53 protein-coding genes, 1 tRNA gene and 1 pseudogene (2 of these 55 only partly in view) are annotated in these 56942 nt (G+C 61.9%); 24 read left to right on the forward strand and 31 right to left on the reverse strand.

The annotated features are described in order from the left end of the window. Positions 1-547, reverse strand: partial view of a sodium-translocating pyrophosphatase gene (locus AC1DLV_RS05840; RefSeq protein ID WP_476836128.1) — the 5' portion only. Its footprint begins 1601 nt before the window's first position; only the first 547 of its 2148 coding nucleotides appear in the window; it begins with the start codon at positions 545-547; the stop codon falls past the left edge of the window. Positions 548-739: 192 nt separating this feature from the next. Next, positions 740-1234, reverse strand: a pseudogene (locus tag AC1DLV_RS05845) (DUF2165 family protein). Between AC1DLV_RS05845 and AC1DLV_RS05850 the strand changes: the two are divergent. Next, positions 1233-1544 (forward strand): hypothetical protein, encoded by a 312-nt coding sequence (locus AC1DLV_RS05850; RefSeq protein WP_476798624.1) that lies wholly within the window; start codon positions 1233-1235, stop codon positions 1542-1544. The pseudogene AC1DLV_RS05845 and the gene AC1DLV_RS05850 overlap by 2 nt on opposite strands. A 6-nt stretch (positions 1545-1550) precedes the next feature. Here the strand turns inward: AC1DLV_RS05850 and AC1DLV_RS05855 are convergent, their stop codons facing one another. The 15 genes from AC1DLV_RS05855 to AC1DLV_RS05925 form a co-directional block, all read right to left on the reverse strand. Beyond that, complete coding sequence (locus tag AC1DLV_RS05855; RefSeq protein WP_476798625.1) at positions 1551-2306, reverse strand: ABC transporter permease; 756 nt, start codon at positions 2304-2306, stop codon at positions 1551-1553. Next, entirely contained in the window at positions 2303-3241 is a 939-nt protein-coding gene (locus tag AC1DLV_RS05860) for an ABC transporter ATP-binding protein (protein ID WP_476798626.1), read from the reverse strand. The genes AC1DLV_RS05855 and AC1DLV_RS05860 overlap by 4 nt, the downstream gene beginning before the upstream one ends. Further along, positions 3238-4404: an ABC transporter permease gene (locus AC1DLV_RS05865; protein ID WP_476798627.1), complete on the reverse strand. Its 1167-nt coding sequence runs from the start codon at positions 4402-4404 to the stop codon at positions 3238-3240. The genes AC1DLV_RS05860 and AC1DLV_RS05865 overlap by 4 nt, the downstream gene beginning before the upstream one ends. Before the next feature lie 58 nt (positions 4405-4462). Further along, the gene (gene osmF / locus AC1DLV_RS05870) at positions 4463-5374 is read right to left on the reverse strand and encodes a glycine betaine ABC transporter substrate-binding protein OsmF (RefSeq protein WP_476798628.1); all 912 of its coding nucleotides are present in this window, start codon (positions 5372-5374) and stop codon (positions 4463-4465) included. A 154-nt stretch (positions 5375-5528) separates the two neighbouring features. Beyond that, entirely contained in the window at positions 5529-6731 is a 1203-nt protein-coding gene (locus AC1DLV_RS05875) for an MFS transporter (protein WP_476798629.1), read from the reverse strand. Beyond that, the gene (gene nusB / locus AC1DLV_RS05880) at positions 6728-7228 is read right to left on the reverse strand and encodes a transcription antitermination factor NusB (RefSeq protein WP_476786215.1); all 501 of its coding nucleotides are present in this window, start codon (positions 7226-7228) and stop codon (positions 6728-6730) included. Before nusB ends, AC1DLV_RS05875 begins: the two co-directional genes overlap by 4 nt. Continuing rightward, positions 7225-7689 carry a 6,7-dimethyl-8-ribityllumazine synthase gene (locus tag AC1DLV_RS05885; RefSeq protein WP_476798630.1) on the reverse strand — a complete coding sequence of 155 codons (465 nt, stop codon included), beginning with the start codon at positions 7687-7689 and terminating at the stop codon, positions 7225-7227. Before AC1DLV_RS05885 ends, nusB begins: the two co-directional genes overlap by 4 nt. A gap of 116 nt (positions 7690-7805) precedes the next feature. Further along, positions 7806-8423 (reverse strand): riboflavin synthase, encoded by a 618-nt coding sequence (locus AC1DLV_RS05890; RefSeq protein WP_476798631.1) that lies wholly within the window; start codon positions 8421-8423, stop codon positions 7806-7808. Next, complete coding sequence (gene ribD, locus AC1DLV_RS05895) at positions 8423-9544, reverse strand: bifunctional diaminohydroxyphosphoribosylaminopyrimidine deaminase/5-amino-6-(5-phosphoribosylamino)uracil reductase RibD (protein ID WP_476798632.1); 1122 nt, start codon at positions 9542-9544, stop codon at positions 8423-8425. The genes AC1DLV_RS05890 and ribD overlap by 1 nt, the downstream gene beginning before the upstream one ends. Positions 9545-9547: 3 nt before the next feature. Then, positions 9548-10012, reverse strand: coding sequence for a transcriptional regulator NrdR (nrdR, locus tag AC1DLV_RS05900; RefSeq protein WP_109576858.1), 465 nt, complete (start codon positions 10010-10012; stop codon positions 9548-9550). 198 nt (positions 10013-10210) lie between these two features. Next, positions 10211-11512, reverse strand: a complete 1302-nt coding sequence (gene glyA / locus AC1DLV_RS05905; RefSeq protein ID WP_476798633.1) for a serine hydroxymethyltransferase — start codon at positions 11510-11512, stop codon at positions 10211-10213. A gap of 176 nt (positions 11513-11688) precedes the next feature. Continuing rightward, complete coding sequence (locus tag AC1DLV_RS05910) at positions 11689-12942, reverse strand: L,D-transpeptidase family protein (RefSeq protein WP_476798634.1); 1254 nt, start codon at positions 12940-12942, stop codon at positions 11689-11691. Positions 12943-13357: 415 nt separating this feature from the next. Then, complete coding sequence (ldtR, locus tag AC1DLV_RS05915; protein WP_109576855.1) at positions 13358-13873, reverse strand: transcriptional regulator LdtR; 516 nt, start codon at positions 13871-13873, stop codon at positions 13358-13360. A gap of 215 nt (positions 13874-14088) precedes the next feature. Continuing rightward, positions 14089-14481: a DUF6163 family protein gene (locus tag AC1DLV_RS05920; RefSeq protein WP_476786513.1), complete on the reverse strand. Its 393-nt coding sequence runs from the start codon at positions 14479-14481 to the stop codon at positions 14089-14091. 26 nt (positions 14482-14507) lie between these two features. Next, positions 14508-15545, reverse strand: a complete 1038-nt coding sequence (locus tag AC1DLV_RS05925) for an enoyl-CoA hydratase/isomerase family protein (protein WP_476798895.1) — start codon at positions 15543-15545, stop codon at positions 14508-14510. 144 nt (positions 15546-15689) lie between these two features. Here AC1DLV_RS05925 and hemB point away from each other — a divergent pair, with 144 nt between their 5' ends. From hemB to AC1DLV_RS05955, 6 genes are all read left to right on the forward strand, one after another. Continuing rightward, on the forward strand, positions 15690-16721 hold the full coding sequence (gene hemB, locus AC1DLV_RS05930) for a porphobilinogen synthase (protein WP_476798635.1): 1032 nt from the start codon (positions 15690-15692) through the stop codon (positions 16719-16721). A 46-nt stretch (positions 16722-16767) separates the two neighbouring features. After that, on the forward strand, positions 16768-17064 hold the full coding sequence (locus tag AC1DLV_RS05935) for a nucleotidyltransferase family protein (protein ID WP_476798896.1): 297 nt from the start codon (positions 16768-16770) through the stop codon (positions 17062-17064). Further along, positions 17064-17420, forward strand: coding sequence for a HepT-like ribonuclease domain-containing protein (locus AC1DLV_RS05940; RefSeq protein WP_476798636.1), 357 nt, complete (start codon positions 17064-17066; stop codon positions 17418-17420). Before AC1DLV_RS05935 ends, AC1DLV_RS05940 begins: the two co-directional genes overlap by 1 nt. A 65-nt stretch (positions 17421-17485) precedes the next feature. Further along, the gene (locus tag AC1DLV_RS05945; RefSeq protein ID WP_476798637.1) at positions 17486-17956 is read left to right on the forward strand and encodes an RDD family protein; all 471 of its coding nucleotides are present in this window, start codon (positions 17486-17488) and stop codon (positions 17954-17956) included. A 141-nt stretch (positions 17957-18097) separates the two neighbouring features. Next, positions 18098-18853 carry an arginyltransferase gene (locus AC1DLV_RS05950; protein ID WP_476784675.1) on the forward strand — a complete coding sequence of 252 codons (756 nt, stop codon included), beginning with the start codon at positions 18098-18100 and terminating at the stop codon, positions 18851-18853. A 51-nt stretch (positions 18854-18904) separates the two neighbouring features. Continuing rightward, positions 18905-19804: a DMT family transporter gene (locus tag AC1DLV_RS05955; protein WP_476798638.1), complete on the forward strand. Its 900-nt coding sequence runs from the start codon at positions 18905-18907 to the stop codon at positions 19802-19804. A 3-nt stretch (positions 19805-19807) separates the two neighbouring features. Here AC1DLV_RS05955 and AC1DLV_RS05960 read toward each other — a convergent pair whose 3' ends face one another. After that, positions 19808-20971, reverse strand: a complete 1164-nt coding sequence (locus AC1DLV_RS05960) for an AI-2E family transporter (RefSeq protein ID WP_476798639.1) — start codon at positions 20969-20971, stop codon at positions 19808-19810. A gap of 208 nt (positions 20972-21179) precedes the next feature. Further along, a complete protein-coding gene (gene parC, locus AC1DLV_RS05965; RefSeq protein WP_476798640.1) occupies positions 21180-23486 on the reverse strand; it encodes a DNA topoisomerase IV subunit A in 2307 nt (768 codons plus the stop codon). 266 nt (positions 23487-23752) lie between these two features. On the opposite strand from parC, the gene AC1DLV_RS05970 reads away from it, so the two are divergent. Further along, on the forward strand, positions 23753-24946 hold the full coding sequence (locus AC1DLV_RS05970; protein ID WP_476798897.1) for a hypothetical protein: 1194 nt from the start codon (positions 23753-23755) through the stop codon (positions 24944-24946). 188 nt (positions 24947-25134) lie between these two features. On the opposite strand, the gene aspS is transcribed toward AC1DLV_RS05970, so the two are convergent. After that, positions 25135-26925 (reverse strand): aspartate--tRNA ligase, encoded by a 1791-nt coding sequence (gene aspS, locus AC1DLV_RS05975; RefSeq protein WP_476798641.1) that lies wholly within the window; start codon positions 26923-26925, stop codon positions 25135-25137. A 142-nt stretch (positions 26926-27067) separates the two neighbouring features. Then, on the reverse strand, positions 27068-27487 hold the full coding sequence (locus tag AC1DLV_RS05980; RefSeq protein WP_476798642.1) for a GNAT family N-acetyltransferase: 420 nt from the start codon (positions 27485-27487) through the stop codon (positions 27068-27070). Positions 27488-27651: 164 nt separating this feature from the next. Between AC1DLV_RS05980 and AC1DLV_RS05985 the strand changes: the two genes are divergently transcribed. Next, a complete protein-coding gene (locus tag AC1DLV_RS05985) occupies positions 27652-28908 on the forward strand; it encodes an MFS transporter (protein ID WP_476798898.1) in 1257 nt (418 codons plus the stop codon). A gap of 85 nt (positions 28909-28993) precedes the next feature. Next, positions 28994-30154 carry a ribonuclease D gene (gene rnd / locus AC1DLV_RS05990; protein WP_476836129.1) on the forward strand — a complete coding sequence of 387 codons (1161 nt, stop codon included), beginning with the start codon at positions 28994-28996 and terminating at the stop codon, positions 30152-30154. Positions 30155-30164: 10 nt separating this feature from the next. Here rnd and AC1DLV_RS05995 read toward each other — a convergent pair whose 3' ends face one another. The 3 genes from AC1DLV_RS05995 to guaB are packed head-to-tail and all read right to left on the reverse strand — an operon-like array spanning position 30165 to position 32699. After that, positions 30165-30584 (reverse strand): MAPEG family protein, encoded by a 420-nt coding sequence (locus AC1DLV_RS05995; protein ID WP_476798644.1) that lies wholly within the window; start codon positions 30582-30584, stop codon positions 30165-30167. Between the two features lie 52 nt (positions 30585-30636). Then, positions 30637-31191, reverse strand: coding sequence for a hypothetical protein (locus AC1DLV_RS06000; RefSeq protein ID WP_476798645.1), 555 nt, complete (start codon positions 31189-31191; stop codon positions 30637-30639). Between the two features lie 5 nt (positions 31192-31196). Then, positions 31197-32699, reverse strand: coding sequence for an IMP dehydrogenase (guaB, locus tag AC1DLV_RS06005; RefSeq protein ID WP_476798646.1), 1503 nt, complete (start codon positions 32697-32699; stop codon positions 31197-31199). A 318-nt stretch (positions 32700-33017) separates the two neighbouring features. On the opposite strand from guaB, the gene AC1DLV_RS06010 reads away from it, so the two are divergent. Then, entirely contained in the window at positions 33018-34427 is a 1410-nt protein-coding gene (locus AC1DLV_RS06010; protein WP_476798647.1) for an MFS transporter, read from the forward strand. On the opposite strand, the gene AC1DLV_RS06015 is transcribed toward AC1DLV_RS06010, so the two are convergent. Both AC1DLV_RS06015 and AC1DLV_RS06020 read right to left on the reverse strand, forming a co-directional pair. Then, entirely contained in the window at positions 34422-35144 is a 723-nt protein-coding gene (locus AC1DLV_RS06015) for an RlmE family RNA methyltransferase (RefSeq protein WP_476798648.1), read from the reverse strand. The two genes, AC1DLV_RS06010 and AC1DLV_RS06015, sit on opposite strands and share 6 nt — an antisense overlap. Further along, a complete protein-coding gene (locus AC1DLV_RS06020) occupies positions 35141-36493 on the reverse strand; it encodes a Ppx/GppA phosphatase family protein (RefSeq protein WP_476798649.1) in 1353 nt (450 codons plus the stop codon). Before AC1DLV_RS06020 ends, AC1DLV_RS06015 begins: the two co-directional genes overlap by 4 nt. A gap of 290 nt (positions 36494-36783) precedes the next feature. Between AC1DLV_RS06020 and AC1DLV_RS06025 the strand changes: the two genes are divergently transcribed. Together AC1DLV_RS06025 and AC1DLV_RS06030 are read left to right on the forward strand one after the other, a co-directional pair. Next, a complete protein-coding gene (locus tag AC1DLV_RS06025) occupies positions 36784-37728 on the forward strand; it encodes a lysylphosphatidylglycerol synthase transmembrane domain-containing protein (protein ID WP_476798650.1) in 945 nt (314 codons plus the stop codon). Positions 37729-37840: 112 nt separating this feature from the next. Next, positions 37841-37914 (forward strand) — tRNA-Gln (locus AC1DLV_RS06030). Positions 37915-39041: 1127 nt separating this feature from the next. On the opposite strand, the gene AC1DLV_RS06035 is transcribed toward AC1DLV_RS06030, so the two are convergent. From AC1DLV_RS06035 to AC1DLV_RS06050, 4 genes are all read right to left on the reverse strand, one after another. Next, positions 39042-39269 (reverse strand): hypothetical protein, encoded by a 228-nt coding sequence (locus AC1DLV_RS06035; protein WP_476798651.1) that lies wholly within the window; start codon positions 39267-39269, stop codon positions 39042-39044. A 314-nt stretch (positions 39270-39583) separates the two neighbouring features. Next, the gene (locus AC1DLV_RS06040; RefSeq protein WP_476798652.1) at positions 39584-40924 is read right to left on the reverse strand and encodes a uracil-xanthine permease family protein; all 1341 of its coding nucleotides are present in this window, start codon (positions 40922-40924) and stop codon (positions 39584-39586) included. A gap of 67 nt (positions 40925-40991) precedes the next feature. Further along, positions 40992-42344 carry an 8-oxoguanine deaminase gene (locus AC1DLV_RS06045; RefSeq protein ID WP_476798653.1) on the reverse strand — a complete coding sequence of 451 codons (1353 nt, stop codon included), beginning with the start codon at positions 42342-42344 and terminating at the stop codon, positions 40992-40994. Between the two features lie 297 nt (positions 42345-42641). Continuing rightward, positions 42642-43859, reverse strand: a complete 1218-nt coding sequence (locus AC1DLV_RS06050) for an ROK family protein (protein ID WP_476798654.1) — start codon at positions 43857-43859, stop codon at positions 42642-42644. 256 nt (positions 43860-44115) lie between these two features. On the opposite strand from AC1DLV_RS06050, the gene AC1DLV_RS06055 reads away from it, so the two are divergent. The 7 genes from AC1DLV_RS06055 to AC1DLV_RS06085 all read left to right on the forward strand — a co-directional run bounded on the left by AC1DLV_RS06055 (position 44116) and on the right by AC1DLV_RS06085 (position 51793). Beyond that, positions 44116-45354: an extracellular solute-binding protein gene (locus tag AC1DLV_RS06055; protein WP_476788616.1), complete on the forward strand. Its 1239-nt coding sequence runs from the start codon at positions 44116-44118 to the stop codon at positions 45352-45354. A gap of 74 nt (positions 45355-45428) precedes the next feature. Beyond that, positions 45429-46313, forward strand: coding sequence for a carbohydrate ABC transporter permease (locus AC1DLV_RS06060; protein ID WP_476798655.1), 885 nt, complete (start codon positions 45429-45431; stop codon positions 46311-46313). Then, a complete protein-coding gene (locus tag AC1DLV_RS06065; RefSeq protein WP_476798656.1) occupies positions 46313-47158 on the forward strand; it encodes a carbohydrate ABC transporter permease in 846 nt (281 codons plus the stop codon). The genes AC1DLV_RS06060 and AC1DLV_RS06065 overlap by 1 nt, the downstream gene beginning before the upstream one ends. Before the next feature lie 2 nt (positions 47159-47160). Next, positions 47161-48177, forward strand: coding sequence for an SIS domain-containing protein (locus AC1DLV_RS06070; RefSeq protein WP_476798657.1), 1017 nt, complete (start codon positions 47161-47163; stop codon positions 48175-48177). Next, positions 48178-49107, forward strand: coding sequence for a PfkB family carbohydrate kinase (locus AC1DLV_RS06075; protein ID WP_476798658.1), 930 nt, complete (start codon positions 48178-48180; stop codon positions 49105-49107). Continuing rightward, a complete protein-coding gene (locus tag AC1DLV_RS06080; protein ID WP_476798659.1) occupies positions 49104-50192 on the forward strand; it encodes an ABC transporter ATP-binding protein in 1089 nt (362 codons plus the stop codon). Before AC1DLV_RS06075 ends, AC1DLV_RS06080 begins: the two co-directional genes overlap by 4 nt. 311 nt (positions 50193-50503) lie before the next feature. Continuing rightward, on the forward strand, positions 50504-51793 hold the full coding sequence (locus tag AC1DLV_RS06085; protein ID WP_476798660.1) for an NCS2 family permease: 1290 nt from the start codon (positions 50504-50506) through the stop codon (positions 51791-51793). A 95-nt stretch (positions 51794-51888) separates the two neighbouring features. On the opposite strand, the gene AC1DLV_RS06090 is transcribed toward AC1DLV_RS06085, so the two are convergent. Continuing rightward, positions 51889-52410: a c-type cytochrome gene (locus AC1DLV_RS06090; protein ID WP_476798661.1), complete on the reverse strand. Its 522-nt coding sequence runs from the start codon at positions 52408-52410 to the stop codon at positions 51889-51891. 526 nt (positions 52411-52936) lie between these two features. Between AC1DLV_RS06090 and AC1DLV_RS06095 the strand changes: the two genes are divergently transcribed. From AC1DLV_RS06095 to glpK, 4 genes are all read left to right on the forward strand, one after another. Further along, the gene (locus tag AC1DLV_RS06095; protein ID WP_476798662.1) at positions 52937-54670 is read left to right on the forward strand and encodes an ABC transporter permease; all 1734 of its coding nucleotides are present in this window, start codon (positions 52937-52939) and stop codon (positions 54668-54670) included. Between the two features lie 14 nt (positions 54671-54684). Beyond that, positions 54685-56028, forward strand: coding sequence for an ABC transporter ATP-binding protein (locus tag AC1DLV_RS06100; protein WP_476798663.1), 1344 nt, complete (start codon positions 54685-54687; stop codon positions 56026-56028). Between the two features lie 236 nt (positions 56029-56264). Beyond that, positions 56265-56561, forward strand: coding sequence for an FAD-dependent oxidoreductase (locus AC1DLV_RS06105; protein ID WP_476798664.1), 297 nt, complete (start codon positions 56265-56267; stop codon positions 56559-56561). A gap of 141 nt (positions 56562-56702) precedes the next feature. Further along, a protein-coding gene (glpK, locus tag AC1DLV_RS06110; RefSeq protein WP_476798665.1) for a glycerol kinase GlpK crosses the window boundary here: on the forward strand, positions 56703-56942 show its start. Its footprint extends 1254 nt past the window's final position; 240 of the gene's 1494 nt are visible here — the first part of the coding sequence; the start codon lies at positions 56703-56705; its stop codon lies off the right edge, out of view.

The following is a 56942-nucleotide window of genomic DNA, read 5'->3' on the forward strand; positions in this document are numbered from 1 at the left end:
TGCCGCCGCCGAGACGGGCGAAGATCGAAATCAGCGAAGCGCCGAAGCCGAGAGCCACCAGCGAGTCGATGACAATGCGGTCAGCAGGCGCATGCCCCATAGGCCCGGTCAAGATGAGGTAGTAGACGGAGACGCCAAGCAAAGCGAGGCCAGCCACCAGCATGCCGGTGATGGCGCCCGACTTGAAGGCGATGTCGAGGCCGGCAGCAAGACTGTTGGACGCGGCCTGTGCGGTGCGCACATTGGCGCGGACCGAAACATGCATGCCGATGAAGCCGGCTGCGCCTGAAAGCACTGCACCAATCAAAAAGCCGATCGCCGCGGTTGCGGAAAGCAGCCACCAAGCGAGCAGGAACACAACGACGCCGACGATGGCGATGGTGGTGTATTGGCGGGCCAGATATGCCTGCGCACCTTCTCGGATGGCGGCGGAGATTTCCTGCATGCGCGCATTGCCCTGGTCGGATGCAAGCACCGACTGCGTCGCCCATATGGCGTAAAGGACAGATAGCAGGCCGCAGGCGATGACGACGTAAAGCATTGTCATTGCCAATTCTCTTCCCTGATTGTGCCCGGAATTCCCCTCCCCGGGCGAGTGAATGAGGCAGGCAAGCCTTGGTGCGGCTTCCCGCTCCCGCCAACCATCCGAAACAGGGCAGCGAACGTCAAGATATCGCTAAGCTTTTGTCCCGGCTTTCGCCGCACTGCTTCAAACGGTCAAACGCAATTCAAAACAACTTCAGGCCAGCTCGCGATCCGGCTGATTGACGTAGATCAGCACCGCCAGCATCGTCATGTAAAACTTGAATGCCGCCTCCTGGCCATTCCAGGTGCTCGACTGCCACATGCCGAACCATTCGCCGCCAATGACCATGAAGCCGAAAAACCAGACGAGAAATCCCATCGTCACGGCAATCGGAACGAAGCTCTTGGCATCATTGAATTGTTGGGCGGAGCCGTATTTTGCCTGCTAGAGCTTCCAAGCGGCGATGACGAAAAGCAGGCAGGTCAGCGCTTCGCCAAATATGATCAGCCAGTAACCGATGCTCCAAAGCGTCGGGTTGGTGATCGCCCGGTACATGATGGCGTTGCCCGGGAAAGTGGTGTCCATGCTCAAGACATGCTGGACGAAGGCGAAATTGGAGCCGTAGTCGGTGATATTGCCGAACGCCACAAGAAAGGCGAAAGCTGCAAGACAAAGACACATCACGATCTTAGAGAGACGCCATACCATGGCAAGAACTCCTTCAAATGACGGACCGGGGCATCAGCCAGATCAATCACCGAGTCTCAGCGGCAGCGCAACAGGCCAGAAGGTCGATGTCGTGCTGACAGGTTCGGCCAGGATTTATGCCGCCAAGGCGGGCCTGGACGGTACGCTCGGCGCACTCAAACTTTCGGCGGAATGCCAAACGGGCGACGTGATTTCGCTGTCGGTGAGCGGCGACAACCACGATTTTGCGGTGCTGCGCCGCCGCTGGATCATCGAAGGCAACAAAAGCCGGCTCGAAATCACGCTCGATTACCCGGTGCGCGGGCGCTAGCCTCGGCTAGTCGTTCTGGGCCACCAGCCCCATACGCCTGGCCGCCATCCGCTCCAGCGCCGACAGCGCGTCGTAGATAAGCACGGCAAGGGCCGCGACGATCAGGCCTCCCTGCAGGACAAAGGCCAGATTGTTGGATTGCAACCCGGCGATGATGACCTCGCCGAGCGTCTTGGCCGCGACCGTCGAGCCGATGGTGGCTGTGGCGAGGCTGATTACCACCGAAAGCCGGATGCCGGCGAGCATGACCGGCACACTGAGCGGCAGTTCAACCTTGAGCAGGCGTTGCCAGCTGGTCATGCCAGCACCGCGCGCGGCTTCAACCACACTCGGCGGCGTGGTGGTCAAACCCGTCAACGAATTCTCGAAGATCGGCAGCAGGCCATAGAGGAACAGCGCGATCAGCGTCGGCTTTTCGCCAAAGCCGACGGCGGGAACGGCAAGCGCCAGAACCGCGACCGGAGGAAAAGTCTGGCCGATATTGACCAGGCTGCGCGACAGCGGCAGGAACTCGACGCCCGTCGGGCGGGTGACAAGGATGGCGAGCGATACCGCAACGACAATCGCTGCTGCGGTTGCGATGGCGACCGTGCGCAGATGTTGCAGCGCCAGCGATAGCAGACTGCCCTGGTTGTAGATGGCAGGAGCGCCATTCTGTGTCAGCGGCTTGAGCAGCGGCTCGAACCACAGGGGATTCGTCAAAAAAGCGATGAGCAGGACCAGTACGGCGAGCCGCAGCAGGAGCGGAATCCAGGCCTTCATTGCGGCCTCGCGGCACGTTTAACGAGGCCTTCCATAGTGACCTTGCCAAGTGGTGTGCCATCGTCCGATGTCACGGGCATCGCAGAACGGCCCGACCACAACAGTTCAGCGAGCGCATCGCGCTGGGTTGCCTCGGCGCGTATCCCCTCGCCGGCCGCCTTGCCAGGCTCGACCGCGTCACCGACGGCGCCGAGCGACAACAGCTTGAACGGACGGTCGGAGGCACCGATCAGAGTTTCAACGAGATCGTTGGCGGGTTTGGCCAGGATCTCGGCCGGCGTCGCATACTGGATCAGGCGGCCGGCATCCATGACGGCGATGCGGTCGCCGAGATGGACCGCCTCCTCCATATCATGGGTGACGAGGATGATGGTGGTGCCGAAGCGCTTCTGGATCGCCAGAAGGTCTTCCTGCGCCTTGGTGCGGATGATCGGGTCGAGCGCGCCAAACGGCTCGTCCATCAACAGCACGTTGGGCTCGGCGGCAAGCGCACGGGCGACGCCGACGCGCTGCTGCTGGCCACCCGACAATTCGTGAGGATAGCGAGGGCCAAAAGCCACGGGGTCCAGCTGAAGCAGCGACATGAGCTCGTCGACGCGAGCCTTGATACGCGCGGCATCCCAGCCGAGCAGCGAAGGAACGGTGCCGATGTTCTGCGCCACCGTACGGTGCGGAAACAGGCCGTTGCCCTGAATGGCATAGCCGATGCTGCGGCGCAGTTCGTGGCCGGGCACCGAGCGATTGTCCGTGCCGTCGAGCTTGATCGTACCCGAAGTCGGCTCGACCAGGCGGTTGATCATGCGCAACAGCGTGGTCTTGCCCGAGCCGGAAGTGCCGACGATCACCGTCAGCGTACGCGGCTCAATGACCATCGAGACGTCGTCGACGACAGCGGTTTCGCCATAACGCTTGGTGATGTTTTCGATCTCGATCATGCCGCCACCGCCGAGGTTCTGCGGGTCGCGACAAATTCGACCACCGCGTCTAAGATGATGGCAGCGGCAAAGGCCAGCGCCACCGTTGGAACCGCGCCAAGCAGGACAAGGTCCATTGCCGTCTGGCCGACACCCTGGAACACGAACACACCAAAGCCACCACCGCCAATCAGCGCGGCGATGGTGGCAAGGCCGATATTCTGGACCAGAACGATGCGGATGCCTGTGAGAATGACCGGAAAGGCAAGCGGGAACTCGACATTCGACAGGCGCTGCCAGCCGGTCATGCCCATGCCGCGTGCCGCATCGTTCGCTGCGCGCGGCACACCCGCGAGCCCGACCACCGTGTTGGCGACCACAGGCAACAGCGAATAGAGAAACAGCGCAACGAAGGCCGGTGCGGCGCCAATGCCGCGAATGCCCAGAGCCGAAGCACCGGGAACGTTTGCCGCGACCCAGCCGAGCGGCGCGATCAAGATGCCGAACAGCGCGATCGAGGGGATCGTCTGGATGATGTTCAGCACGTTGAGAACGCCTGCTCGAAGCGACTCGACGCGATGGCATAAAATGCCGAGCGGCAGGCCGACAAGAACGGCGGCAGCCAGCGAGCCGAGCGCGAGTTCGACATGGCGTCTCGCCTCGTTCCAGAAACTGTCGGCGCGATTGGCATATTCCTTGAGGATCGACAGGCTGTCCCACTGGCCTGACGCGAGCAGAAGCCAGATCGCTGAAGCCGCTGCGCCCAGCACGACAACACGCCCGACCGGCGACAATTGCAGCCTTGTCAGCACATCGGCGAGCAAAAGAGTGAAGGCAAAGATCAGAATCCAAAAGCCAGAGGCCGGTGAGATACGGGCGAAAGTATTGCCCTCCGGCGTCAAATGACTGCCGGCGACGCCGATCAGCAGCGCAAGCGACACAAGCGCCACGACACTGGCACCCAGGCGCACAGCCAGCGGTGTCTTGAAGAGCGCGACAAGCCCTGCTGCCAACAGGATCGCCAGCAGAGCCGCCCCCATGGGTGACGGCAAGGCTTCCATGATCGAGCGCGGTTCACCTGCTACAATGCGGTTGGCGCGAAAAGTGGCGAATGGCGCCACGAAGGCGCCATAGGCGGTGATTGCGGCAATCACCACGCCAAGCTTGTCGAACCTGATGCCCACGACTGCGATGCGTCCCCGGTTCCGTCGGCGCGTCCCATGAGAGGCGCGCCGGGGAAGCTTACTTCAGAAAGCCGTTCTTCTTCAGGAAATCTTCGGCAACGGCCTTGGCCGGCTCGCCGCCAACCTGAACACGGCCGTTGAGTTCCTGCAGCGTGACCAGGTCGAGCTTTTCGAACACCGGCTTGAGTAAGGTCTCGATCTCCGGATGCTGCTTGAGCACAGCTTCGCGGATGATCGGAGCCGGCTGGTAGACCGGCTGCACGCCCTTGTCGTCGCTGAGAACAACCAGACCCGAAGGCGCGATGCCCCCGTCCGTGCCATAGACCATGGCGGCATTGGCGCCATTGGTCTGGTTGGCGGCGGCTCCGATGGTGGCTGCCGTGTCGCCACCGGAAAGCGTGATCAACTGTTCCGGCTTAAGGGTGAAGCCGTAAGTGGTCTGGAAGGCCGGGAGGGCCGCAGCGGAATTGACGAATTCAGATGAGGCCGCGAGCACGACAGCACCGCCGCCAGCGACGTATTTGCCGAAATCGCTGAGGGTGGCGAGCTTGTTGGTCTCGGCCACATCCTTGCGCAGCGCGATCGCCCAGGTGTTGTTGGCCGGCGACGGCGACAGCCAGACGATCTTGTTGGCGTCATAGTCGAGCTTCTTGGCGGTCTCGAAGCCCTTGGCGGCATCCTTCCAGACCGGGTCATCGGCCTTTTCGAAGAAGAAGCCGGCATTGCCGGTATATTCGGGATAAATGTCGATTTCGCCCGCGGTGATCGCCTTGCGCACGACGGGCGTCGCACCAAGCTGGATGCGATCGGTGGTAGCGATCTTGTTGGCGTCGAGTACGGCCTTGATGATGTTGCCGAGCACGCCGCCTTCGGTGTCGATCTTGGAAGACACCACCACCTGCGCGCTTGCGGCACTGGTGGCGAGGCCGAGCGCGATGATCGCTGCGGCGATTGCTGTGGTCTGACGCATAATGAAGCCCCTTCTCGTTCCCGGAATTCGGTGGCGCATATGAGCATGGCGGCCAGCTTCCGTCGGGGCATACGGTTTCACAATGCGCAAGGCCTGCGCAATATTTTTTTGTAGTTCGAAGAAATCGGCAGGCCTGATTGCCGACATCCTCCTGTCAGACGGTTTGACGCTGGCGCATCAGAGACAGAGCCGCGAGCGCCGCCAGGCAGACGGCGCAGACAGGGAAGACGATCCAGGCCAGCATATCCCAGCCAAAAGCATTGTAGACAGCACCGGACATCAGCGAGGCCAGAGCGACGATGCTGAACAGGACGAAGTCGTGGAAGCCCTGGACCTTGCCCTTTTCCGACGGGCGGTAAGCCGTCGAGACGATCGCGGTTGCGCCGATGAAGCCGAAGTTCCAGCCAAGGCCGAGCAGGATCAGCGATGTCCAGAACTGCCACAACGCGATGCCTGACAAGGCCACGATGGCACAAACGATCAGCAGGAACAGGCCCAGCGCCACGATGCGCTCGGCGCCGAAACGCTGGATCAGGCGGCCGGTAAAGAAGCTTGGGCCAAACATCGCCATGACATGCCAGGAGATGCCGAGCGTCGCCTCGTCGGGCGAGAACCCGCAGCCGACCATGGCGAGCGGCGCACCAGTCATGACGAAGGTCATCACGGCATAGCTGCCGACCGCGCAAACGAGTGCTGCAGCAAAGCGCGGCTGGGAGACGATCTCCAGCAACGGGCGCGCGTCGGCCTGAGACACGGCCGCGTGCGCCTCCGCCCCACCCTTCACTCTCAGGAACGACAAGATGACGGCGCCGACCGCAGCCAAGCCAATGATCGCCGCAAAGGAGCCGGCGAACATGACGGGCGCAAACAGTTCACGCGTGAAGATGACGATCTGGGGGCCGAGGATTGCCGTAATAATGCCACCGGCGAGCACAAACGAGATCGCGTTCGCCTTGAATTCCGGCGGCGCGTTGTCGGCCGCGGCAAAGCGGAACTGCTGCACGAAGGCACTGCCGACACCGAGCATCAGCAGGCCGAAGACAAAAAGCCAGAATTCCGAACGGAAGAGGCCCAACGTTGCGATGGCGCCACCGGCTGCGGTGACCGCGGTGCCGAACATGAAGCCGTGACGCTGGCCGAGGCTGCGAATGATCGCAGCCGCCGGAAGTGCGCCAAGTGCCAGACCAACGCTGAAACCGGTGATCGGGGCGGTTGCCAGCGACTTGTCGGGTCCAAGCAGATAGTAGCCCGCCAGGCCACCAAGCGAAAAGGCAATCGGGGCGGCGGAGCCTATGATGGCTTGCGATGCGGCGAGAATGTAAGCAGTTCGCCGCGCATCGCGTTCGCCACCGGTCATAATGCGTCCTTACCCTTACCCTCGCCGCGCAGCTTGCGGGAAACGCGATCAAGCACTGCATTGACGAGCTTGGGCTCGTCGTCCGCATAGAAGGCCTTGGCGATGTCGACATATTCCGACACGATCACGGCCACAGGAACGTCCTGGCGCTTCATCAGCTCGAAGACACCGGCACGCAGAATGGCGCGCAGCGTCGAATCGAGCCGCGACAGGGGCCAGTCCTCGGTCAAAGCCTGGCGGATGACCGGGTCAACGATCTTCTGGTTTTCGACCACACCGGCGAGGATAGCCCGGAACCACTGGGCGTCGGCCTCGCGGTAGAGCGCGCCGTCGACTTCCTTGCCAAGGCGGAACGCCTCATACTCAGCGGTGATTTCGAGCAGGCCGCTGCCGGCGACGTCCATCTGGTAGAGCGCCTGCACGGCAGCCAGACGGGCGGCACCGCGCTTGTTGGCCTGGCGGACGGGCGGTTGGCCGTTATCTTCAGGAGACGTCACGAGCGTGCTGCTCCAAGTTTTTCGCGCAAGGCAATCATGGTGAGGGCTGCCCGCGCGGCAAAGCCACCCTTGTCGCCCTCGGTGCGGCGGGCGCGTGCCCAAGCCTGATCATCGTTTTCGACAGTCAGGATACCGTTGCCGATGCAGATCGATTCCGCAACCGACAGGTCCATCAAAGCACGGCAGGATTCGTTGGCGACGATGTCGAAGTGATAGGTTTCGCCACGGATGACGGTGCCGAGCGCGACATAACCATCATACTGGGTGCCTTCGTCATCGGCTGCGTCGAGCGCAAACGAGATCACGGCCGGAATTTCGAGCGCGCCAGGAACGGTCACCACATCGTAGGATGCGCCGGCGGCGTCCAGTGCAGCCTTGGCGCCGTCCAGCAGCGCATCTGCAAGGTCGTCGTAAAAGCGCGCCTCAATGATGAGGAGCTTCAGTTTCTTGTCGTTGGCCATGTCAAATCTCCGGCAGGAGCGGCTGACTTAGGCCGAACCCGATGAGTTCGCAAGCGAAGTGTTAAGCACTGTGGCAGGAAACCGCTGGCCGGTCGACCGGCGGCTGGCGCCTCGTATCAAAGCCCTTCGCTGGCCGCCTCGGCAAGGCGCGCGGCATAACGCGCCATGGTGTCGATCTCGAGATTGACGCGGTCGCCGACCTTGCGCTCGCCCCAGGTCGTCACCTGCAAGGAATGATGGATCAGCAACACATCGAAGCGCGTGCCCTCGACCTTGTTGACCGTCAGCGACGTGCCGTCGAGCGCGACGGACCCTTTGGGCGCAATGAATTTGGCCAGCTCGCGCGGCGCCTCTAGGCGGAAACGCACCGCTTCGCCCTCATCCTCGCGCGCCACGATCTCGGCCATGCCGTCGACGTGTCCCGAAACGATGTGGCCGCCAAGCTCGTCGCCGATCTTGAGGGCGCGTTCGAGATTTATCTTGCGACCGGACGCCCAGTCGCTCGCCGTGGTCAGGCGGAGTGCTTCTTCCCAGGCTTCGACCTCGAACCAGCGGGCATTCGACGTATCTTCGGGCAATGAAACGACAGTCAGGCAGACGCCTGAGCAGGAAATCGACGCACCGATGTCGATCGTCTTGGGATCATAGGCCGTGTCGATGCGCAGGCGCACGCCCTGGTCGAGCTGAGCTGCAGACGCGACTGTACCCACGTCGGTAACGATCCCGGTAAACATCAGATTTCCCTTATCCATTCAGCGAAGTGGTCTTCGCCGAAGCGCGCCTCGCGCACTAGCTCGAACCCAGCCGGTATATGGTCGCGGCCGATGGGCGCTGCAATGCCGTCGCGGCCAATCGCTTCGGGTCCGTAAAACAGTGCGATGCGGTCGACGAGGCCCTCATCGAGAAAGGCGCGCGCTGTGTCGGCGCCGCCTTCGACGACGATGCGCGACATGCCGTGATTGCCCAGGTCCTCAAGCAGTTCGGGCAGTGCCACGCGCCCGTCATACGTCTCGGTCGCGAGGAATTTCACGCCGGCGCGCTCCAGTTCCGCCTTGTTGGTCGTATGGATTTCCGAACAGGCGGCGACAAGCACCGGCACATCATCGGCCGAACGGGCGAGTTTCGACGTCGCCGGCAACCGGGCCAGCCTGTCGAGCACAATGCGCGCCGGCGAACGCGCCCTGAGCCCCGGCAAACGCACAGTCAGCTCGGGATCGTCAGCAAGGGCAGTGCCGATGCCGATCAGGATTGCGTCGGTTTCGGCGCGCATGATGTGGACCAGGCGGCGAGCGATCTCACCGGTGATCTCGATCTGGCCCTGGCCTCGCCTGCCGATCATGCCATCGGCGGAAAGCGCAAGCTTCAGAATCACTTCCGGGCGCTTCCTCACGGAACGATTCATGTAACCGGCGAGCTGATTGGAGGCCTCGCGGCCAAGCACGCCTTCCCTGACCTCGATGCCGGCGCCCCGGAGGATGGCATAGCCTTTGCCGGAGACGCGTGGATCTGGGTCGCTTGCGGCGCCGACGACGCGTGTGACGCCAGCGGTGACCAGCGCATTGGCGCAAGGCGGGGTACGGCCGTGGTGAGCGCAGGGCTCAAGCGTGACATAAGCGGTGGCGCCACGCGCCAGATCGCCTGCTTCGGCCAAGGCCTCAGCTTCGGCATGCGGCCTCCCGCCTATGGCGGTGACACCGCGTCCGACGATAACAGGTCCAGAACCATCGTCGCGGACGATGAGCGTGCCGACCGCCGGATTGGTCGAAGTCAGTCCGAGGTGCTTTCGCGACAGCCTAAGTGCGGCTGCCATGAAACGGCGGTCTATCGTGTCCTGCGTGGATGCGTCGTAGACCATTGCTCAGCTGGCTTCCTCGTCGCCCTTGAGCTCGCCCAACACTTCGTGGAAATCCTTGGCCTCGCGGAAGTTGCGGTAAACCGATGCGAAGCGCACATAGGCAACGTCGTCGAGCGACTTCAGCGCCTCCATGACCAAACGGCCGATCTCGCCGGAAGGGATTTCGCTTTCGCCGGAGCTTTCGAGCTGACGGACGATGCCGGTCACGGCGCGCTCGATGCGCTCAGGATCGACGTTGCGCTTGCGCACCGCGATCTCGACCGAACGGGCAAGCTTGTCGCGGTCGAACGGCACCTTGCGGCCGGATTTCTTGAGCACGACGAGGTCGCGGAGCTGAACACGCTCGAATGTGGTGAAGCGGCCGCCGCAGACCGGGCAGATGCGCCGGCGGCGGATCGCAGCGCCATCTTCGGCCGGACGAGAGTCCTTCACCTGCGTGTCTTCAGACTGGCAATATGGGCAACGCATCGTTCAGCCTTGTCATTCGAATCCTCGACCGTGAAAGGCTTAACCCATCGGCCCGGAAATCGGAACCATGATCCCAAGATGTGGAAGCCGCATTTGCCCATCGATCACGGCCGAAAAACAAAAGCCCCACCCCTGATATCTAGGGATGGGGCTCCAAAGCTTTCGGGGATGGTTTCGCGCCCTCCCCGGCTCGGCGTCTTAGCCGAGGTAAGGATAAAGCGGGAAGCGCTCGGTCAGGCTGACGACCTTCTGCTTGACCGCCGCCTCGACGGCAGCGTTGCCCTCGTCCGAGTTGGCAGCCTTGAGGCCGTCCAGCACTTCGGTGATCAGCGTGCCGATCTCGCGGAACTCGGCCTCGCCGAAGCCGCGGGTCGTGCCGGCGGGGGTGCCGAGACGGACGCCCGAGGTGACGAAGGGCTTTTCCGGATCGAAAGGAATGCCGTTCTTGTTGCAGGTGATGTTGGCGCGGCCAAGAGCTGCCTCGGCGCGCTTGCCGGTGGCGTTCTTGGGACGCAGGTCGACCAGCATCAGATGGTTGTCGGTGCCGCCCGAAACGATGTCGAGGCCGGTGTCCTTGAGGCTTGCGGCCAGCGCCTTGGCGTTGGCGACGACATTTGCCGCATAGGTCTTGAACTCGGGCTTCAGCGCTTCGCCGAAAGCCACCGCCTTGGCGGCGATGACATGCATCAGCGGGCCGCCCTGCAGGCCTGGGAACACCGCCGAATTCATCTTCTTGGCGATGTCTTCGTCGTTGGTGAGGATCATGCCGCCGCGCGGGCCGCGCAGCGACTTGTGGGTGGTGGTGGTGACAACATGGGCGTGCGGCAGCGGCGACGGATGCACCCCGCCGGCGACCAGGCCAGCAATGTGGGCCATGTCGACCATCAGATACGCGCCGACTTCATCGGCGATCTCGCGGAAGCGCTTCCAGTCCCAGATGCGGGAATAGGCGGTGCCGCCGGCAAGGATCAGCTTCGGCTTGTTTTCGCGGGCAAGGCGCGCGACCTCGTCCATGTCGAGCAGATTGTCGTCCTTGCGAACGCCGTAGGAGACGACCTTGAACCACTTGCCAGACATGTTGACCGGCGAACCATGGGTCAGGTGACCACCCGAATTCAGGTCGAGGCCCATGAAAGTGTCGCCCGGCTGCAGCAGCGCCAGGAAAACGGCTTGGTTCATCTGGCTGCCTGAGTTCGGCTGGACGTTGGCGAACTTGCAGTCGAACAGCTTCTTGGCGCGTTCGATGGCGAGTTCCTCGGCAACGTCGACGAACTGGCAGCCGCCATAGTAGCGCTTGCCCGGATAGCCCTCGGCATATTTGTTGGTCATGATCGAGCCCTGCGCCTCGAGAACGGCACGGGAAACAATGTTTTCCGAGGCGATCAGCTCGATTTCGTGGCGCTGGCGGCCAAGCTCACTGCGGATCGAGCCGAAGATTTCCGGATCGGCCTCCGACAGCGGGGTTCCAAAGAAGGATTCGAGGTGTTTCGAAGCGGCCATTGTGGAAAATCCTTACAGTCCGGAGGGCATCGGGGAGGTTCGGCGGGCCATTAACACACTTGACCATGCGTCGCCACGTTTGCAGCGCGAAATTTGATTGTCGCTTTGCGCCAAACAGCGCTCAAACGAAAAAGGCCGCCCCGAAGGACGGCCCTTTCATAACGGTTGCGGCTAGCTCAGAGCGCAGAAGTGATCTGCAGCTCATCGACACCGTCGAGGCCATAGATATCGTCGCGGAACTGGACGACTCCGTCGCCCGTCGACCATGCCGAGACATAGGTGAAGTAGACCGGCACCGGGTTGGTGACTGGAATCGGCGTGTTCTCGCCCGACTTGATGGTCTGTTCGAAGTGCTGGCGGCTCCAGCCCGGCGTGTCGCGCAGGATCCAGGTGACAAGGTCGCGGACGTTCTGGACGCGCACGCAGCCCGACGAATCGAAGCGCATCATCTTGCCGAACAGGCTCTGCTGCGGCGTATCGTGCATATAAACGCCATCGGGGCTCGGGAAGTTGATCTTGACCGAAGCCATAGCGTTGTTGGCGCCGGGGTCCTGGCGGAAGCGATATTTCGCCGCCTCTTCCGTCGACCAGTCGACATTCATCGGATCGACTTCGCTGCCATCCGGCGCAAAAAGGCGGATCTTGCTGTCGGTCAGATAGTTCGGGTTCTTGCGCATCAGCGGGATGATGTCCTTGCGGACGATCGATACCGGCGCGTTCCAGTACGGGTTGACGACGATCTCGTTGATCTTCGAATTGACGATGGGCGACTGGCGATCGACTTTGCCGACGATGGCCGTGTGGCGCAGCACGATGCGATCGTTTTCGACGGCTTCAACCTGGGCAGCCGGGATGTTGACGTTCACATAGCGGTTGCCGAGCTTGCCGGCCTGCGCCTGGATGCGAGTGAGATTGGTCTGGAGCTGACCGAGGCGAACCTGGGCGGAGATGTTCATCGCCGCATAGGTGTACTTGCCCATGACGCCATCGGACGGCAGGCCATGGCGTGCCTGGAAGCGATTGAGCGCGGCATCGACGTAGGTGTCGAAGGATTGAGAGAGGCCAGCGCGCGGCGACAGGTCGCCGGAAACCATCAGGCGCTTGCGCAGCACCACGACATCGGGGTCTTCGTCGCCCAGCTTGAGCTTCTTGTTTGCGGGCACGACTGGCCAGCCGCCCTGAGCGACGATGTTCTGATACTGAGCGATGGCCTGTTGCACGAAGCCGATCGTCTGCGGCGAAAATATCGGCAGCGTCGAGACGACCTTGTCGCCCTGGCTGACACGCGCATCGAACTGATCGTCCCAGTTGCCGCGACGCGACGAGCCGAGAACTTCGCCGATCACGTCCTGGGCGCTAGCGGCGCCAGATATGGCGGCCACGGCGATTGCGCCTGCACCGGAGAGAAAGAAACGGCGGCTAGTTTTCATGGACGTTCCAGACATATTCGCGCAACAAGACCGGCAGGAAATTTCCCGCGACGATATGACGACCACACTTAACAATTAGCCAACCATAACCCGACATCACGAACACGTGACTCGCGACTTCTTCGCACGGGTTGCTGACGGCCGAACAGGCAGATTTGGCACATCACAAGATTTCGATAGGTCATCCGAATATGGCGGCAACATGGCTAGGGCGCCTTCTATTGCATCGCCTCAAGCTAAAAAAGGAAGGGCCGGTGCATTTCTGCAACCGGCCCGGCGACTGGAGGTCGTTCCTTGGGAAGATTGGGAATAAGGCAGTAAGGTAGTAGGGCAGTCAGAAATGCAGCATGGCACCTGCGGTCTTGCCGACCTATTGCCCCACTGCCTTACTGCCCTATTCCCCTTCCCTGCAGGCTTACATGCGGTAGGCGATGGTGTCGTTCCAGAAGCGGTCGAGGCGCTGCAGGGCGCGGTTCATCTGCTTGAATTCGTCGGTGTTGATGCCGCCGACATGTTCAATCGAGCCGACATGGCGATCGTAGAGGCCGGCAACGACCTCGGCCACGTCCTGGCCCTTGGGCGTCAGGCTGACACGAACCGAGCGACGGTCGATGCGCGAACGCTGGTGGTTGATGAAGCCGAGCTCGACCAGCTTCTTGAGGTTGTAAGAGACATTCGAGCCGAGATAGTAGCCGCGTGAGCGCAATTCGCCGGCGGTCAGTTCCGCATTGCCGATGTTGAACAGCAGCAGCGCCTGGATTGCATTGATGTCGCTGCGGCCGTTACGGTCGAACTCATCCTTGATAACATCAAGAAGACGGCGGTGAAGTCTTTCGACCAGCTGCAGGGATTCCATGTAAAGCGAACGGATAGCTTCGTTACGGTCCTCAGAAACCATGGCGGGCTTAGCCACCTGACGCGAATTGATCATTGTCTTTGCCTCTCTGTTTTCGCCTGGTGACTTTTTTGTTTGATGTCACCTTGATCGCGAACTTATCGAATACCCATAAAATTCGACTTAAACGTCAGGCTTAACAAGGGCTTACCAGGCACTGGTTTCGAAAGAGGGTTAACGAAAACCCTTCCGAGTAAGAATAATTAACCTTGTATTTTATGGGATGGCCCGCAACGCCCTGAAAGCGTTGGCTACTGGGCAGCGCGGCGTCTTTGGAGGTGCAAGACGATCCGGAAGGCGGCGTAAATCAACGCCACCGAAACATGGGCGGCGACGATCAGCGGGCGGCTGCCAAACAGATCGGGGAAGCCCGCATACATAACAATCTCGGTCGCAGCGCAAATGAACCAGATGACCGGCCCCCACGACGACAGCATCCACAGACCGATGGCCGCGAAGGGAAAAAACGCCGACAGCGTCACCGCCGCGACCTGCCAATGGAGCGGCATCAGGTCGAAGCGCCAGAGCGGGCCGTCATAAACGCCGATCAGACGAACCCAATAGAGAATGCCGAACAGCAGGCAATAAGCAGCCACCACGCGCAGGAACAGCGCAAACGCATTCTCGATCGCGGACGGGTGCATCTCGCGCAGGCGGCTTGCATTGTCGTTCACAGGGCGAGTTCCCCATCGCCGAGCGTTGCGAAATAGCGGTCGATATCGGCCGGGTCGACATCGGCGAGCCGTGCCGGCTGCCATTGCGGTGTCGAGCCCTTGTCGATGAGCACGGCGCGGATGCCCTCATAAAAGTCGCGGCCAGTCAGCATGCGGTTCAGTATCCGGAATTCCATGCGCATGCAGTCGTCCATCGACATGGTCAGCCCGGCCTTGATCTGGCGGAAGGCGACGGACAGGCTGGTTGGCGAACGCGTAAGGATGTTTGCGAGCGTCTTGGCTGCGAATTCGCCCGTATCCGCATCGAGGCTTGCGATGACATCGGCAAGGCTGGGTTTGGAAAAGTGCAGGGCAATGGCTTCGAGCGTGTCGCGCTCAGTCTCGCGCTTGGCGGGCCGGAAGAAATTGCGCAGAACCGCTTCCGATTCGCCGGTCTCGCAAAAACGTTCCAGCAGCCCGATCTGCCCGTCTGCCGAAATAGTGTGCGTCGCCAGCCCGGACCAAAGCGCGTCGCCATAGCGGATTCGGTTGCCGGTCAGCGCCAGATACATGCCAAAATAGCCGCCGAGGTCGGGCAACAGATGGCTACCGCCGACATCGGGAAAAAAGCCGATGCCAACTTCGGGCATGGCGAATTGTGCGTTTTCGGTCAGCACCCGATGCGAGCCATGGAACGAGATGCCGACGCCGCCGCCCATGACGATCCCGTCGATCAGCGAGATGTAAGGTTTGGGAAACCGCGCGATCTGGGCGTTGAGGCGATATTCATCGGCAAAGAAATCGACAGGCGGATTGCCGAGTCGGCCGGCTTCATAGACCTGCAAGATGTCGCCGCCGGCGCAAAACGCCCTGCCCTCGGCCTTGACGACGACCAGCGCCACGTCGCTGTCCACCTGCCATGCGATGAGCGCACGAGACAGCGCCAAAACCATCTTGTGGGTCAGCGCGTTCAGCGCCTGCGGCCGCGTCAGCGTGACGATGCCGGCCGCTCCGGACCGCTCGAAGCGGATTTCGTCGTCGCCGCCAAAGTCGATGTCCACTGGAATCCCTCACATTCAGGCTGAGTGTGCAGAGCTAATGTGGAGTGACAGGGTGCGTCAATGCCGCAGGACACATCCTGCATCTTGGTGTTGGGCAAACCGGCATGCTAAAAACTGCACAATTACCGGAGACGACCGATGAACAAGTTCACCCCAGCCAAGGCAGCCGGCGCGCGCAGCGTCGACGAGATCACCGGCAGCCGCCGCCTGCGCCGCATGCGCAAGGCCGACTGGTCGCGCCGGCTGGTGCAGGAGAACCGCCTGAGCGTCGACGATCTGATCTGGCCGATCTTCATCATCGATGGCGAGAACCGGAAGGAAGACATTCCAGCCATGCCCGGCGTGTTTCGCATGTCGGTCGATCTCGCCGTCAAGGAAGCGGAACGCGCTGCAAAGCTTGGCATTCCGGCCCTTGCCACCTTCCCCAATGTCGACATGGGTCTGCGCGACCAAACCGGCGCACATATCCTCGAGCCCGACAACATCATCAACCGAGCCACCCGCGCCATCAAGGCGGCGGTTCCCGAGATCGGCATCATTACCGATGTCGCGCTCGACCCGTTCACCAGCCATGGCCATGACGGCATCTTGCGCGACGGCATCATCGTCAATGACGAGACAGTCGCCCAGGTGGCGGCGGCAGCTGTGCTTCAGGCGGCGGCAGGTTCCGACATCATCGCGCCATCCGACATGATGGACGGCCGCATCGGCGCCATCCGCGACGCGCTCGACGACAATGGCTTCCAGGACGTGGCAATCATGTCTTATGCGACAAAGTTCGCTTCAGCCTTCTATGGCCCCTATCGCGAGGCGATCGGCACGCAGGGACTGCTCAAGGGCGACAAGAAGACTTACTACATCGACCACGCGAACTCCGACGAATGCATCCGCGAGGCCGAACAGGATCTCGCCGAGGGCGCCGACATGCTGATGGTCAAGCCCGGCCTGCCCTATCTCGACATCATCCACCGGCTGAAGGAAGAGTTCCGAGTGCCGACCTTCGCCTATCAGGTGTCGGGCGAGTATTCGATGATCAAGGCAGCGGGCGCCAATGGCTGGATCGATGGCGAAAAGGCGATGCTGGAGAGCCTGCTCGCCTTCAAACGCGCCGGCTGCGACGGCATCCTGACCTATTTCGCACCTGAAGTGGCGCAGATGTTGAAGGGCTGATCTGCCTGCCTACAACATGTCCAGCAGTTGCTGTATTGTGGATGGCATGACCAGGTCGGAAGCAGTCAGGAGACTTCAACAGAACGCCGATGCAATTCGCAGCATGGGTGCAACCTCGCTTTACCTGTTCGGCTCGACGGCACGCAACGAGCAGTCTCAAGACAGCGATCTCGACCTTTTCATCGACTATGACGCGGGACGCCGCTTCTCGCTGATCGACCTGGTCGGGATCAAACAGTTGCTGGAAGAGGCAATGGCCGTCGACGTGGACCTTACAACGCGCGACAGCCTGCACCCGCAGTTGAAGGACGAGATCGAACGGTCGGCCATTCGTGTGTTCTGATGGCAGGACGTAAGGTCAGACCTATTTTGGCGGAAATCCTTGATGCGCTCGACGGCATCGAGGCTGCAACTGCCGGCAAGACGCTGCAGGATTTCCGGGACGACTGGCTGTTGAAGCATGGCGTCCAACGCGGCATCGAGATCATCTCGGAAGCTGCGCGGCATCTGCCGGACGAGTTGCTCGACCACGCCCCTGAAGTTCCCTGGAAACAGATACGTGGTATCGGCAACGTGCTACGGCACGAATATCACAAGATCGCGGATCCCATTGTCTGGGCAGTCGTGACAGACCATCTTCCGGAATTGCGAGCTGCCTTGGGACGTCTTTCGGCAAGTCTCGACAAGCCTGAATCTTGAAATCCGCTCCCAATTTCCCCATTTGAATTGGCGCGCGGGCAATTTCGCTCGCCATTGAGGATACTATGACCGCACGCGTTTTGGACGGCGAAATCATCACCAACAGGCTTGAGGATACGCGCGCCTATGACGGTGTGCGCACGCGCCGCATCCTGGCTTTCCTGATCGACTATCTGATCGTCGGTCTTTTGATGATCCCCTTCGCCATCATCATCCTGCTTCTCGGCATCCTGACGCTCGGCCTCGGCTGGGCGCTGTTCGGCATCCTGTTCCCCGCGGTAGCACTGCTCTATATCTGGTCGACGCTCGGCGGGCCCAACCAGGCGACAACCGGCATGCGCATGATGGGTATCCGGCTCGACCGCCTCGACGGCAAGCCGATCGATGGCCTTCTGGCGGTGGTTCACTCGGTGCTGTTTTGGGCAGGCAACGTGGTTTTGACGCCCCTGGTGCTGCTGGTGACGCTGTTTTCCGACCGCAAGCGGGCGCTGCACGACCTGCTTCTCGGCACCGTGGTCAGCCGCAGCGACAGCTAAAAATTGCCATTCGGCGAGTCAAAACCGGCAGTTGCGCCAAAATGTGAAGGCAAAGAATGCACTTGCCTTCACATTCATGTTGAATTTTTCGCAGGTAGCGCCAAGCTAGGGAACATTGATTGGGAGTCTTCCTGACGCTCGATGACGCAGCATCCGACCCATTCTCCGCAATTCTTCCTGACGGCGCCGTCCCCCTGCCCCTATCTTGAGGGGCAGTTCGAGCGGAAAGTCTTCACTCACCTCGTGGGTGACAAGGCGCCTGAGATGAACGACCTGTTGACCCAGGGCGGCTTCCGGCGTTCGCAGAACATCGCCTACCGGCCTGCCTGCGAAACCTGCAGGGCCTGCGTCTCCGTCCGCATCCTGGCCCAGGAATTCAAGGCCACGCGCAACATGCGCAGGGTGGTCGAGCGCAACTCCGACCTCGTCGGCGCCATGCACGACGCAGAACCCTCGACCGAGCAATACTCGCTGTTCCGCTCCTATCTCGACGCGCGCCACCGCAAGGGCGGCATGTCCGACATGACCGTGCTCGACTACGCCATGATGGTCGAAGACACCCATGTCGATACCAAGGTGATCGAATACCGCCGGCGCGGCCCCGACACCTTCATCACCGGCCAGGGCCAAGGCGAACTGATGGCGGTGGCACTGACCGACAAGATGTCGGACGGGCTGTCGATGGTTTATTCCTACTACAATCCGGAAATGGACGAGCGGTCGCTTGGAACTTACATGATCCTCGACCATATTGCCCGCGCGCGCGCCATGGGCCTGCCCCACGTCTATCTTGGCTACTGGGTCAACGGTTCGCGCAAGATGAACTATAAGGTACGTTTTACACCGCAGGAACATCTCGGCATGAAGGGCTGGGAGCGTTTCGAAGGCAACATTTGAGCATGTCCGGCCCGTTTTCCACGCTGCCGTCGACCATCTGGCAGGGAAATCGTGGCAAACACTCAATCGAACCACTCCAAGGGATTGTTGCTGACCGGCCTCGGCGGGTTGGCGCTGACCGTCGACATTCCGCTGATCAAGCTTGCCGACGGCAACAACTGGTCGATCCTGTTGATGCGAAGCGGTGTGACATTCGTTGCAGCGATCGTCATCTGGCTGGTCTGGCGTTCGTTCAGCCGTAACGCGCCACAACTCATTCCCGGCCGGGCAGGCCTTGTGGTCGCCGGTCTCTACGGTCTCGGCTCGATCGCCTTCATCACCGCCGTCTACAACACCTCGACAGCCAATCTGGTGTTCATCCTGGCCTTCAACACCGTGTTCGCGGCCGTGCTGTCATGGGTATTCCTCAGGGAAAGGCCACGACCGGCAACCATGCTTGCCATGCTGGCGATGGTCGGGGGCGTGCTCATCATCGTTGGCAGCTCGATCGGCACCGGCCATCTGTTCGGCGACCTGATGGCCGTTTGCTCGGCCTTCTGCATCGCCTCGGCCATCACCATTTCGCGCTCGAGCGGCAAGGACATGGGGTTCACTGCGCTTGTCGGCGTTCTGCTGCCCTGCCTGGTAGCTGCCTTCATGGTTTCCAAGACGGGCTTCAAGGTCGAAGCCCCGTGGTGGATCATCTTCAACGGCGCGGTGATCATGCCGATCTCGTTCTTCTGCCTCGCCAACGGCCCGAAATACATCTCCGGGCCAGAAGTCGCGATGTTCTATCTGCTCGAGACGGTGTTGGCGCCGATCTGGGTGTGGATGATCTTCGCCGAGGTGCCGACGCGCAACAGCCTGATCGGCGGAGCGATCCTCATCATCACGCTCGTCGCCCACTCGGCCTGGCAGCTTTCTGAAGGCCGCAGACGGCGGGCAAGCGCCGCCGTCCAACAGGCCGTGTGAGCGCTAACCGGCCTTGGTTCGCTTGGGCGGCAGGTCCTCTCGGGAAGCCTCGATGGTGCGCGTACCATCGCCCTCGGCCAGCACATTGGCACCGATCATCGCCGCCTCGTCGTTCAGCTCGATCTCGCGAATCCACTCGCGCCAGATGGCGACCAGCAGCGCCATCAGCACCGGGCCGATGAACAGGCCCAGAAAGCCCATCGTCTTGACGCCGCCGATGAGGCCGAAAAAGGTCGGCAGGAACGGCAGCTTGATCGGCCCGCCGACAAGCTTGGGGCGTAGCGTCTTGTCGACGATGAAGAGTTCGATCGAGCCCCAGGCAAACAGGGCGACGCCGGCAATCGGCGAGCCGCTGGCGATCAGATAGACCGAGACCAGGCTGAACGACAAAGGCGCACCACCTGGGATCAGCGCCATGAAGCCGGTAATGACGCCAAGCGTCACCGGCGACGGCACGCCGGCGAGCCAATATGCGACGCCGAGCACCACGCCTTCGCCAATCGCGATCAGCGTCATGCCGGTAACGGTGGCGCTGATCGTCGCGGGGACAACGCGCGAAATGCGCTCCCAGCGCATCGGAAAGATGCGTTCACCCAGCCCGTCGAGCTGGGCGACGAAGGATTCGCCATCACGGTAGGTGAAGAACAAGGCGATCAGCATGAAAAGCAGCGTCAGAATGATGCCGAAGGCGCTGCCACCGGCGGCAAGTACGCCGCGATAGATGGTGCCGATATTGGCGCCGCTGACGAGCTGGATCAGTTCGCCGATCGCGCCGGGATGGCCGACATAACGCGCCCACTGCTCATTCAGCCAATCGCCGACGACGGGAAGGTTCAATATCCAACCCGGTGTCGGTGCGCCATGACGATTGGTCTCCAATGCCCAACCGACCCATTCGCGGATCTCGTTGACGGTGTAGGTCGCGGCAAAAGAAATCGGCACCACGAGGAAGGCGATGATGAACAGCAGCGCCAGCGTGGCGCCAATGGTCCTGTTGCCGTCGACCGCCGTCAAAAGCCGGCGATAGAGCGGCCAACTGGCAAAGGCGATGACCAGTGCTGCCAGCACCGGCACCAGGAAGCCGTGAAAGAAATAGATGCCCGCCGCAACGATCAGCACCAGCAGCCAGCGCGCCGCCGAAAGCGGCGGCACCAAAGCTGCGCGCATGGGCTGGGACGGGCCGAACAGCCTCGGCTCTCGCTCCGGTTTGCGGGGATTGGTCACATTCAAAGGCCTAGATCTCCTCGGCCCTGCATTGGACCCGTGTTAACGCCCGGCGCTGACTTCGCGGCCGATGAGGAGATCATAGAGGCTAATGCGGTGCCGCGCACGAAAACTTTGCCGCACCGCACCCGCTCAATGCGTCATTTCGCCCTTAGCCAAAGCGTCCAGTGCGCGGAAAACCCTTGGGCACCATCCGTCCGGCGGTAGCACGCGTGCCGATCCATTCGAGCAACTCCTCGCGTGACCGGGTGAAGGTGCGTTCGGCCGAGTCCAGCCAGCTGAGACCGTTTTCCATCGTGAAGGGCTTCATGTCGAGAACGCCGCCGTCCTTGTACTTCTGCAGCCTGACACCCTTGCCGCGCGTCATCTCGGGGATCTGCTCAAGCGGGAAGACCAGCATCTTGCGGTTTTCACCGACGATGGCGAGATGGTCGCCCACAAGCGGTATGCAGCGCTTAGCTTCGTCAGGCGACTTGACGTTCATCACCTGCTTGCCCTTGCGAGTGTTGGCGACGACCTCTTCTTCGACAACGACAAAGCCATTGCCCTCATGGGAGACAAGCAGCAGCTTGCGCTTGGGCTCATGGACAAAGGCGGTGACGATGTCCTGATCATTGTCCATATCGACAATGATACGGATCGGTTCGCCATGGCCACGCCCGCCCGGCAAGCGGTCGGCACCGATGGTGTAGAACTTGCCGCCAGTGGTGAAGACCAGAATCTTGTCAGTGGTCTGGGCATGGAACGCCAGCTTGAGGCTGTCGCCTTCCTTGAAGGTAAGCAGCGAATAGTCGGCGAGATGGCCCTTCATCGCCCGCAGCCAGCCCTTTTCCGAGACGACGACCGTCACCGGCTCCTTCTCGATCATGGCATGCGCGATATCGGTCAGGTCGTGGTCGGGCGCTTCGGCGAAAACAGTGCGCCGGCGGCCAAGCTTGGTGTCGGGACCATAATGCCTGCGGACTTCGCTCACTTCCCACTTGATGGTCGCCCACTGCTTGGCGTCTGACGCCAGCAACGCTTCGATCTGGCTCTTTTCAGTGCTCAGCGCATCGAATTCCTTGCGGATTTCGAATTCTTCGAGCTTGCGCAACGCCCTCAGGCGCATGTTGAGGATGGCTTCGGCCTGATTGTCCGTCAGGCCCCAACGCGCCATCATCGTGCGCTTGGGCTCATCCTCCTCGCGGATGATGCGGATCACCTCATCGATATTGAGATAGGCGATCAGGTAGCCGCCAAGGATTTCAAGGCGTTTTTCGATCTCGCCGAGACGGAACTTCGAGCGGCGAACCAGCACCTCGCGACGGTGATCCAGCCATTCGCGCAGCACGCTCTTGAGCGACAGCACGTTCGGCACCTTGCCGCGCGACAGTACGTTCATGTTGAGCGGGAAGCGGCTTTCGAGCTCGGTGAGCTTGAACAGCGATTCCATCAACAAGCCCGGATCGACAGCGCGGCTCTTGGGCACCAGAACGACACGAATGTCTTCGGCACTCTCGTCGCGGATATCCTCGAGCAGCGGCAGTTTACGGGCGATCAAAAGCTCGGCGATCTTTTCGATCAGCCGGGACTTCTGCACACCATAGGGAATTTCGGTGACGACTAGGTTCCAGGTGCCCCTGCCCTGGTCTTCCTGCTGCCACATGGCGCGCATGCGAAAGCCGCCACGCCCCGTCTCGTAGGCGTTGACGATGGAGGCCCAGTCGTCGTCGATGCTGCCGCCAGTCGGCAGATCGGGACCGCGCACCTTGCAGGCGAGGCGCAGTTCGGGATCGTCCTTGATGCGCTCCCATTCGCCTGGGGAGGTCATCAGGTCGGTGACGGAAGCGTCTGGATTGTCGATGAGATAGAGGGCTGCACTGCACAGCTCAGCTGCGTTGTGCGGCGGGATCGACGTCGCCATGCCAACCGCGATGCCGGACGAACCATTGGCGAGCAGGTTGGGAAACGCGCCGGGCAGAACGACGGGTTCCTCGTCTTCTTCGTTGTAGGTCGGGCGGTAGTCGACGGCATCCTCGGTGATGCCTTCGAGCAGCGAAACCGACACTTCGGTCATGCGCGCTTCGGTGTAACGCATGGCGGCGGCACTATCGCCGTCGATATTGCCGAAATTGCCCTGCCCGTCGACGAGCGGATAGCGGACCGAAAAATCCTGTGCGAGGCGCACCAGCGCGTCGTAGATCGACTGGTCGCCATGCGGGTGGAACTTGCCCATGACCTCGCCGACGATGCGGGCGCATTTGGCAAAACCCTGGTCCGGATTGAGCCTGAGCAGCCGCATGGCGTGCATGATGCGGCGATGGACCGGTTTCAGTCCGTCGCGCACATCCGGCAATGCCCGGTGCATGATCGTCGATAGCGCATAGGCCAGATAGCGCTCTTCGAGCGCCTTCTTCAGATCGACCGGTTCAATGTTGTCGCCGCTACCGTTTCCGGGCGGCAAAAGCGCTTTTCCCATGGGTTTGGACTAGCGGAACGGGTGATTCGCGACAAGGGCATTCGGCGAAAGCAAGAGTGTCGCGGTGCCGCATGCAAACAAGTTTGATTGCAGGGCGATGCTGCCGTTCCGCACAACCAACCCTTCACCATTCTTGCGTGTACTGCGCGCCGGTGGTTGCCTTTTCGCGCGAATTGCGGCCAATGTCGCCGCAATGCCTTTTTCCAGTCCAGTTCCTGGCGGACAGGAGAGGCGTGAACGAATCCTCACAGTCTCAGGGAACCATGATGACGCAATACCGCTCTGCATTCAGCAAGCTCGCACTATCGACCTTTCTCTTTACGCTTCCGCTCAATGCAGCACTGGCCCAGGATGCAACCGCGGTCGCCGAAAGACTGAAGAGCGTACTGGCGGCCCAGAACATGACGCTCGCCTGGACCGGCGTGACGGGCGACGCTTCCGAGGCCGTGCTCGAAGGGGCGAGCATCGCGATGGCTGGCGAAGGCAAGCCGCTTTCCATCGGCAAGGTCACTCTCAGCGGCATCACCGAAGAAAACCGCGGCTACAAGATCGAGACCATCACAACCGAGCCCTACAGCGTCACCGAAGGCACGGCAAAGGTCGACATCAGCCCGCTGACGCTCGGCAATGTGACGCTGCCGGCAACTGACTCAACCGACTTGCTCGCATCGTTTTTGATGTACGAGACCGCAACTCTCGACAATGTCAGTGTCAAGGTTGGCGACAAGCAAGCCTTCCAGATGACCAACTTCCAGGCCGAAATTACGCCTCCGGCCGATGGCAATGCCATGGAATTCACCGGCTCTGCCGAGAAGTTCACCGCTGACCTGACCCTTGTCGAAGACCCGCAGTCGAAAGCAGCGATCGAAGCCCTTGGCTACCAGAACATCAGCGGCGACTTCCAGATGGAAGGAAGCTGGCAGCCGACCGACGGCCGCATGGCGCTGTCGAGCTACGACGTCACCGTCGACAACGCCGGCACCTTGGGCATGACCTTTGATCTCGGCGGTTACACTGTCGACTTCCTCAAGTCGGTGCAGGACCTGCAAAAGAAGATGGCCGCCCAGCCGGAAGGCACGGACAACTCGGCTCAGGGCCTCGCCATGCTCGGCCTGATGCAGCAGCTCACCTTCCACGGCGCGACCGTTCGCTTCGACGACGATTCGGTGACCAACAAGGTGCTCGAGTTCCTCGCCAAGCAGCAGAACATGACGGCGAAGGACATCGCCAACCAGGCCAAGGCGATCGTGCCGTTCCTGATGATGGAACTGAACAATCCGGAGCTGGCGACCCAGGTCACCACGGCGGTCACCGCTTATCTCGACAACCCCAAGTCGATCGAGATCGCCGCCAAGCCCGCCTCGCCGGTTCCGTTCGCGCTTTTGGCAGCAAGCGGCATGTCGAACCCCAAGGACCTGCCCAAGACGCTGGGCCTGACGGTCACGGCCAACCAGGACTGATCTTGGCTGCTAGAGCCTGCCCCATTACGATTAAATCGGAATGGGGCACTATCTTCTTGTTGGAGCGTGATCTTTTCCGAAAACCGGCTCCCCCTTTTCGGGATCATGCTCTAAGGCCTGAAACGAAAAAAGCCCGGCAGCGATGCCGGGCTTTTTGCTGAGTCGAAAGAGTCGCTTGCGCGAACTTCTTAAGCTTCTTTCTTAGCTACCGCGACGCGCAGCGACAGTTCGCGCAGCTGCAGCGGCGAAGCCTCGGCGGGTGCGTTCATCAGCAGATCCTGCGCCTGCTGGTTCATCGGGAACAGCGTCACTTCACGCAGGTTCTTGGCACCGACAAGCAACATGATCACGCGATCGACGCCCGCAGCCATGCCGCCATGTGGAGGTGCGCCATACTGGAAGGCGCGGTAGAGGCCACCGAACTGCTCCTCGACCTCGTCGCGTGTCTTTCCGGTCAGCTCGAACGCCTTGACCATCAGGTCAGGCAGCTGATTGCGGATCGAACCGGACGCGATTTCGAAACCGTTGCAGACCATGTCGTACTGATAGGCCTTGATGGACAGCGGGTCCTGGCCGTTCAGCGCTTCCAGGCCGCCCTGCGGCATCGAGAACGGATTGTGGGCGAAATCGATCTTCTTTTCGTCTTCCAGCCATTCGTAGAACGGGAAGTCGATGATCCAGCACAGCTCGAAACGCTCGCGGTCGACGAGGTTGAGTTCCTCGCCGGCGCGGGTGCGGGCTGCACCGGCAAACGAAACGAACTTCTTGGGATCGCCGGCAACGAAGAATGCGGCATCACCATCGGACAGGCCAAGCTGCTGGCGGATCGCTTCAGTACGCTCTTCGCCGATATTCTTGGCGATGGGGCCAGCACCTTCGAGCTTGTCACCTTCCTTGCGCCAGAAGATGTAGCCGAGGCCCGGCTGGCCTTCGCTCTGCGCCCAGGAGTTCATGCGGTCGCAGAACGCGCGCGAACCACCAGTCTTGGCCGGGATCGCCCAGACTTCGACCTTCGGGTTCGAGGCGATCATGCCGGCGAACACCTTGAAGCCCGAACCGTCGAAATGGCTGGTGACTTCCTGGATCTCGATCGGGTTGCGCAGGTCGGGCTTGTCGCTGCCGTAGGTGCGCAGCGCCGTATCATAAGGAATGCGGCGGAACTGCTGCGTGACCGGCTTGCCGTCTGCAAACTTCTCGAACACGCCGCGCATCACCGGCTCCATCGTGTTCCAGACGTCTTCCTGGGTGACGAAGCTCATTTCAAGGTCGAGCTGGTAGAATTCGCCCGGCAGACGGTCGGCGCGCGGATCTTCGTCGCGGAAGCAAGGCGCGATCTGGAAGTAGCGGTCAAAGCCCGCGACCATCAAAAGCTGCTTGTACTGCTGCGGCGCCTGCGGCAACGCAAAGAACTTGCCCGGATGGATGCGCGACGGCACCAGGAAGTCGCGTGCGCCTTCCGGCGACGAGGCCGTCAGGATCGGCGTCGAATATTCGGTGAAGCCCTCGTCGGTCATGCGCTTGCGCATTTCGGCGATGATCTTGGTGCGCGCCACGATGTTTTTGTGCAGCGTTTCGCGGCGCAGATCGAGGAAGCGGTACTTGAGGCGGATGTCTTCGGGATACTCAGGCTCGCCGAACACCGGCAGCGGCAGTTCCTTGGACGCCGACAGCACTTCGATCTCGCTGGCGAAAACCTCGATCTCACCCGTCGGCAGGTTGCCGTTGACGGCGTCAGCCATGCGCGCCTTGACCTCGCCGTCGACGCGGATGACCCACTCGCCCCGCACGGTCTCGGCGACCTTGAAGGCGGGCGAATCGGGATCGGCGACGATCTGGGTCAGGCCGTAGTGGTCGCGCATGTCGATGAACAGCAAGCCGCCGTGATCTCGTACGCGATGGACCCAGCCGGACAGGCGAACGGTCGAGCCGACGTCGGATTTCCTCAATTGAGCGCAGGTGTGGCTGCGGTAACGGTGCATGGCAATATTCCGGTTCGGGCTGTTGTCATACGGCCGGGGCGTCCGATGCGCCCGGGCCGAAATTTGGCGCGAAAAGCGCATGGGTGCCCGGTTTTGTCAAGGTAAAGCCGGCGATGGCGAGGATGCGACCGGGTATTCGCCCTTATGGCTCAAGCCTTTTCTTCAACCAGACGCGGGAATGTCCCGGCGGGAAATCCTCGATGCGCCCGAACTCCTGATATCCCAAGCGCTTGTAGAAGTCCGGCGCCTGGAACGTAAACGAATCGAGATAGACGCCGATGCAGCCGCGCTGGCGAGCTTGTTCTTCGGCCTTTGCCAGCAATTTCTCGCCAAGTCCCTGCTTGCGGTGCTCGGCGCTGATCCACAGCCACGCGACAAACAGCCAGGAATATTCGGACACCCCCTTGAGGCCACCGATGGCCCGTCCATCGTCGCGAGCAACGATCCACAGGTCTTGTTCGTTGTATGGTCCGGCGGTATCGAAATTATACTTATCCAAGCCGTCGCCGATAAAACGGGCGGTCTCGTCGTCGATGCTGGTGCTAACGGTCAATGTCGTCATTACGGCGGCCTCGTTCGTGCCAAAAGGCTCCAGCCAAGCGGCCGGACGGCGCGCACGCTAACCGCCTCCGCGGCGGCGACGTTGGCGCAGTCGACGGAATATGTCGCACCAGCGGCTGTCTGCCATTGACCGATCAGGCAAACTGTAGCCACCTCAGCTTTTGTATCGCGTGCCTGATGTCCTCCATACGTCCCCTCATCCCGCTCCTGATCACCGCCGGCATCCTGTTGGGCGGCAACGGCCTGCAAAGCACCTTGATTGCGCTGCGCGGCGCGCAGGAAGGCTTTTCGGCGTCGACCATCGGGTTGATGGGTACAGCCTATTTCATGGGCTTCCTGCTCGGCTGCATCTTCATCACGCGGATCATGAAGGCCGTCGGCCACGTCCGGGCCTTCGCGGCACTTGCTGCAATCGCCGCCTCGGCCACGCTGACCCTGGTGCTCGTCATCGACCCGGTGATGTGGTCGGTGATCCGCTTTGCCACGGGTTTCTGCTTCGCCGGGCTGTTTACGGTGATGGAGAGCTGGCTCAATTCCGGCGTCTCGAACCATGACCGCGCCCGAGTGCTCGCCGTCTACCGCATTATCGACATCGGCTCGGTGACAGGCGCGCAGTTCATGATACCGGTCTTTGGCGCGGGCGGGTTCACCATCTTTGCCATCATGTCGATCATGATCACGCTGTCGCTGGTGCCGGTGTCGCTTGGCGACCGCTCCAATCCGACGCCGCCAGAAGACGTCAAGCTCGACCTCAAGCGGGCGTGGCTGATCTCGCCGCTCGGCAGCATCGGCTGTATTTTCGTCGGCATCACCAACAGCGCCTTCCGTACCTTGAGCCCGATCTACGCCGAACAGATCGGGCTGTCGGTTACCGATGTCGTCACCTTCGTCAGCGTCGGCATCATCGGCGGCGCGCTCATCCAGTATCCGCTCGGCTACATGTCCGACCTGTGGGATCGCCGGATGGTGCTTCTGGTCACTACATTTGGCGCAATGGCCTCGGCCCTGATGCTGGTCTTTTTGGCCGGCAACTCGCCGCTGGCAAATTTCGTGCTCGTCTTCATCTTCGGCTCGTTTGCCATGCCGCTTTATTCGCTGTCGGCGGCGCACGCCAATGACCGGGCGGAAAAGGGCGAGTTCGTGCTGATCAATGCCGCCCTGATGCTGTTTTACTCGGTCGGCGCCATCGCTGGGCCGCTCGTCGCCTCGATCGTCATGGAGCGATACGGTCCGCATGCGTTGTTCAGTTTCAGCGCTGCCGTCTACGTCGTGTTCGTGGCAGTCATCGTCTACCGCATGGGATCGCGCTCACCGGTCCCTGCCGGCCACCGCGGCCGCTTCACCGCACTGCTGAGAACATCGCCCATCTTCGCGCGCCTCGCGCGCAGAAATGGGCCGACCGACGGCTCGGACGCCGGCTAGACTTTCCATGCTGGTGCTACAGGTCCTTGACGAAAGGTCGCCCGACTGAAATGGAAAGATAACGCGTTCTGAACAAAGCAATATTATGCATGTAATAACGACCCAGGACGAACTCGAAACCGTCATTGCCGCTCTCGAAAAATCCAACTTCGTCACGGTAGACACCGAGTTCATTCGCGAAACCACTTTCTGGCCCGAGCTCTGCCTGATCCAGATGGCAGCGCCGGGGGTATCGGCTTTGGTCGATCCTCTCGCTCCCGGCCTCGATCTCAAGCCATTCTTTTCGCTGATGGCCAATGAGGCGGTGACCAAGGTTTTCCACGCCGCCCGGCAGGACATCGAAATTGTCTTCCATCTCGGCGGCCTGATCCCGCACCCGGTATTCGACACCCAGGTTGCGGCCATGGTCTGCGGTTTCGGCGACAGCGTCTCATACGAGCAGATCGTCCAGAAGATCACCGGCGGGCGCATCGACAAATCGTCGCGCTTCACCGACTGGCGCCACAGGCCGCTATCGGAAAAGCAGCTCGACTACGCCCTGGCCGACGTGACCCACCTGATCGACGTCTATCAGCATCTCGTCGCCGAGCTCGAGCGCGAAGGCCGCGCGGATTGGCTCAAGGAAGAGATGGAGGTGCTGACCTCGCGCGAGACCTACGATCCGCACCCCGAAGACGCCTGGAAGCGGCTCAAGATGCGGCTGCGCAAGCCACAGGAACTGGCCATCGTCCAGGCGGTCGCTGCCTGGCGCGAGCGTGAGGCGCGTGAGCGCAATGTACCGCGCGGGCGCGTGCTCAAGGACGATGCGATCTATGAGGTGGCCCAGCAGGCGCCACGCGATACCACAGCACTTTCGCGGCTGCGGACCACCCCCAAGGGCTGGGAGCGTTCGTCATCGGCAACCGCTCTGCTCGCGGTCGTTAACGCAGCGCTCGACATGCCGCGCGATCAGATGCCCAAGCTGCCCAAGACATTCCAGCCGCCGGAAGGCTCAAGTGCCGCCGCCGAGCTGCTCAAGGTGCTTTTGCGCCTGGTCTCCGAAAAGGAAGGCGTCGCCCCCAAGGTGCTCGCTTCCGGCGACGACATCGACCGCATCGCAGCCGAAGGAGAGGCCGCCGACGTCCCTGCCCTTCAAGGCTGGCGCCGCTCGGTGTTCGGCGAGACAGCACTCAAGCTAGTGCGCGGCGAGATCGCCATTCGGTTCGACAATCGCAAGATCGCGGTGTTCGAGATCTCGAAGGCCTGATCGGCGCGGCTCAGACCGCGCCGGCAAGGTGCAAGGCAAACCAGATCCAAAGCAGCCCGAGCACCAGCCACCCCAAAATGAAGGCGCGGCTGCGCAACATGACCCGGTTCGCGGTCAGGTGGAACCAGGCGTGCGCACAACGCGTGGCAACGAACAGCCAGGCAAGCCCAACGCTGACATAGGAAGCGCCCTCTGTCACATAAAGCGACAGGCAGGCGACGTAAAACAGCACCGGCAGTTCAAACTGGTTGATGATGTTGTTGGCGACCGTAACGCTCGATTCCGGCTCGGCCGAGCGCGTCTTGAACTGATTGACCCGCGCCTCGCCCGAGACAACCGCCTGTCTGCGGCGAATGCCAAGCACCACATAGACGATGTAGACCAGAAGAACTTGCGCGAGCATCGGCCAGAAAATGGCGGTCTGGTTCATGATTCCCCCAACAGCGATTGCCGATGATACGCGAAACGAACGTGCAGTCTCTTCAGCCCTTGACGTTTTGGCCTGTCCGCTGCCCGGCCAGCAAAAAGGCTCCGAGAACGACAACTGGCACAGCTACCAGCGCGAACTTCGCCACGATCAACCCCGATGCCAGCGACATCGACCTCGCTCCCGCCGCTGGGGGATCGGAGAGAATGCGCGCGACAACGAAGTTCTGGGCATAGTCGGCAATCGCGTAGGGCAACACCAGCGCTAGCGCTGTGACCGAGCGCAGGGTTGGCGTCAGGGCGGCAAAGCGCGGCAAGCGTTCACCGGCTTTCAGGATCAGGCTGGCCAGCGTCAGGGAAAGCAGTGCTGGAAAGACCAGATCGAGGGTCAGGTAGTGCCAGACAAGAATGATCTCGGCACCCCGACGCCCGAGTGCTGCGACCCAAGCGAAACCCTCGGCCTCGGAAAAGCCCCAGAACCGCAGGTCGAGCGAGGTCAAGCCACCGCTCAGCCTGCGGAAATAGAGGAACTCCAGGGCAACCATGGCGGCAAATACCACCGCCGTGGCAAAACTCAGAGCAGCCGCGTGACGCCGCAGCCGTACGGTCATTCGCCTCACACCCCGCCGGGATAATTCGGGCTTTCGCGGGTGATGGTCACGTCGTGGGCGTGGCTCTCGCGCAGGCCGGCATTGGAAATGCGCACGAAGGTGGCGCGTTCGCGGAAGTCGGCAAGATCGCGCCCGCCGACATAACCCATCGCAGCCTTGAGGCCACCCGCCAGCTGATGCAGCACGCCGGCCACGGGCCCCTTGTACGGTACCTGGCCCTCAATGCCCTCAGGCACCAGCTTGAGCGTGTCGCGAACTTCGGCCTGGAAGTAGCGGTCAGCCGAGCCGCGCGCCATCGCACCGACAGAGCCCATGCCGCGGTAGGCTTTGAACGAACGGCCTTGATGCAGATAGACCTCGCCCGGGCTCTCTTCGGTGCCGGCGAGCAGCGAGCCGATCATGGCAGCACCAGCACCAGCGGCGAGCGCCTTGGCCAGGTCGCCCGAATATTTGATGCCGCCGTCGGCGATGACCGTCACGCCGGCCTTCTGCGCTGCCTCGACCGCCGACATGATGGCCGAGAGCTGGGGTACACCCACACCGGCAACGATACGCGTCGTGCAGATCGAGCCCGGTCCGATGCCGACCTTGACGGCGTCGGCGCCAGCGTCGATCAGCGCCCGGGTGCCATCGGCAGTGGCGACGTTGCCGGCCATGATGCGCACGGAGTTGGAGATCTTCTTGGCGCGAGCTACCGCATCGAGCACGCGCTGCGAATGGCCATGCGCGGTGTCGATGACGAGCAGATCGACGCCCGCGTCGATCAGACGCTCGGCACGCTCGAAGCCGTCATCGCCAACGCTGGTGGCAGCCGCCGCCCGCAGGCGTCCCTGCCCGTCCTTGGACGCGTTCGGGTTGAGTTGCGACTTCTCCATGTCCTTGACGGTGATGAGGCCGACGCAATTGCCGTGCTTGTCGACGACGAGCAGCTTTTCGATGCGGTGCTGGTGCAAGAGCCGCTTGGCTTCTTCCTGCTCGACCGTCTCCTTGACGGTGATCAGGTTCTCGCGCGTCATCAGTTCATAGACCTTCTGCGCCGGGTCGGAAGCAAAGCGCACGTCGCGGTTGGTCAGGATGCCGACGAGGCGCCCAGTCTTTTGTCCACCGGTGCCGCCGTTCTCGACGACGGGAATACCGGAGATGCCATGCGCCCGCATCAGAGCGCGTGCGTCAGCCAGGGTTGCATCAGGGCCGATGGTAACCGGGTTGACCACCATGCCCGATTCGAACTTCTTGACCTGGCGGACCTGCTCGGCCTGTTCGGCCGGGGTGAAGTTTCGGTGGATGACGCCGATGCCGCCAGCCTGGGACATGGCGATGGCAAGCCGCGCTTCCGTCACCGTGTCCATGGCGGCCGAAATGATCGGAATGTTGAGGTCGATGTCGCCTGCGATACGGGTGCTGATGTCGGTCTCGCCGGGCATGACCTCGGAATGACCGGGCTGCAACAGCACGTCGTCAAAGGTCAGCGCCAGCGCGCCGGTGGAGGATTCAATGATTTTTGCCATGGCCAACCTCGGAATGCGTCAAAGGACGCTGGAACCATTGGTATGCAGCGCCGACTCGTCTTTTCCCTTTCAGGATTGGCGCTGGCTGGTACCACGTCTTCGGTTCGATGAAAAGCACGTGATGAAGGCCAATCGACGCAGTTCACTACTGGAACGCATTGCCTAGACCTAACGTTATGCGAGTGAGGTCGACGGTTCTAACCGACTGGCCTTGAGAAGCGGCAGGTCCTGGCAGCGGACAGGCAGGCATATCCATGCTAACCCACCGATACGGCTGAGCCAGCGGCCGCTGTTGCAGACTTCAAGCCGGACACTTTCGTGAATAGAACCACGCCGCTGATCCTTGCCGTCGCCCTGTTCATGGAAAACATGGACTCGACGGTCATCGCAACCTCATTGCCCGCGATCGCCACCGACATCGGCACCAGCCCGATTGCGCTCAAGCTTGCGCTGACCGCCTATCTGGTTTCGCTCGCCATCTTCATCCCGATCAGTTCGTGGATGGCCGACCGCTTTGGCGCGAAGCTCGTCTTCCGCGTCGCAATCGCCGTGTTCATGCTGGGCTCCATCGCTTGCGCCATGTCAGACTCGCTGAGCGCGTTCGTGCTCGCCCGCTTCTTGCAAGGCATGGGCGGATCGATGATGACGCCCGTGGCGCGGCTCGTTCTGGTGCGCACGACGGAAAAGAGCGGACTGGTCGCGGCAATGGCAACGCTGACCATCCCTGCACTCGTCGGCCCATTGATCGGACCACCGGTCGGCGGCTTCATCACCACGTTCTTTTCCTGGCACTGGATCTTCCTGATCAACATTCCGATCGGTGTGATCGGCATCTGGCTGTCAGGGATCTTCCTGCCCGAGATACCGCCCGAAGCGACACGGCCTATCGACGTGCCCGGCTTCTTCCTGTCGGCCATCGCTGCATCAGGCGTGGTCTTTGGCCTGTCGGTGGTCAGCTTGCCGGCACTGCCGCCGGCCGTCGGTGCGATCACCATCGTCATCGGCGTGGTCGCCGGCCTGCTTTACGTCCGCCACGCGCGCAGCACACCCTACCCGCTGCTCGACCTCAATCTCTTCGCCAATCCGGTCTTCCGCACCGCCATCGTCGGCGGCTCATTGTTTCGCGTCGGCGTCGGCGCCGCACCATTCCTTTTGCCGCTGCTGTTTCAGCTCGGTTTCGGCCTGTCGCCGTTCCAGTCCGGCATGATTACCTTCGCCACAGCAGCAGGTGCGCTGTCGATGAAGTTCGTGGCGCCGAGGATCCTGAGGACAACGGGCTTTCGCAACGTTTTAGTGGTCGCGTCGGTCATGTCGGCCGGCCTGATGGCCGCCAACGCATTGTTCACCCCGCAAACGCCTTATCTGGCGATCCTGTCGGTGCTTTTCCTGGCCGGCTTCCTGCGCTCGCTGTTTTTCACTTCGTCGAACGCGCTGGTCTTTGCCGACATCGAGGCGTCCCAGAGCGGCCAGGCCACAGCCATTTCGGCAGTCGCCCAGCAGACTTCGGTCGCGTTGGGCGTGGCCATCGGTGGCGGTGCGCTCGAGATCTGGTCACTGGCCACTGGCCAGGCGATCGGCGGCGCGGGCTTCACCTTTGCGTTCCTGACGGTCGCCGTCATTTCGCTGCTGCCGGCTCTGATGTATGCGCGCATGGCACCCGATGCTGGCAATGCCATCTCGGGTCACCGCTTGGCGCGCAACACCGCAGACGAGCCGCAGCAACTATGAGGCGTCTGGCTCGGCCTTGCCCTTGAAGTCCTTGGCGAGCAGGTACAGTTCGGCCGATTCCTCACGCGACGCCGGCGGCTTGACGTGCTGGACGGTGCGGAAATTCTTCTTGAGCAGGTTCAAAAGGTCGGATTCTGTTCCGCCCTGAAACGTCTTGGCCAGGAAGTGCCCGCCGGGCTTGAGCACCGAAATGGCGAAATCAGCGGCGACCTCGCACAGATGCATGGTGCGGATATGATCCGTGCGGCGATGCCCGGTCGTCGGTGCCGCCATGTCGGACAGCACCAGGTCGGGCGCGCCGCCGAGCGCCTCAGACAGGCGTGCGGGCGCCACCTCGTCGAGGAAGTCCATCAGCAGGACAGGCGCGCCGGGCACCGGATCCATTTCGAGATAGTCGATACCCACGACATGCGGATTTTCCGCTGTCGAATTGGTGCGCGCGGCCGCCACCTGGCACCAGCCGCCAGGTGCCGCACCCAGATCGATGATCTTCATGCCAGGCTTGAGCAGATGATGCTTGTCGTCGATCTCGATCAGCTTGTAGGCCGCGCGCGATCTGAAGCCATCGGCCTTGGAACGCTGGACGTAAGGATCGTTCATGTGACGTTCGAGCCAGCGCCGCGACGATTCCTTGAGGCCGCGCTTCTTCTTGATCTTGGTGCGGAGCACGCGCGTGGCGCCCGCCGCTACTCCTGGTTTTGTCGGTTTCTTGGTCATATACGCTGTCCGTTCCGCCAGTTGCGGCGCCACACGCCGTCGTCGGCCATCAATTCGCTCAAAATGCCTTCACGCAAGCCGCGATCGGCGACGCGCAGTCTCTCCGATGGCCACACCGCGCGGATGGCCTCGAGGATAGCGCAGCCCGCCAAGACGAGGTCGGCCCGGTCGGCGCCGATGCAAGGGTTCGCCACGCGCTGGTTGAAGTCCCAGCCGAGCACCTTTTCGACCATCTGGTCGACGCTCGTGCCGTCCATCCACAGACCATCGACGCGGCGGCGGTCGTAGCGGTCGAGTTCGAGATGCACGCCGGCAAGCGTCGTTACCGTGCCCGACGTTCCCAGCAAATGGAACTTCGGGCTCGACACGATATGGCTGAGCCGGTCGCGCCCGTCAAACGCGCGCAAACGGGCAGCGACATCCTCGACCATGGCGGCAAAGATCTCGCGCGTTACCGTGCGGCCGCCGAAACGCTCAGCGAGCGAAACCACCCCCACCGGAAGCGAGGTCCACGAGACGATGTGATTCGCCAGGCGCGGCGAGCGGTGACGCGACACGTCGATCAGCGCGATCTCCGACGAACCGCCGCCAATGTCGAACAGCACCACGCCATCGGTATCGCGCTCGACCAGCGACCCACAGCCGGAAACGGCAAGCCGCGCCTCGGTCTGGCGGTCGATGATCTCGAGCTTCAGGCCAGCCTCGCGCTCGACGCGGTCAATGAACTCCGCACCATTTTCGGCCGAACGGCAGGCTTCGGTCGCGATCAGCCGCGCCTTCTTGATCTTGCGGTTGCGCAGCTTGTCGCTGCACACCTTGAGCGCTTCGACCGCGCGGTCCATCGCCGCCTGGCCGAGTCGTCCTGAGGACGTGAGCCCCTCGCCGAGCCGCACGATACGCGAAAACGCATCGATCACCCGGAACTGCCCGGGCCGGCCGGGCACGGCCACGAGCAGCCGGCAATTGTTGGTGCCGAGGTCGAGTGCGGCAAAAACCGGCAGCTCCGACGTCGGCACACGACGCGGCTGTTCGGCCTGCTCCTGCCTTGCGACCGGGCTCGGAATGGTTGGTTGGACGCTCGGTCGGGTCTGTAGCTGCGGACTGGCTAGCTCAGCCTGTGCACCATTGGACTGAACGCCATCACGCGCAAAAACCTTGCGTCCGCGACGGCGCTTGCGCCTTTTCCGGGTCTTTCCATTGTGTTGCGCAGCGTCCCCATTGCCGTGACCGTTGACCGGTCGCGCGGCGGCCTTACGGCCTTTTTGAGATCGGCCCGCGCCGTGAGGCGACGAAACATTCCCGGAGACACCCGCATCCGACGCACCAGCGACGGGATCGCGGTCCTTCACCTTGCAACTTCCTTCTAGCGCCGCGCGAACCGTTTCGGACGCTGCAGGCGCACTCATTTTGTGTTGCCGGCAGAGTATCAGCGCTGGGCGAGATCACCAAGGCCCGCTCGTGCGGAATTTTGGCCCGTCCCTCGCGCATGACCGACCACTTGCATCGAATACCGCAGCTCGGGTTGAAGTGCCGGCTTCAATGAGGCAAAGCTGAAAGACGACCCGGACATGCGAGCGGACGCATAGCCAACGCGAGGCACTGAAACGCCAGACAGGAAGGAGCGGGCAAGCGCTGCCGCATGAGAATCAAGGACTATATCTGGCCCGTCATCGGGCTCGCCGCCGTCGCCGTTTCTGCCTGGCTGCTCTATCATGAGTGGCGTGAAATCTCCCTAGACGATGTCTGGAGCGGCCTCACCGCCATCCCCCAGCATGGATGGATTCTTTCGGCCCTCAGTTCTATCGTCGCTTATGCCGCCCTTGCCGGCTACGACCACATAGCACTGCTGCATCTGGGCAAGCGCGTGTCATGGTTCTTCGTCACCGTCTGCTCCTTCACCACCTATGCGCTGTCGCACAACATTGGCGGCTCGGTGTTTTCAGGCGCTGTCATCCGCTATCGTGCTTACGCCACCAAGGGCCTCACTGGCCAGGAAGTGGGCATACTCGTCGGCATTTGCTGGTTCACCTTCGTGCTGTCGAGCGTGTTTGTCGGCGCCGTGGTGATTCTGCTCGAACCGGGCCTGCTCGACCGCTACACTGAAGGCAGCCACGAAGGCTGGTGGACGGCACTCGGCATCGCCATGCTGCTGTTCGTCAGCGCCTATGTGTTCGGCAGCTGGCTGCATCTCAAGCCACTCGCCATCCGCAATTTCCGCCTGCACTATCCGGCATTGCCGATCGTTGCGCGGCAGCTGACCATCGGCCCGCTGGAGATTCTCGCAGCTGCGGCGATCATCTACTTTGCGCTGCCTGCCGAGCACAATCCGGGCTATGTGATCGTGCTCGGCATCTTCCTTTTCTCCTTCGCCGTGGCGCAGGCTTCGCACGCGCCAGGCGGGCTCGGCGTGCTCGAAGTCGTCTTTCTCACCGGCCTTTCGGAAATGGATCCTGCAGCAGTACTGGCCGCACTCCTGGTATTCCGGCTTTTCTATCTCATCATCCCGCTCATCTTGGGCATCATCGCAGTGCTTGCCTTCGAGCATTCGCAGTTCGGACGCGGCGACAAGCAAGGCAAAGCCTGAAAACTGAAATTGCAGCACCGAACAGGGTTGACTATTTCCCGGCGGTGGCTACAAGGCGCGCACCGGCGGCGTTATCGAGATAGCGTCGCGGCCGAACCAAAAATCGGCCTGCTGGGGAATAGGTTAACGGTAGACCCACGGACTCTGACTCCGTTAGTCCTGGTTCGAATCCAGGTTCCCCAGCCATTATTTTTCAAATGAAATCAGCGACTTAGATACTCAGCACCGATCTGATTTGTGCTTTGCCATGTCGCATCATGTTGCAACTGACAATGGCTGATTTCCGGGGTTTTTGGCTAACCTCGGCCGCCTGACGCGACATGGTCAGTCGTGCACACGGCCTATGCCTCGCTTGATTTCCGAGGCTGCTCGCCCACACTCAGCAGCTACACGCGCCATAGAGCGCGACATGGGGTTCAAATTGAATGAATTCTGGGCAGCGCTGGCCGGTGCGGTCGTCGGCTCGCTAGTTAGCGGGGCCATGTCCGATGACCGGCATCGCCGTTTCGCGCACTGGCGCGACAAACGCCGCGCCAAGGCCGGTCACAGCCGGATTGATCGGCACCACCATGCCGGCATGTTGCGCCCGCTTGACGCGCGTCGCGTTGACGTCGCGGGCCCCAAAGTGCCATCTCCAAACACTGTCATTAGCTGCATCAAATTGGGCTCAGTTGTGCAGCTCGGGGGTTGGAAGCCCATACATCTTTCCAGCACTGGTCTCCCCTATTTCGCCAGGCGCTAGCGCTTGCTGTCAGGGCAGAGGTCGCCGATCTTTGGGCGGTGCAGCGCATGTGCCGAACATCCGGTTCAACAACCGTCACTTAATGACATCGTTGTTGAAGCGACGAGATTGCTTCGAGATGCCAGACTAGTGGCCGTTCAGGGGGAGGACGGGGAACCATCGGCGCACGCACGATTTGCTCGCGCTTCGAATCCAACGAGCCGGGAGGGGTCAATGGATTGGATTTTTCTTGCCGCAGTTTTTAGTGCTTCCAGCGCGGTGATCTGGGCGATGAATGCCTGAAGTTTCCCATGCCGGCAGCGGTAAACGCTTCCGGCGGCCTGGATGTAGTTCATCCCTCGCCCGTGGACTTGAACAAGGGCAGTAGGGAGGCGCGCAACTATGCCTCGGCGTACTCGCATGGAGCCGCCGCACAGATCGCGTATGCGCGCGAGCGTTTTCGACCATATTGCCGAAGTGGGCAGCGTTGGCATCAGACGGGCTGCCCGTGCCAGCCCCTGAAAGGAATGGCAGCGGGCAAGCCGTCAGCAGGTTGTGCGCGCCGGCAAGATCGTCGTCTCGGCCGCTAGGCCTATTTCTTCTTCGCGGCCACGCGCTTTTTCTTGGGCTCGACAGGTTTTAGGGCTTCTGCCGCCCGGTCAGCCTCGTCCTTGGCTAAGCGCAATTCTCGCAACCTAGCAGTCTTTGCGGCCCGAGCCTTGGCCTCGGATTGATAATCAGCCATGGCGCTGTTGCGCTCCGCTGTTTTCTTCTGCGCCTCATTTGAGCGAGACTGAGCTTTCTCCAGAAAATTTTCCATACCAAGATCCACTATTTGAAATCCTCATCGCATCGCGGAAATAAGATTCCACTGAATGTTAAATAAGGATTCTCCGCCAGAATTCAATTTTCCCGCGTATTATCGTTTGATCGGGCACTTCAACGTGCGCCCACTCACCCTAATTTTGAATGATTTTATACGATGTGGGAGAATTATTTCTCACCTATCGCCCAGAGCGCGCTCCGAAGCGAAAACGGAGGAGGACCGCCGCTATGCTCGTCTTCGCCGGGCGCCGGTTAGGGCCACCGGTCGAGAATGGCGAGCCGGTCGAAACCAGCCCGCCATCATTTTGCCTAGCGCGCGCGCAGGAAGTCCGGGATCCTGACCAGGATGATCTCGGCGAGCATCACTGTCACCGCGCCGACGACGATCGAATGGCCCAGCATTTCGGCCAGGATCTCAGGCAATCCGCCTGAAAGCGCGCCCGAAAGAGCGGGAATGCCAAGGCCAGCCATCAGGCCGAGCGGTGCGACCATGTTCTTCACCGGCGAGCCGCGATCCTGGCCCGCCATCTGGATGCCGGTCATGACGACAGTGGCTGCTGCCGGAAGGAAGAGGCCGCCTACGACGGCTGCGGGCGTCGCCACCAAAACAGCGGCGACCTTGGGCAGGAATGCCAGCGCGATGAAGATGATGCCGGTGACGCGCACCACGTGCCGGCTGGCAACCCCCGTCAGCCGGATGACACCAAGGTTCTGGGCGTAGGCAGTGGTGCCGAAGCCGCCGATGAGTGCGGCAAGCATCGAGCCGCCTGCCTCGCCGGCGATGCCAGCGTTGACGCGCCTGTCGGTCAGTTTGACGCCGGTCAGCTTGGCGGTCGCCTCATACATGCCCATGGCCTCGACCACGGCGACGACAAAGACGATGCACATGGTGATGGTGATCGCGGGATCGAAGGTCAGCGACCCGTAAGGCAGCAGCTTGGGGAAAGCGATCCAGGGCGCCTCTGCCACGCCGGAGAAGTCGAGCATGCCCAGGCATAGCGCCAGGATGTCGCCGACGATCAGCGCGATCAGGAAGCCAAACATGCGGCAAGTGCCACCAAGCGCAGCACTCACCAGCACCACCGCCGTGGTGACGCAGGCAAGCAGCAGGCTGGGAGCGGTGGCAAAACTAGGCGAGCCGATGCCGCCGAAGAACTCCATGAAGGTGAAGCCGGCGAGTGCGATGCCGACAAGGGTGATGATCGTGCCCGAGACTGCTGGCGACAGCAGGCGGCGGAGCCGGGCAAACTGGCCGAAGATCGCAGCCAGAAAGACCAGCCCCGCGCCGATGATCAGGCCCAGGCTCGCCGCCGACATCGTGCCTGCCTTGTAGTAGCCGATCGCCAGCGGCGAGAATGCCGAGGAAGGCCCCTGCACCACCGGCAGACGCACCAGTTTGGTGCTTTGGACGACGGTGACGATGCCTGCGGCCAGGAAGGTCGCGGTCACCAGATTTGTCGCCAAGGCGGCAGAGAAACCCGCCACTGAAGCGATGAAGATGGGGTCGAGCCAGGCGTTCGAGACGAGTGCCTGCTGAAGTCCCAAAGCAATGCGACGCTTGGCGGGGATGATCTCCTCGACATCCCCGACCGCGTTGTCGACAAATCGATGTTCCTGTTCGCCCAGATGGGCATCTACATATCCAGCCATGGTTTGAACTACCTCCTCCCAGAAGCATGAGCCGCATTCTGCGGCGTTCGGTGATTTGTGTGGGTCGTCAGGCTTCGAGGCACTGCATGCGTCTGGAGTGCCTGGAATGCTCGCGCAGCACGTCGGAAAGCTCGGGCATGACCGGCTGACCGTCCTCGACCAGTATCTTGCCGTTGACGATGGTGGTGCCGGCGGTTGCCGGTCCGCAACGAAGCCAGGCTTCGACCGGATCAGTGTGGGCGCCGGCAAGGGCGACATCGGACATATGCCACACGACTAGATCGGCGCAGGCGCCAGGCCTGAGATGACCGATCTCGTCTTCCCAGCCCAGGCAAGCCGCGCCGCCGCGCGTGGCAAGATCAAGCGCGTCGCGCGCCGACATCGAGTTCGGTCCGTTGCGGTAGCGACCGAGCAAAAGTGCGGTTCGTGCTTCCAGCCACATCGAGGCGTGGTCGGTGGACGCCGAACCGTCGCAGCCAAGGCCGACCCGCATGCCACGCTTTCGCAGGGCCATGACGTCAGCCGAACCGCCGCCGATCAGCATGTTTGAGCATGGGCACTGCGTCGCGCAGACGCCGGCATGGGCAAGGCGGCCGATCTCGGCGTCGCTGGGATAGATGAAATGCGCCACCCAAGAGCGTTTGCTTGCCCAGCCGACACGCTCGAAATATTCGGTCGGTGTGCAGCCATAGACCTCGGCGCAGTATTTATCCTCCTCGGGGTCCTCGGCGAGATGAGTGTGGAGCCTGAGATCGTATTTGTCGGCGAGGCGCGCCGATTCGGACATGATGCGTTCAGTCACCGAAAACAGCGAACACGGCGCCAGCGCCAGCCGCCTCATCGAGCCGGGCAACGCATCGTGGAACGTTTCGACGAGGCGGACGCTATCGTCGAGGATGTCGTCCTCGCGTTGGACGACCGATGCGGGCGGCAGGCCGCCATTTTCGACGGAGCGGGTCATCGAACCGCGCGTGGCGTAGAAGCGGAAACCGATGTCGGTGCCGGCACGGAACTGGGCGTCGATCAGCTTGGGCTTGGGATGGACATACATGTGGTCCATCGAGGTGGTGCAGCCGCCCATCAATAGTTCGGTCATGGCGATGTAGGTGGAAAGATAGACCGATTCTTCGGTGAGCCCGGCCCACAGCGGGTAGAGCCCGGTCAGCCACTCAAACAGCGAACCGTTGGTCACCGGCGCATAAGAGCGCGTCAGGTTTTGATACATGTGGTGGTGGGCGTTGATCAGCCCGGGAGTAACCAGCCGGCCACGTGCCGATATGGTCTTTTGGGCGACAGGCTCGTTGCCCGCCTTGCCCACCGAATGAATTCTCTTGTCTTTGACGGCTACCCAGCCGTTGGCGATTTCCCAGCCGCGATCGACATAAACATGTGCGTCGCGAACGAGCAGGTCTACGGACATGCAATTACTCCAGGTCGGTTCTCATTCAACTCGACGAAACTGCGGTTCAGCTTCGTCGCGCTATGAGCCCTGTCCCTGGAATTGCGAGTTCCGGATCGTCATCGACTGGTAGGTTGAGCGGGCTTGCTCTGATCATGCTCTTGGGACACCGGCTTGAACCACCTGTTCTCCCGCCCTGAGCGAACGCTCGCGCTTTCGCATCATCAGGCAGTGCCGATGCAATCGCACATTTGCCCATCTGTCAAATTATTTTCACATGAGGGAATCTGAAGGAGTGCATTCGCGGCGTTTGAGCGCTCAGGATGTTCCAGAGCGTGTCTTGAGAATCGCCGAAAAACGCGGATCAAAGGCACGGCTGATCGGTTCGGCGGCAGCACCGAGCGCGATCGACCACGGATCGGTGATGCCGAGTTGCAGGCGCGGCAGGGGCCGGGCCGGACGGGCGGCGATCGATGGCAGCAGCGGGTGCATGGTTTGCAGAAGCAGGCGTGCCAACGCCTCGGGTGCGCCGCTGGTCAAGATCACGGTCTGCGGGTCGAAGACGGTTTCGATGAGATGCACGCTCCAGCGCAGATCCTGGGCGGCAGCCTTCACCCAGGCAAGCAGTGCCGGGTCTTTTGCCAGGGCCAGCGCGCTGACATGGTCATAGAGATCGGGATCAGACGGATCGAGATCCAGATGTTGGTAGAGCGAGGCAAGCGATGCCCGGTGTTCGAGAACCGTTCCGTCGGTCGCGCGCGGCGACAGCAGCGCCATGCCGATCTCACCGGCGTTGCCGTTGCCGCCGCGATAGAGTTCGCCATTGAGGATGAGGCCGGCACCGATGCCATAGCCGACATAAAGGCAAACAGCGTGATCGAGACCGTTGGCGGCACCCACCATGCGTTCGGCGGTGGCGCAGGCAGCCGCGTCGTTTTGCAGGCCGACATCGAGCCCGGTGCCAACGGCAAGTGCTTCCAGCAGCGGAAATTTCTGCCAGGCCGGCATCGTCCACTTGTTGTCGCCGAATTCCTCCAGTCCGAAGGGACCGGGCATGGCGACACCAAGACCGACAAGGCGCTTTTCGGACTGGTCCGAAATCAGCACCAGCTCTGCTCTGATACCTTCGATCAGACCAAGGATGACCTTGACGCCGCCTATGGGATCGTCGGGCGGCAGGTTTGCCTGGGCGCGCGCCAAAACGGTTCCGACCAGATCGACGGCGATCGCGCGCGTCAGGTGACGGTCGATCTGCAAGCCGATGGCGAAAGCGCCTTCTGGAACGAGCCTGTAGGGCGTGGACGGCTGCCCCCTGCCCTTTCGCACCGCTTCAAGCGACTCGACGAACCCATCACGCTCAAGCTCGTCGATAATGTTGGAAACGGCCTGCTTGGTGAGCTGGGTCGCCCGCGCCAGGTCGGCGCGAGAAAGCGCCCCGTTGAGGCGCAATGCGTCGATCATGACACGGCGATTGTGGGCGCTCGTGCCTTCCTGATTGGTGCCGCTGGTGGCTCGGATCGGGCGAATATCGTGCACCGCTTTTTCCCCTCTTGACTCCAATAGATAATTGCAGAAGTAATAAGTCAAGTCAGTTGACTTAATAAGGAGCCGCGAGAGTTCCGGGGAAACAATGACGGCTGGAGCCGTTGCGCTTTTAGACCAGGACGCCGCTTGGGGAAGAACGCCGAGACCTTCGTGCGAGGCTTTTTTCAAGCGAGATGACGGCGCGTGACGCCGGCATGACAATTTTGCCAACGTTAGAAATTGCCAACGTCAGAAAATGGAGGATGAAATGTTGAAATCGTTTAGCCGAACACTGCTCGGTGCGGCTCTGATTGGCGGCGCCTTTGTGCCCCACGCTCTTGCCGAAACCTCGATCAATGCGCTGTTCATGGCGCAGGCCGCCTATAGCGAGGCCGATGTGCGGGCGATGGCCGAGGCCTTCACCAAGGCCAATCCCGACATCAAGGTCAATCTCGAGTTCGTCCCCTACGAGGGCCTGCACGACAAGACCGTGCTCGCGCAGGGCTCGGGCGGCGGCTACGACGTGGTGCTGTTCGACGTCATCTGGCCTGCCGAATATGCCTCCAACAAGGTGCTGGTCGACGTCTCCTCGCGCATCACCGACGACATGAAGAAGGGCGTTCTTCCCGGCGCCTGGACTACCGTCAACTATGACAGCAAGTCCTACGGCATGCCGTGGATTCTCGACACCAAATACCTGTTCTACAACAAGGAAATCCTGGAGAAGGCCGGCATCAAGAACCCGCCCAAGACCTGGGAAGAACTGGCTGAACAGGCCAAGATCATCAAGGACAAGGGCCTTTTGGCAACGCCGATTTCGTGGAGCTGGTCGCAGGCCGAAGCCGCTATCTGCGATTACACGACGCTGGTCAGTGCCTATGGCGGTGACTTTCTGAAAGACGGCAAGCCGGCCTTCCAGAGCGGCGGCGGGCTCGACGCGCTGAACTACATGGTGACCAGCTACACCTCCGGGCTGACCAACCCGAACTCCAAGGAGTTCCTCGAAGAAGACGTGCGCAAGGTCTTCCAGAACGGCGAAGCCGCCTTCGCGCTCAACTGGACCTACATGTACAACATGGCCAACGACCCCAAGGACAGCAAGGTCGCAGGCAAGGTCGGCGTCGTGCCCGCTCCCGGCGTTGCTGGCAAGAGCGAGGTTTCGGCCGTCAACGGTTCGATGGGTCTCGGCATCACCACGGCCAGCAAGCACCCTGACGAAGCGTGGAAGTTCATCACCTTCATGACCTCGCAGGCGACGCAGAACCAGTATGCCAAGCTGAGCTTGCCGATCTGGGCCTCGTCCTACGAAGACCCGGCCGTCACCAAGGGTCAGGAAGAGCTGATTGCCGCGGCAAAGCTCAGCCTGGCAGCGATGTATCCGCGCCCGACCACGCCGAAATATCAGGAGCTGTCGACGGCACTCCAGCAGGCCATTCAGGAATCGCTGCTCGGTCAGGCCAAGCCTGAAGACGCTTTGAAGAGCGCTGCCGAAAACAGCGGCCTCTGAGGCTCTGACTGCCCCAACTTTCCGGGCGGCTTCGGCCGCCCGGCCCCATCGGTTCCAGTAAAAAGAGTCGCCTCATGTCGGGCTCATGGATGACGACCCGCGCATGGCTGCTGATGCTGCCGTTGCTCGTGGTCATGATATCAGTCATCGGCTGGCCCCTCGTCGACACCGTGCGGCTTTCCTTCACCGACGCCAAGCTTGTCGGCACCGAGGGCAATTTCGTCGGTTTCGACAACTACGCCAAGATGCTCTCCGGCTCGAATTTCCAGCGCACGCTGGTAACCACGACCTGGTTCGCGGCCATTTCCGTCGCCGCCGAGATGGTCCTGGGGGTTCTTGCGGCGCTGTTGCTCAATCAGCAGTTTCGTGGGCGAGCGTTGCTTCGGGCCTTGATGATCCTGCCTTGGGCTTTGCCGACGGTGGTCAACGCAACGCTGTGGCGGCTGATCTACAATCCCGAATATGGCGCGCTGAACGCAGCGCTGACGCAGATCGGCCTGCTTGATGCCTACCGTTCGTGGCTCGGCGAACCCAATACGGCGCTCGCAGCACTTATCGTTGCCGATTGCTGGAAGAATTTCCCGCTTGTGGCACTCATTGCGCTGGCCGCACTGCAGGCCGTTCCGCGCGACATCACGGCGGCATCGCTGGTCGACGGCGCAGGCGCCTTCTCACGCTTCCGCTTTGTCATTCTGCCTTATCTCGTCGGACCATTGATGGTGGCATTGGTGCTGCGCACCATCGAAGCGTTCAAGGTCTTCGACATCATCTGGGTGATGACCCGAGGCGGACCCGCAAACTCGACGCGAACGCTATCGATACTCGTCTACCAGGAGGCGTTCTCGTTCCAGCGCGCCGGCTCCGGCGCGTCGCTGGCGCTGATCGTCACTTTGCTGGTGACGGTGCTGGCCGTCGCCTATGCCGCCTTGGTCAGGAAAGCTGCGGGGAGTACCAGCTGATGGAACGCAAGAGCCCGCTTTTCACCATCTTCATCTACGGCTCGGCACTTCTGTTGGCCGCAGTGATCCTTGCGCCCGTGCTGTGGATGTTCGTCATGAGCATCTCACCGGCTGCAGATCTTTCGGCAAAACCCTTGCGCTGGTGGCCGCAGGAGGTCGACTTCTCACGCTACCGCATGCTTTTGTCGACCGTGGAAAACAGCGCGGGTGCAGCCTTTGTCGCCTCGCTCTACAACAGCATCAGGATTGCCGGCATGGCGACGATCGCCGCGATCGCGCTCGCCATCCCGGCTGGCTGGGCGGTGTCGCGCACACCGACTGTGGGCTGGTCGCTGTCCATGGTGATCGCCACCTACATGCTGCCGCCGGTGGCGCTCGCCGTGCCCCTCTACATGGGCCTGTCTTACCTCGGCCTGCTCAACAACATCTACGGCCTGGCACTGGTCTATCTGACCATCTTGGCCCCATTCACCACCTGGCTGATGAAATCGGGCTTCGATTCGATCCCGCGCGAAATCGAGGCAGCGGCGATGATCGACGGCGCCAGCCTGTTCCAGACCCTGCGCATCATCACCTTGCCGCTCGCCGCACCTGTGATGGCGACGTCGGCGCTGTTTGCATTGCTGCTTGCCTGGGACGAATTCTTCTACGCGCTGCTGTTCACTTCCGACCTGCGCGCCAAGACGTTGACGGTTGCCATTGCCGACCTCGCTGGCGGCCGTGTCTCCGACTACGGCCTGATCGCCACCGCGGGCGTTTTGGCAGCACTGCCGCCCGTGCTGATCGGTCTCGTCATGCAGCGCGCCCTGATCTCGGGCCTGACCAGTGGCGGCGTGAAAGGATGACCATGACCACACAGAAGCCAAGGCCTACCGGCCTCGTTGCGATTGACCGCGAGATGGCACGCCAGCACGGCGACGCACTGGCCTCGTTCGCCGAAAATTCCGAGATGGCGGCCAAGGTCGCCGCATCGCTTGCAACGACCGGCCAACTGCTCCTGCTCGGCATGGGCGGCTCGCATGCTGTCGGCCGCGCCGTCGAGCCACTCTATCGCGCGCTCGGCATCGATGCCATCGCCCTGCCCCTGTCAGAGCAACTCGGTCAGCCGCTTATGCTCGATGACCGCACAGTGCTGATGACTTCGCAATCTGGCGAAAGTGCCGAGGTCGTGCGCTGGTTCGCGGAAACGGGCGGCAACGCCGAAACCTTTGGATTGACGCTCGAAGCCGGCTCGTTTTTGGCCCGTACGGCACCATCGTTGGTCGGCGTTGGCGGCACCGAGCTTGCCTTCGCCGCAACCCGCAGCCTGACCGTCACCTTCGCACTTCACCTTGCCATACTGGCCGCGTTGGGCGAGCACCCAAGTGGCGCGCTCGTAGCACTCCAGGTGCCTGAGGTCGTCGATATCGGTGCAGCACTCTCGGCGCTGGAAAACGTCGCGACCGTCGTTACCTCGGGCCGTCGCCTGCAAGGCGTCGCCGAAGCGCTTGCGCTTGGCCTGACCGAGCTGTCGCGGCGCCCATGCTTTTCCCTCGAAGGCGGGCAGCTACGCCACGGGCCGATGGAAATGCTCGGCCCTGACATCGGCGTCGTGCTGTTTCGAGGCCAAGATGCGACCGCCCCTCTCGTCACCGCCATGGCCGTGTCAGCTGTCGCAACCGGCGCTCCGGTCGTCATCTTCGACTCGTCGGGCGAAGCACCCGTTGCGGGCGCAACAACACTTGCCTTCAAACCGGCCACTGGAATGGCTGCGATCTTTGCAATGCTGCCGACGGCACAGCGCCTGATGATCGCTTTCGCCGATGCCCGCGTCGACAACGCCGGCACGCCGGTGCGCTCGACCAAAATCACGCGGAGCGAGTGAATGCGCCCGCTTGCGGTCATCGGCAACGTCAATGTCGACCTCATTTTGGGGCCGACTGCCCCCTGGCCCAAGGCGGGCACGGAGATCATCGTCGACCACGACGAACTGCGCGTCGGCGGCCAGGCGGGGAACTCGGCGCTTGCCTGGGAAGCGCTCGGCATCGACTTCGAGATCGCCGCCAATGTCGGAAACGACCAGTTCGGCCTGTGGCTGCGCGATGCCTTTGGTGATCGCGCCACAAAATGGGCCGTCTGCGCCGAGCGTACGACGCTGTCAGTCGGCATCACCCATCCCGATGGCGAGCGCACGTTCTTCACCACGCATGGCCACCTGCCCCGCTTCAGCCTCGCCGATGTGCTTTCCGTTCTCGATGGAAAGCGGCTTGCGGGCGGCTACGCGCTGTTGTGCGGCTCATTCCTGACCACAGACCTTGCGCGCGAATACGATACCTTCTTCGACTGGGCGCATGGCCACGGCATCTCAGTCGTCCTCGACACCGGCTGGCCACCCGACGGCTGGACCGAGGCGAACTGCGCTTTGGCGCGCGCCTGGCTTGCACGCTGCGACTGCGCGCTTCTGAACGAGGTCGAGGCGACCACGCTTTCCGGCCTCGACAATTCGGCCGAAGCAGCCGCCGCACTTTGGTCCAGCATGCCCAAAGGTGCGATCGTGGTGGTCAAATGCGGGCCTGACGGCGCCATCGCAATTGGCCCCGACGGCAAGCTGGTCTCGGCTGCGGCGCCTGCCGTGAAGGTCGTCGATACCATCGGTGCCGGCGACGTCTTCAACTCGGCCTTCCTTGCGGCCCTCGCCAAGGACCAGCCCCTCGTCGCTTGCCTGACAGCTGGCGTACAGGTCGCCTCACGGGCCATTTCCACCTTGCCCCGCAGCTATGGCGGGTTGCCGGACTTTAGGGACGACGTTGCATGAGTGCGCTTGAAATCCAGAATATTCGCAAAAGCTACGGGGCGGTCGAGACGCTGAAGGGCATCGACATCGCACTTCAGAGCGGCGAGTTCCTGGTGCTGCTCGGCTCGTCGGGCTGCGGAAAGTCGACGCTGCTCAACATCATCGCAGGGCTGGCAGAGGCGACGAGCGGAGATATCCGGATCGGCGACCGCTCGATCCTCGGCGTCCATCCCAAGGACCGCGACATCGCCATGGTGTTCCAGTCCTACGCGCTTTACCCCAATCTCAGTGTCCGCCGGAACATCGGTTTCGGCCTCGAGATGCGTAAGGTCCCCACCGCCGCGCGCGAGAAAGCCGTGCAGGAGGCAGCCAGGCTGTTGCAGATCGAGCCCTTGCTCGACCGCAAGCCGAGCCAGCTCTCAGGCGGGCAACGCCAGCGCGTCGCCATCGGCCGGGCACTGGTGCGCAAACCGCAAGTGTTCCTGTTCGACGAGCCGCTGTCCAATCTCGACGCCAAGCTGCGGCTCGAAATGCGCACCGAACTGAAGCGCCTGCACCAGATGCTGAAGACGACGGTGGTCTATGTCACCCACGACCAGATCGAGGCGATGACGCTGGCGACCCGCATCGCGGTGATGAAGGACGGACGCATCGAGCAGCTCGGCACGCCCGAGGAGATCTACAACCATCCTGCCACACTCTATGTCGCCGGCTTCGTCGGCTCCCCGCCGATGAACATCCTCGATGTCACCTTGCGCAATGGCAAGCTCGAGATCGCCGGCTCCGATGTGGCGGTCCCATTGCCGGCTCGCTATCTAGGTTCGGTCGACGATGGCGCATCGCTGTCGCTTGGAATACGACCAGAATCCCTTCGCCTCGCTGCCGCAGATGTGACCGGACTCTCGCTGCCGGCGCGGATCGAGGTCGTCGAATTGACCGGTCCGGAGCTGGTCGCGACAGCCCGCATCGGCGGGCAGAAACTGATCGCTTGCCTGCCGCCACGGGTCCGTCTCAGCGAAGGTGAAAGCTGCACATTTGCCTTGGACGAAGATGCGTTGCATCTTTTCGATCCAAGGACTGGCGTGGCGTGCAAAGCATCGGTCTAAGAAGCCGAAGTCGGTTCGCACGCCCCCAATTCCTCTACAAAATCGCGAAACTGCTTCTAACAGAATTGGCCGTCTGGCCTCTTGTGCCGGCAAAGCAACGGGCAGAAGTTAGCCCGGTTTGCACAGGCAATGATGCCTTGCGTCAAACGATCAGTCATCGCCGGCTTGGGATGGACACGCTGGCACAGCGTCAAAGCCGACGGGTGTGAGGGACAGCAGCGTTCGGCAAGACCATTGGTTTTGATCCGTGGACAACGGGTCACATCTTGGTTCTGCGCGGCTGCCGCACGCCGCATGGGAGGAAGCAAAGAGTGTTCGAGAAGTTTTTCAACCTGAAGGAACAAGGCACGTCGGTGCGAACCGAGGTGATCGCCGGCATCACCACGTTCCTGACGATGTCCTACATCATCTTCGTCAATCCCGAGATCCTGTCGTCGACCGGCATGGATCGCAACGCCGTGTTCGTGGCGACCTGTCTTGCCGCAGCGCTCGGCTCGCTGATCATGGGCCTGGTGGCCAAATGGCCGATCGGCATGGCGCCGGGCATGGGCCTCAACGCCTTCTTCGCCTTCACCGTCGTCGGAGCCATGGGCTTTTCCTGGCAGCAGGCGCTGGGTGCGGTGTTCATCTCGGGCGTCATCTTCCTGCTGCTCACCGTCACCGGCGTTCGCAGCTGGCTGATCGCCGGCATCCCGCATTCGATGCGTAGCGCGATCGCTGCCGGTATCGGCCTGTTCCTCGGCATCATCGCGCTGAAAAGCTCGGGCATCGTCGTTGCCACCCCGGCAACGCTGGTAACGCTCGGCGACCTCAGCCAAACCGGGACGCTTCTGGCGATTGCCGGCTTCTTCATCATCGCCGCGCTTGATGCTCTCAAAGTTCGCGGGGCAATCCTGATCGGCATTCTGGTGATCACCATCGCCTCGATGGCGCTCGGCGTCAGCCAGTTCAACGGCATCGTCTCGATGCCGCCCTCCATCCTGCCGACCTTCCTGCAGCTCGACATCGTCGGCGCCATGCATTCGGGCCTGGTGCATGTCATCCTGGTGTTCGTGCTGGTCGAAGTGTTCGACGCCACCGGCACGCTGATCGGCGTTGCCAAGCGCGCCGGATTGATCGAGCCGGGCAAGCCCAATCGCCTCGGCCGCGCGCTTTTGGCCGACAGCACGGCGATCGTCGCAGGTTCCTTGCTCGGCACTAGCAGCACCACCGCCTATGTCGAAAGCGCCTCGGGTGTTCAGGCAGGCGGCCGCACCGGCCTCACCGCACTGGTCATCGGCGTGCTGTTTCTGGCAGCACTGTTCTTCTCGCCGCTGGCAGGCTCGGTGCCCGCCTATGCGACGGCCCCGGCCCTGCTCTACGTCGCCTGTCTGATGATGCGCGAGCTCGTCGAGGTCGAATGGGCTGACATCACCGAGGCAGCGCCCGCCGCGCTGACCGCTTTGATGATGCCGTTCACCTACTCGATCGCCAATGGTCTGGCGTTCGGCTTCGTCAGCTATGCGGCGCTGAAGCTTCTGACCGGACGCCCCGGAGAAGTGCACGCGGCGACCTGGCTGGTGGCAGCGCTGTTCATCATCCGCTTCGCTTTCTTCGCTTAAAGCGCCAGCCTGGCGCTCGCGCTGCGAGCAAATGCCGCCGGGGGTTGCGAATGCAGCCTCCGGCGGCGTTGTTTCGGATCAGCGGTTTCTCGCAGCTACTTGGGTGCGGCAGCAACGGTTTCGCCCGGCGGCAAGATCCTGAACGTGAAGGTCGATACCTTCTCGCCCGGTTTGAAGGGCCCGGGAACCGCGTTTTTGACTGGCTTGATGCTCTGGAGGAATGCCGCTATTGCGCCCGCATCCTCTGGGGTGAGTTGCGCGAAGGCATGCCAGGGCATGATGGGCGCGAGTTCGCGACCGTCCGGCCGTTGACCGGTCTGGATCGCCGTGACGATCTGCTTGGTCGTCCATTTGCCGATACCGGTTTCCTCGTCAGGCGTGATGTTGCGGCCGACGAAGACCCCCAGCCCCGGAATCTCGAAGCCGACGTCCGAGCCACCCAGAAATTTCGTATCATCGGGATTGCCGAAGAAATAACCTGGCGTGTGGCAGTCGTTGCAACCGCTCATTGTCGCGAGATATTTGCCCCGCGCCACTTGCGCGCTGTCGGCGATCGGAGCCGCGGATGCGGAGGCCGCCAGAGCTAGGAATGCAAATCCAACCGACGTTCGAAACATCGCTTCACCTCATCGCTGTGCCTGTTTGTGATCCCCTCGCATCCCGCCCGTAACCAAACTCTCGCACCGCAAGAGTTCAGTGACCAGAGGCTGTCGGATAAGCTATTGGAGCTATATCCGCGGACTTGGGCGCCTCTGGCACCTGACGGCACATGCGGCGCTTTTTGTTACGAAAAATCAACTTGACCGCGAATTGATGCAGCGCAATATACCGCCTGCCGGCAACAGGTGCCGGCGTGAACTCAGGATAGCTCCGTTTATGGACAGTTCCAGCCGATCTAGCATCAGCCTGCTCGCTGCGACGCCGCGAACCTGACCATCCGCGTCCGGTTCACCTCGTCCACGCCGGCAGGCACAGGACAAGAGGTGAAACCATGCGGGCGCCCATCTTCCGCATCCGACAACCCGCTCTCAGGTCTGCAGACCGTGGAGATCGAATAAGGCGCTGACACTGCTGCTCACGCGGCAGTCGCCGGTCGCGCTTTGGCGCGGCCCTGCTTTTATTCGATAATCGGGTTGTCAGACCATGACCATGCATCATCCGGCCCTCGAGGCCGGCCGGCGGCGGCGCTACGTCCCAAATCTCTGGGATGCGCTGGCCTTCGGCCTGCTCTTCGGCACGCTTATTCTCATCATCCAAGGTGGGCGCGACACGCTCGCCCCACTCGCAGCGCTTGACCAGGCGCCCATCTCGCTCGATCCGGCAATGCTGCCGGAATACGCGCTTCGCACCACCATGCGCATGCTGGCGGCGATCGTCGCATCGCTCGTCTTCACCTTCGCCTATGGCGCGCTGGCAGCCAAAAGCCGCCGCGCCGAAATGGTGCTTATCCCCTTGCTCGACATCCTCCAGTCGGTGCCGGTGCTGGGCTTCCTGTCGTTCACTGTCGTTGGCTTCATGGCACTGTTTCCGGGCCGAGTGCTCGGCGTCGAGCTCGCGGCGATCTTCGCCATCTTCACCAGCCAGGCCTGGAACATGACCTTCAGCTTCTACCAGTCGCTGAAGACAGTACCCGCCGACCTCGACGAGGCATCGCGCAGCTTCCGGCTCTCCGGCTGGCAGCGCTTCTGGCGCCTCGAAGTGCCCTACTCGATGCCGGGTCTCGTCTGGAACACCATGATGTCGATGTCCGGCGGCTGGTTCTTCGTGGTCGCCTCCGAAGCGATATCGGTCGGCAACACCACGATCACCCTGCCCGGCATCGGCTCTTACGTGGCCCTTGCCATCGGGCAACAAAACCTCGCGGCGGTCGGCTGGGCGGTCATCGCCATGCTCATCGTCATCTTGATCTACGATCAGCTGCTGTTTCGGCCCCTGGTCGCCTGGGGCGACAAGTTCCGCGTCGAGCAGACGGCCAGCGGCACGGCACCGCATTCGTGGCTGCTGGTCGCGGTGCGCCGGACGCGGCTGTTTCAGATCCTGCTCACCCCATTGAGGTGGGCGCTCGGCTCCCTGCCGCGCCAGCGCTTCGCCTTGCCTGTCGTACCGGGCGAGGTTGGCGCGTTCTGGTCGACACGCTGGGCCGATCGTATCTGGTTCGCGCTTGTGCTTGGGGCAGCCGCCTACACGATCTGGCTGATCGTCGGCTTCATCGCGACCGAGCTGGCCTGGGCGGAAGTCGGCGAGGTCGTGTGGCTCGGCACCCTGACGATGCTGCGGGTGATCGTGCTGATGGCGCTCGCGACCTTGATCTGGGTGCCGATCGGCGTCTGGATCGGCCTCAGGCCGCGTGTCGCCGAGCGGGTACAGCCGCTGGCGCAGTTCCTGGCTGCCTTCCCCGCCAACATCGTCTTTCCATTCGCTGTCGTTGCGATCGTCAAATTTGGTCTCAACCCAAACATCTGGCTGTCGCCGCTGATGGTGCTCGGCACCCAGTGGTACATCCTGTTCAATGTGATTGCCGGGGCGAGCGCCTTTCCCAACGACCTCAAGGAAGCGGCGGCCACGTTCCGCATCAAAGGCTGGTACTGGTGGCGCAAGGTCATACTGCCGGGGATTTTTCCGTACTACGTCACCGGCGCGATCACCGCGAGCGGCGGTTCGTGGAACGCCTCCATCGTCGCCGAAGTGGCAAGCTGGGGCAGCACCACGCTGCGGGCCAACGGCCTTGGTGCCTATATCGCCGAGGCGACTGCCGCCGGCGACTACCCGCGCATCGTGCTCGGCATCGCCGTGATGTCGCTGTTTGTCATCCTGTTCAACCGGCTGGTGTGGCGTCCGCTTTATGCCTTCTCCGCCAAGCGTCTCCGCCTCGATTGAGGAAAGGATATTCCATGACCCTGCTCGAACTCACCAATACCCATTCCAACCTCGTCACGGCGCCGCTGGTCGATATCTCCGGCGTGCGCATGGTCTATCCCAAGGGCGACAATGCCGAACTCGTGGTGCTCGACAATGTGTCGCTGTCGATCCGAGAAGGCGAGATCGTCGGGCTGCTCGGCCGCTCCGGTTCGGGCAAGTCGACGCTGCTGCGCGTGTTATCGGGCCTCGTCACCGCAACCAGCGGCAACGTCAGCTGGTGCGGCAAGCCCGTGATCGGACCCTGCGAAGGCATCTCCATGGTGTTCCAGAGCTTTGCCCTGTTCCCCTGGCTCACCGTGCTTGAGAATGTCGAGATCGGCCTCGAGGCGCTGGGCACACCGGCACCGGAGCGCCGGCGCCGCGCCATCGAAGCCATCGACCTGATCGGCCTCGATGGTTTCGAAAGCGCTTACCCCAAGGAGCTGTCCGGCGGCATGCGCCAGCGTGTCGGCTTTGCCCGCGCACTGGTGGTCCACCCGCGCCTGATGCTGATGGATGAGCCCTTTTCCGCACTCGACGTTCTCACCGCCGAGACGCTGCGCACCGACCTCATCGATCTGTGGATCGAAGGACGCCTGCCGATCAAATCGATCCTGATGGTGACGCACAACATCGAAGAGGCGGTGCTGATGTGCGACCGGATCCTGATCTTTTCGTCGAACCCCGGACGGGTCGCGACCGAGATCAAGATCGACCTGCCGCATCCGCGCAACCGCGACAATCCCGCTTTCCGTCAGCTCGTCGACGACATCTATGCGCGCATGACCCAGCGCACGCCGACCGAAAAGGCCGAAAAGCGGGCCAATGAAGGGTTTGCCGGCACAGGCATCGGCATGGTGCTGCCGCGCGTTTCGACCAACCTGCTGTCCGGTCTGATGGAGGCGCTTGCCGCACCCGCCTATGGCGGCAAGGCTGACTTGCCGGATCTCGCCGCAACGCTGCAGATGGAGGTGGACGAGCTCTTTCCGATCGCCGAGACCCTGCAACTGCTGCGTTTCGCCGAGATGGCCGAAGGCGACGTCCAGTTGAGCGAATTCGGGCGGCGGTTCGTCGATTCCGAAGTCGATGCCCGCAAGCGGCTGTTCGCCGAGCATCTCGTCGCTTACGTGCCGCTCGCCGCCCTGATCCGGCGTGTACTCGACGAGCGACCGAGCCATCGCGCACCGTTCACGCGCTTTTCGGAAGAACTCGAAGACCACATGTCGGAAGAGAGCGCCGAGGCAACCCTGAGGGCAGCGATCTCCTGGGGCCGTTATGCCGAGTTGTTCGGCTATGACGAGCATAGCGGCCAGTTCAATCTGGAGAACCCAGCCTGAGCGCAGGCTAACCGCAAATCGACCAGCGGGAGGGCCACTTCGTCAGCATCAGTTGATGAGGCGGCGCTCCCGGCACCCCGTTGTTGCTTACGAATCCCACGTCCTCGCCAAAGCGCCAAACCGAGCCCGTATCGCCTCAATTTCGTTTGACATTCATTTGTCGTTCGAAATAATCCAAATCGAGCTTTGCAGAAGCTGCACTTGCTGCAGTGCGAAAAGACGACGAAGGCGTGAACATGCCCGACATACATGACATCTTCGTCATCGGCAGCGGTATCAATGGCTGCGGCATCGCCCGCGATGCGGTCGGGCGGGGTTACTCGGTCTGCCTCGCCGAAATGAACGATCTCGCCAGCGGCACGTGGTCATATTCGACCAATTTCGGCGCCGACCTCTACGCGGCGGAGGTGCGCTACCTCGTCGACCATGAATGGGCGGTGACGGCAGAAGACATTTTGTGGCGGCGTACCAAACGCGGTTTCAAGCTCGGCCAGGAGCAGGCCGCGTCACTCGATGAATTTCTCAAGGCATAGGCACGAGAGCCGGCAACGCTGCCGCCTAGCTGCCAATCTTGCCGACGGCTATTAAACTGCCGAGCACAATATCGCCCGGCGTCGATTTGTGAGGGGAGACGGCGCCATACCGCCTCCCCTTCGTGCAGTAGGAGAGGGAAAATGAGCGGCTTTATTCTGGCGATAGATCAGGGCACGACATCCAGCAGGGCGATTGTTTTCGATGCGGCGATGAAGCTCGCCGGCTTGGGCCAGAAGGAATTCACCCAGCATTTCCCCGCCTCCGGCTGGGTCGAACACGACCCGGAGGAAATCTGGGATAGCGTTGTTTCTACCTGCAAGATCGCACTCGAAAAGGCAGGAAAGACCGCTGGCGACATTTCGGCGATCGGCATCACCAAC

The organism is Aminobacter sp. 01T433, assembly GCF_056398585.1.

What these genes read in the sequence shown, in the direction of transcription:
- aspS (WP_476798641.1), bottom strand. Translation starts at nt 26,925, where the DNA reads ATGCACCGTTACCGCAGCCACACCTGCGCTCAATTGAGGAAATCCGAC.
- AC1DLV_RS05910 (WP_476798634.1), bottom strand. Translation starts at nt 12,942, where the DNA reads ATGAAAACTAGCCGCCGTTTCTTTCTCTCCGGTGCAGGCGCAATCGCC.
- AC1DLV_RS06055 (WP_476788616.1), top strand. Translation starts at nt 44,116, where the DNA reads ATGTTGAAATCGTTTAGCCGAACACTGCTCGGTGCGGCTCTGATTGGC.
- AC1DLV_RS05850 (WP_476798624.1), top strand. Translation starts at nt 1,233, where the DNA reads ATGGCAAGAACTCCTTCAAATGACGGACCGGGGCATCAGCCAGATCAA.
- nrdR (WP_109576858.1), bottom strand. Translation starts at nt 10,012, where the DNA reads ATGCGTTGCCCATATTGCCAGTCTGAAGACACGCAGGTGAAGGACTCT.
- AC1DLV_RS06035 (WP_476798651.1), bottom strand. Translation starts at nt 39,269, where the DNA reads ATGGAAAATTTTCTGGAGAAAGCTCAGTCTCGCTCAAATGAGGCGCAG.
- osmF (WP_476798628.1), bottom strand. Translation starts at nt 5,374, where the DNA reads ATGCGTCAGACCACAGCAATCGCCGCAGCGATCATCGCGCTCGGCCTC.
- AC1DLV_RS05920 (WP_476786513.1), bottom strand. Translation starts at nt 14,481, where the DNA reads ATGCACCCGTCCGCGATCGAGAATGCGTTTGCGCTGTTCCTGCGCGTG.
- AC1DLV_RS06040 (WP_476798652.1), bottom strand. Translation starts at nt 40,924, where the DNA reads ATGGCTGGATATGTAGATGCCCATCTGGGCGAACAGGAACATCGATTT.
- AC1DLV_RS05935 (WP_476798896.1), top strand. Translation starts at nt 16,768, where the DNA reads ATGACCAGGTCGGAAGCAGTCAGGAGACTTCAACAGAACGCCGATGCA.
- ldtR (WP_109576855.1), bottom strand. Translation starts at nt 13,873, where the DNA reads ATGATCAATTCGCGTCAGGTGGCTAAGCCCGCCATGGTTTCTGAGGAC.
- AC1DLV_RS06060 (WP_476798655.1), top strand. Translation starts at nt 45,429, where the DNA reads ATGTCGGGCTCATGGATGACGACCCGCGCATGGCTGCTGATGCTGCCG.
- rnd (WP_476836129.1), top strand. Translation starts at nt 28,994, where the DNA reads ATGCATGTAATAACGACCCAGGACGAACTCGAAACCGTCATTGCCGCT.
- AC1DLV_RS05885 (WP_476798630.1), bottom strand. Translation starts at nt 7,689, where the DNA reads ATGGCCAACGACAAGAAACTGAAGCTCCTCATCATTGAGGCGCGCTTT.
- AC1DLV_RS05950 (WP_476784675.1), top strand. Translation starts at nt 18,098, where the DNA reads ATGACGCAGCATCCGACCCATTCTCCGCAATTCTTCCTGACGGCGCCG.
- AC1DLV_RS06065 (WP_476798656.1), top strand. Translation starts at nt 46,313, where the DNA reads ATGGAACGCAAGAGCCCGCTTTTCACCATCTTCATCTACGGCTCGGCA.
- AC1DLV_RS06090 (WP_476798661.1), bottom strand. Translation starts at nt 52,410, where the DNA reads ATGTTTCGAACGTCGGTTGGATTTGCATTCCTAGCTCTGGCGGCCTCC.
- AC1DLV_RS06080 (WP_476798659.1), top strand. Translation starts at nt 49,104, where the DNA reads ATGAGTGCGCTTGAAATCCAGAATATTCGCAAAAGCTACGGGGCGGTC.
- AC1DLV_RS06070 (WP_476798657.1), top strand. Translation starts at nt 47,161, where the DNA reads ATGACCACACAGAAGCCAAGGCCTACCGGCCTCGTTGCGATTGACCGC.
- AC1DLV_RS06000 (WP_476798645.1), bottom strand. Translation starts at nt 31,191, where the DNA reads ATGACCGTACGGCTGCGGCGTCACGCGGCTGCTCTGAGTTTTGCCACG.
- glyA (WP_476798633.1), bottom strand. Translation starts at nt 11,512, where the DNA reads ATGGCCGCTTCGAAACACCTCGAATCCTTCTTTGGAACCCCGCTGTCG.
- AC1DLV_RS05875 (WP_476798629.1), bottom strand. Translation starts at nt 6,731, where the DNA reads ATGACCGGTGGCGAACGCGATGCGCGGCGAACTGCTTACATTCTCGCC.
- AC1DLV_RS06015 (WP_476798648.1), bottom strand. Translation starts at nt 35,144, where the DNA reads ATGACCAAGAAACCGACAAAACCAGGAGTAGCGGCGGGCGCCACGCGC.
- AC1DLV_RS05940 (WP_476798636.1), top strand. Translation starts at nt 17,064, where the DNA reads ATGGCAGGACGTAAGGTCAGACCTATTTTGGCGGAAATCCTTGATGCG.
- AC1DLV_RS06025 (WP_476798650.1), top strand. Translation starts at nt 36,784, where the DNA reads ATGAGAATCAAGGACTATATCTGGCCCGTCATCGGGCTCGCCGCCGTC.
- AC1DLV_RS06045 (WP_476798653.1), bottom strand. Translation starts at nt 42,344, where the DNA reads ATGTCCGTAGACCTGCTCGTTCGCGACGCACATGTTTATGTCGATCGC.
- AC1DLV_RS05980 (WP_476798642.1), bottom strand. Translation starts at nt 27,487, where the DNA reads ATGACGACATTGACCGTTAGCACCAGCATCGACGACGAGACCGCCCGT.
- AC1DLV_RS05960 (WP_476798639.1), bottom strand. Translation starts at nt 20,971, where the DNA reads ATGCGCGCAGCTTTGGTGCCGCCGCTTTCGGCGGCGCGCTGGCTGCTG.
- AC1DLV_RS05970 (WP_476798897.1), top strand. Translation starts at nt 23,753, where the DNA reads ATGACGCAATACCGCTCTGCATTCAGCAAGCTCGCACTATCGACCTTT.
- AC1DLV_RS05995 (WP_476798644.1), bottom strand. Translation starts at nt 30,584, where the DNA reads ATGAACCAGACCGCCATTTTCTGGCCGATGCTCGCGCAAGTTCTTCTG.
- AC1DLV_RS06075 (WP_476798658.1), top strand. Translation starts at nt 48,178, where the DNA reads ATGCGCCCGCTTGCGGTCATCGGCAACGTCAATGTCGACCTCATTTTG.
- AC1DLV_RS05860 (WP_476798626.1), bottom strand. Translation starts at nt 3,241, where the DNA reads ATGATCGAGATCGAAAACATCACCAAGCGTTATGGCGAAACCGCTGTC.
- AC1DLV_RS06095 (WP_476798662.1), top strand. Translation starts at nt 52,937, where the DNA reads ATGACCATGCATCATCCGGCCCTCGAGGCCGGCCGGCGGCGGCGCTAC.
- parC (WP_476798640.1), bottom strand. Translation starts at nt 23,486, where the DNA reads ATGGGAAAAGCGCTTTTGCCGCCCGGAAACGGTAGCGGCGACAACATT.
- ribD (WP_476798632.1), bottom strand. Translation starts at nt 9,544, where the DNA reads ATGGTCTACGACGCATCCACGCAGGACACGATAGACCGCCGTTTCATG.
- AC1DLV_RS06105 (WP_476798664.1), top strand. Translation starts at nt 56,265, where the DNA reads ATGCCCGACATACATGACATCTTCGTCATCGGCAGCGGTATCAATGGC.
- AC1DLV_RS05945 (WP_476798637.1), top strand. Translation starts at nt 17,486, where the DNA reads ATGACCGCACGCGTTTTGGACGGCGAAATCATCACCAACAGGCTTGAG.
- hemB (WP_476798635.1), top strand. Translation starts at nt 15,690, where the DNA reads ATGAACAAGTTCACCCCAGCCAAGGCAGCCGGCGCGCGCAGCGTCGAC.
- AC1DLV_RS05855 (WP_476798625.1), bottom strand. Translation starts at nt 2,306, where the DNA reads ATGAAGGCCTGGATTCCGCTCCTGCTGCGGCTCGCCGTACTGGTCCTG.
- AC1DLV_RS05890 (WP_476798631.1), bottom strand. Translation starts at nt 8,423, where the DNA reads ATGTTTACCGGGATCGTTACCGACGTGGGTACAGTCGCGTCTGCAGCT.
- guaB (WP_476798646.1), bottom strand. Translation starts at nt 32,699, where the DNA reads ATGGCAAAAATCATTGAATCCTCCACCGGCGCGCTGGCGCTGACCTTT.
- AC1DLV_RS06100 (WP_476798663.1), top strand. Translation starts at nt 54,685, where the DNA reads ATGACCCTGCTCGAACTCACCAATACCCATTCCAACCTCGTCACGGCG.